The organism is Mesorhizobium sp. 8, assembly GCF_006351905.1.
GTDB classification, from domain to species: domain Bacteria; phylum Pseudomonadota; class Alphaproteobacteria; order Rhizobiales; family Rhizobiaceae; genus Mesorhizobium; species Mesorhizobium composti.
Window position 1 is genome coordinate 3,120,799 of the sequence record NZ_CP040914.1, and the last position, 57,671, is coordinate 3,178,469.

The 57,671-nt window shown below is 62.7% G+C and carries 51 protein-coding genes (2 of these 51 only partly in view); 37 read left to right on the top strand and 14 right to left on the bottom strand.

What is annotated here, in order from left to right; all coding sequences use genetic code 11:
* Positions 1–77 carry the 5' end (the start) of an efflux RND transporter periplasmic adaptor subunit gene (locus FGU64_RS15195; protein WP_139953953.1) on the bottom strand. The gene continues 1,084 nt to the left of window position 1, outside the view, so only the first 77 of its 1,161 coding nucleotides appear in the window; it begins with the start codon at positions 75–77; the stop codon falls past the left edge of the window.
* 13 nt (positions 78–90) lie between these two features.
* Positions 91–3,234: a multidrug efflux RND transporter permease subunit gene (locus FGU64_RS15200; RefSeq protein ID WP_139953954.1), complete on the bottom strand. Its 3,144-nt coding sequence runs from the start codon at positions 3,232–3,234 to the stop codon at positions 91–93.
* A gap of 226 nt (positions 3,235–3,460) precedes the next feature.
* Between FGU64_RS15200 and FGU64_RS15205 the strand changes: the two genes are divergently transcribed.
* The 3 genes from FGU64_RS15205 (at position 3,461) to FGU64_RS15215 (ending at position 6,937) form a co-directional block, all read left to right on the top strand.
* Positions 3,461–4,075 carry a TetR/AcrR family transcriptional regulator gene (locus FGU64_RS15205; protein ID WP_139953955.1) on the top strand — a complete coding sequence of 205 codons (615 nt, stop codon included), beginning with the start codon at positions 3,461–3,463 and terminating at the stop codon, positions 4,073–4,075.
* Between the two features lie 481 nt (positions 4,076–4,556).
* On the top strand, positions 4,557–5,615 hold the full coding sequence (locus tag FGU64_RS15210; RefSeq protein ID WP_139953956.1) for an NAD(P)-dependent oxidoreductase: 1,059 nt from the start codon (positions 4,557–4,559) through the stop codon (positions 5,613–5,615).
* A 5-nt stretch (positions 5,616–5,620) separates the two neighbouring features.
* The gene (locus FGU64_RS15215) at positions 5,621–6,937 is read left to right on the top strand and encodes a DUF4910 domain-containing protein (RefSeq protein ID WP_139953957.1); all 1,317 of its coding nucleotides are present in this window, start codon (positions 5,621–5,623) and stop codon (positions 6,935–6,937) included.
* Between the two features lie 15 nt (positions 6,938–6,952).
* Here the strand turns inward: FGU64_RS15215 and rfbC are convergent, their stop codons facing one another.
* Positions 6,953–7,480 (bottom strand): dTDP-4-dehydrorhamnose 3,5-epimerase, encoded by a 528-nt coding sequence (gene rfbC, locus FGU64_RS15220; protein WP_139953958.1) that lies wholly within the window; start codon positions 7,478–7,480, stop codon positions 6,953–6,955.
* A gap of 313 nt (positions 7,481–7,793) precedes the next feature.
* On the opposite strand from rfbC, the gene FGU64_RS15225 reads away from it, so the two are divergent.
* The 3 genes from FGU64_RS15225 to FGU64_RS15235 are packed head-to-tail and all read left to right on the top strand — an operon-like array spanning position 7,794 to position 10,551.
* The gene (locus tag FGU64_RS15225; RefSeq protein ID WP_139953959.1) at positions 7,794–9,089 is read left to right on the top strand and encodes a class I SAM-dependent methyltransferase; all 1,296 of its coding nucleotides are present in this window, start codon (positions 7,794–7,796) and stop codon (positions 9,087–9,089) included.
* Positions 9,086–9,901, top strand: coding sequence for a sugar phosphate nucleotidyltransferase (locus tag FGU64_RS15230; RefSeq protein WP_136357257.1), 816 nt, complete (start codon positions 9,086–9,088; stop codon positions 9,899–9,901). The genes FGU64_RS15225 and FGU64_RS15230 overlap by 4 nt, the downstream gene beginning before the upstream one ends.
* Positions 9,898–10,551, top strand: coding sequence for a PIG-L deacetylase family protein (locus FGU64_RS15235; protein WP_136357255.1), 654 nt, complete (start codon positions 9,898–9,900; stop codon positions 10,549–10,551). Before FGU64_RS15230 ends, FGU64_RS15235 begins: the two co-directional genes overlap by 4 nt.
* A 93-nt stretch (positions 10,552–10,644) precedes the next feature.
* Here FGU64_RS15235 and FGU64_RS23340 read toward each other — a convergent pair whose 3' ends face one another.
* From FGU64_RS23340 to FGU64_RS15255, 4 genes are all read right to left on the bottom strand, one after another.
* On the bottom strand, positions 10,645–10,995 hold the full coding sequence (locus FGU64_RS23340) for a hypothetical protein (RefSeq protein WP_180375541.1): 351 nt from the start codon (positions 10,993–10,995) through the stop codon (positions 10,645–10,647).
* A gap of 128 nt (positions 10,996–11,123) precedes the next feature.
* A complete protein-coding gene (locus FGU64_RS15245; protein WP_230978740.1) occupies positions 11,124–11,816 on the bottom strand; it encodes a response regulator transcription factor in 693 nt (230 codons plus the stop codon).
* A 384-nt stretch (positions 11,817–12,200) separates the two neighbouring features.
* On the bottom strand, positions 12,201–12,905 hold the full coding sequence (locus tag FGU64_RS15250) for a Crp/Fnr family transcriptional regulator (RefSeq protein WP_139953960.1): 705 nt from the start codon (positions 12,903–12,905) through the stop codon (positions 12,201–12,203).
* Between the two features lie 228 nt (positions 12,906–13,133).
* A complete protein-coding gene (locus tag FGU64_RS15255) occupies positions 13,134–14,603 on the bottom strand; it encodes a hypothetical protein (protein ID WP_210239030.1) in 1,470 nt (489 codons plus the stop codon).
* 433 nt (positions 14,604–15,036) lie between these two features.
* Between FGU64_RS15255 and FGU64_RS15260 the strand changes: the two genes are divergently transcribed.
* Together FGU64_RS15260 and FGU64_RS15265 are read left to right on the top strand one after the other, a co-directional pair.
* A complete protein-coding gene (locus tag FGU64_RS15260; RefSeq protein WP_139953961.1) occupies positions 15,037–16,230 on the top strand; it encodes a serine hydrolase in 1,194 nt (397 codons plus the stop codon).
* 130 nt (positions 16,231–16,360) lie between these two features.
* Positions 16,361–17,542 carry a PLP-dependent aspartate aminotransferase family protein gene (locus tag FGU64_RS15265; protein ID WP_139953962.1) on the top strand — a complete coding sequence of 394 codons (1,182 nt, stop codon included), beginning with the start codon at positions 16,361–16,363 and terminating at the stop codon, positions 17,540–17,542.
* Positions 17,543–17,699: 157 nt separating this feature from the next.
* Here the strand turns inward: FGU64_RS15265 and FGU64_RS15270 are convergent, their stop codons facing one another.
* Together FGU64_RS15270 and FGU64_RS15275 are read right to left on the bottom strand one after the other, a co-directional pair.
* A complete protein-coding gene (locus FGU64_RS15270) occupies positions 17,700–20,006 on the bottom strand; it encodes a molybdopterin cofactor-binding domain-containing protein (RefSeq protein ID WP_139953963.1) in 2,307 nt (768 codons plus the stop codon).
* A gap of 2 nt (positions 20,007–20,008) precedes the next feature.
* On the bottom strand, positions 20,009–20,476 hold the full coding sequence (locus FGU64_RS15275) for a (2Fe-2S)-binding protein (protein WP_210239031.1): 468 nt from the start codon (positions 20,474–20,476) through the stop codon (positions 20,009–20,011).
* A gap of 676 nt (positions 20,477–21,152) precedes the next feature.
* Between FGU64_RS15275 and FGU64_RS15280 the strand changes: the two genes are divergently transcribed.
* From FGU64_RS15280 to FGU64_RS15335, 12 genes are all read left to right on the top strand, one after another.
* Positions 21,153–22,466 carry a cytosine permease gene (locus FGU64_RS15280; RefSeq protein WP_139953965.1) on the top strand — a complete coding sequence of 438 codons (1,314 nt, stop codon included), beginning with the start codon at positions 21,153–21,155 and terminating at the stop codon, positions 22,464–22,466.
* Positions 22,467–22,525: 59 nt separating this feature from the next.
* Positions 22,526–23,542 (top strand): alpha/beta fold hydrolase, encoded by a 1,017-nt coding sequence (locus FGU64_RS15285; protein WP_139953966.1) that lies wholly within the window; start codon positions 22,526–22,528, stop codon positions 23,540–23,542.
* Between the two features lie 81 nt (positions 23,543–23,623).
* A complete protein-coding gene (locus FGU64_RS15290; RefSeq protein ID WP_139953967.1) occupies positions 23,624–24,781 on the top strand; it encodes a transporter substrate-binding domain-containing protein in 1,158 nt (385 codons plus the stop codon).
* Between the two features lie 45 nt (positions 24,782–24,826).
* Positions 24,827–25,480 carry an ANTAR domain-containing protein gene (locus FGU64_RS15295; RefSeq protein WP_139953968.1) on the top strand — a complete coding sequence of 218 codons (654 nt, stop codon included), beginning with the start codon at positions 24,827–24,829 and terminating at the stop codon, positions 25,478–25,480.
* Between the two features lie 212 nt (positions 25,481–25,692).
* Complete coding sequence (locus tag FGU64_RS15300; protein WP_180375543.1) at positions 25,693–26,940, top strand: transporter substrate-binding protein; 1,248 nt, start codon at positions 25,693–25,695, stop codon at positions 26,938–26,940.
* A gap of 69 nt (positions 26,941–27,009) precedes the next feature.
* Positions 27,010–27,879, top strand: coding sequence for an urea ABC transporter permease subunit UrtB (urtB, locus tag FGU64_RS15305; RefSeq protein ID WP_139953970.1), 870 nt, complete (start codon positions 27,010–27,012; stop codon positions 27,877–27,879).
* 32 nt (positions 27,880–27,911) lie between these two features.
* Complete coding sequence (gene urtC / locus FGU64_RS15310; protein WP_246671130.1) at positions 27,912–29,051, top strand: urea ABC transporter permease subunit UrtC; 1,140 nt, start codon at positions 27,912–27,914, stop codon at positions 29,049–29,051.
* Positions 29,048–29,812, top strand: a complete 765-nt coding sequence (urtD, locus tag FGU64_RS15315) for an urea ABC transporter ATP-binding protein UrtD (RefSeq protein WP_139953972.1) — start codon at positions 29,048–29,050, stop codon at positions 29,810–29,812. Before urtC ends, urtD begins: the two co-directional genes overlap by 4 nt.
* Complete coding sequence (urtE, locus tag FGU64_RS15320) at positions 29,805–30,500, top strand: urea ABC transporter ATP-binding subunit UrtE (protein ID WP_139953973.1); 696 nt, start codon at positions 29,805–29,807, stop codon at positions 30,498–30,500. The genes urtD and urtE overlap by 8 nt, the downstream gene beginning before the upstream one ends.
* A gap of 33 nt (positions 30,501–30,533) precedes the next feature.
* Positions 30,534–31,571: an aliphatic amidase gene (locus FGU64_RS15325; protein ID WP_139953974.1), complete on the top strand. Its 1,038-nt coding sequence runs from the start codon at positions 30,534–30,536 to the stop codon at positions 31,569–31,571.
* Positions 31,572–31,653: 82 nt separating this feature from the next.
* Entirely contained in the window at positions 31,654–32,493 is an 840-nt protein-coding gene (locus tag FGU64_RS15330) for a CbbQ/NirQ/NorQ/GpvN family protein (protein ID WP_139953975.1), read from the top strand.
* Positions 32,494–32,498: 5 nt separating this feature from the next.
* Positions 32,499–34,742 carry a VWA domain-containing protein gene (locus FGU64_RS15335; protein WP_139953976.1) on the top strand — a complete coding sequence of 748 codons (2,244 nt, stop codon included), beginning with the start codon at positions 32,499–32,501 and terminating at the stop codon, positions 34,740–34,742.
* Positions 34,743–34,951: 209 nt separating this feature from the next.
* Here the strand turns inward: FGU64_RS15335 and FGU64_RS15340 are convergent, their stop codons facing one another.
* Positions 34,952–36,262, bottom strand: coding sequence for a D-serine ammonia-lyase (locus FGU64_RS15340; RefSeq protein ID WP_139953977.1), 1,311 nt, complete (start codon positions 36,260–36,262; stop codon positions 34,952–34,954).
* A 164-nt stretch (positions 36,263–36,426) separates the two neighbouring features.
* On the opposite strand from FGU64_RS15340, the gene FGU64_RS15345 reads away from it, so the two are divergent.
* Positions 36,427–37,101, top strand: coding sequence for an HAD hydrolase-like protein (locus FGU64_RS15345; RefSeq protein WP_139953978.1), 675 nt, complete (start codon positions 36,427–36,429; stop codon positions 37,099–37,101).
* Between the two features lie 54 nt (positions 37,102–37,155).
* Here FGU64_RS15345 and FGU64_RS15350 read toward each other — a convergent pair whose 3' ends face one another.
* A complete protein-coding gene (locus FGU64_RS15350; RefSeq protein WP_139953979.1) occupies positions 37,156–38,649 on the bottom strand; it encodes an aldehyde dehydrogenase in 1,494 nt (497 codons plus the stop codon).
* 542 nt (positions 38,650–39,191) lie between these two features.
* Here FGU64_RS15350 and FGU64_RS15355 point away from each other — a divergent pair.
* The 4 genes from FGU64_RS15355 to FGU64_RS15370 all read left to right on the top strand — a co-directional run bounded on the left by FGU64_RS15355 (position 39,192) and on the right by FGU64_RS15370 (position 43,395).
* Positions 39,192–39,932 (top strand): SDR family oxidoreductase, encoded by a 741-nt coding sequence (locus FGU64_RS15355; protein WP_139953980.1) that lies wholly within the window; start codon positions 39,192–39,194, stop codon positions 39,930–39,932.
* Positions 39,933–39,996: 64 nt separating this feature from the next.
* Positions 39,997–41,031, top strand: a complete 1,035-nt coding sequence (locus tag FGU64_RS15360; protein ID WP_139953981.1) for a proline racemase family protein — start codon at positions 39,997–39,999, stop codon at positions 41,029–41,031.
* A gap of 114 nt (positions 41,032–41,145) precedes the next feature.
* Positions 41,146–42,015: a dihydrodipicolinate synthase family protein gene (locus FGU64_RS15365; protein ID WP_139953982.1), complete on the top strand. Its 870-nt coding sequence runs from the start codon at positions 41,146–41,148 to the stop codon at positions 42,013–42,015.
* 306 nt (positions 42,016–42,321) lie between these two features.
* Complete coding sequence (locus FGU64_RS15370; protein WP_210239032.1) at positions 42,322–43,395, top strand: substrate-binding domain-containing protein; 1,074 nt, start codon at positions 42,322–42,324, stop codon at positions 43,393–43,395.
* A 173-nt stretch (positions 43,396–43,568) separates the two neighbouring features.
* On the opposite strand, the gene FGU64_RS15375 is transcribed toward FGU64_RS15370, so the two are convergent.
* A complete protein-coding gene (locus FGU64_RS15375) occupies positions 43,569–44,372 on the bottom strand; it encodes an amino acid ABC transporter ATP-binding protein (protein ID WP_139953984.1) in 804 nt (267 codons plus the stop codon).
* A 460-nt stretch (positions 44,373–44,832) separates the two neighbouring features.
* On the opposite strand from FGU64_RS15375, the gene FGU64_RS15380 reads away from it, so the two are divergent.
* From FGU64_RS15380 to FGU64_RS15400, 5 genes are read left to right on the top strand one after another with little or no spacing between them, the layout of a single operon-like run.
* The gene (locus FGU64_RS15380) at positions 44,833–45,687 is read left to right on the top strand and encodes a transporter substrate-binding domain-containing protein (protein WP_246671360.1); all 855 of its coding nucleotides are present in this window, start codon (positions 44,833–44,835) and stop codon (positions 45,685–45,687) included.
* Between the two features lie 50 nt (positions 45,688–45,737).
* The gene (locus FGU64_RS15385) at positions 45,738–46,403 is read left to right on the top strand and encodes an amino acid ABC transporter permease (RefSeq protein ID WP_139953986.1); all 666 of its coding nucleotides are present in this window, start codon (positions 45,738–45,740) and stop codon (positions 46,401–46,403) included.
* Positions 46,404–46,406: 3 nt separating this feature from the next.
* Positions 46,407–47,087, top strand: coding sequence for an amino acid ABC transporter permease (locus tag FGU64_RS15390; RefSeq protein ID WP_139953987.1), 681 nt, complete (start codon positions 46,407–46,409; stop codon positions 47,085–47,087).
* Positions 47,088–47,094: 7 nt separating this feature from the next.
* Entirely contained in the window at positions 47,095–48,321 is a 1,227-nt protein-coding gene (locus FGU64_RS15395; RefSeq protein WP_139953988.1) for an FAD-binding oxidoreductase, read from the top strand.
* A 14-nt stretch (positions 48,322–48,335) separates the two neighbouring features.
* Positions 48,336–49,337, top strand: a complete 1,002-nt coding sequence (locus FGU64_RS15400) for a 4-hydroxyproline epimerase (RefSeq protein ID WP_139953989.1) — start codon at positions 48,336–48,338, stop codon at positions 49,335–49,337.
* A gap of 22 nt (positions 49,338–49,359) precedes the next feature.
* On the opposite strand, the gene FGU64_RS15405 is transcribed toward FGU64_RS15400, so the two are convergent.
* Positions 49,360–50,370: a LysR family transcriptional regulator gene (locus FGU64_RS15405; protein ID WP_180375545.1), complete on the bottom strand. Its 1,011-nt coding sequence runs from the start codon at positions 50,368–50,370 to the stop codon at positions 49,360–49,362.
* Between the two features lie 171 nt (positions 50,371–50,541).
* On the opposite strand from FGU64_RS15405, the gene FGU64_RS15410 reads away from it, so the two are divergent.
* The 5 genes from FGU64_RS15410 (at position 50,542) to FGU64_RS15430 (ending at position 55,192) form a co-directional block, all read left to right on the top strand.
* Positions 50,542–51,765, top strand: a complete 1,224-nt coding sequence (locus FGU64_RS15410; protein WP_180375546.1) for an amidohydrolase family protein — start codon at positions 50,542–50,544, stop codon at positions 51,763–51,765.
* A 63-nt stretch (positions 51,766–51,828) separates the two neighbouring features.
* On the top strand, positions 51,829–52,818 hold the full coding sequence (locus FGU64_RS15415) for a TRAP transporter substrate-binding protein (protein ID WP_180375547.1): 990 nt from the start codon (positions 51,829–51,831) through the stop codon (positions 52,816–52,818).
* 36 nt (positions 52,819–52,854) lie between these two features.
* Positions 52,855–53,451, top strand: coding sequence for a TRAP transporter small permease (locus FGU64_RS15420; protein WP_139953992.1), 597 nt, complete (start codon positions 52,855–52,857; stop codon positions 53,449–53,451).
* A gap of 43 nt (positions 53,452–53,494) precedes the next feature.
* A complete protein-coding gene (locus FGU64_RS15425) occupies positions 53,495–54,745 on the top strand; it encodes a TRAP transporter large permease subunit (RefSeq protein WP_246671131.1) in 1,251 nt (416 codons plus the stop codon).
* Positions 54,746–54,754: 9 nt separating this feature from the next.
* On the top strand, positions 54,755–55,192 hold the full coding sequence (locus FGU64_RS15430; protein ID WP_139953994.1) for a hypothetical protein: 438 nt from the start codon (positions 54,755–54,757) through the stop codon (positions 55,190–55,192).
* A 93-nt stretch (positions 55,193–55,285) separates the two neighbouring features.
* On the opposite strand, the gene FGU64_RS15435 is transcribed toward FGU64_RS15430, so the two are convergent.
* On the bottom strand, positions 55,286–56,194 hold the full coding sequence (locus FGU64_RS15435) for a LysR family transcriptional regulator (protein WP_139953995.1): 909 nt from the start codon (positions 56,192–56,194) through the stop codon (positions 55,286–55,288).
* Between the two features lie 139 nt (positions 56,195–56,333).
* Here FGU64_RS15435 and FGU64_RS15440 point away from each other — a divergent pair, with 139 nt between their 5' ends.
* Positions 56,334–57,281 (top strand): ring-cleaving dioxygenase, encoded by a 948-nt coding sequence (locus FGU64_RS15440; RefSeq protein ID WP_139953996.1) that lies wholly within the window; start codon positions 56,334–56,336, stop codon positions 57,279–57,281.
* Positions 57,282–57,351: 70 nt separating this feature from the next.
* Positions 57,352–57,671, top strand: the 5' portion of a protein-coding gene (locus FGU64_RS15445; protein WP_139953997.1) for an NADPH-dependent FMN reductase. Its footprint extends 235 nt past the window's final position; 320 of the gene's 555 nt are visible here — the first part of the coding sequence; its start codon is at positions 57,352–57,354; its stop codon lies beyond the right edge, outside the window.

Genomic DNA, 57,671 nt, shown 5'->3' on the forward strand with positions numbered 1-57,671 from the left:
TCCCGGCCGAGGCCGTAGGCGCCGGCCAGCGCCAGGACGATGAGCGTTCCGTTGATGCCGAGTTTCAAGCTGCGCATGGTTTTACTCCGATTATTCGGCGGGCTCGGCCGCCGTATGGCCGTGGTCCCGCGCCGAGGACAGCCGTTCGCGCCATTGTTCGAGGACGGCGTAGAAGACCGGCACGAAGACGAGGGTGAGCACGGTCGCCGCCAGCATGCCGCCGAACACGGTGGTGCCGATCGACTGGCGGCTCGCCGCACCCGCACCTGTCGCCCGCATCAGCGGCACGACGCCGAGGATGAAGGCGAAGGCGGTCATCAGGATGGGCCGCAGGCGCAGCTTCGCCGCTTCCGCCGCCGCCTCGATGATCTCCAGCCCCTCCTCGCGCCGCCGCTTGGCGAACTCGACGATGAGGATGGCGTTCTTAGCGGCCAGCCCGATCAGCATGACGAAGCCGATCTGCGAATAGACGTCGATCTGCATGCCGCGCAGCCACAGCGCCGCCAGCGCGCCGAGCAGTGCCAGCGGCACGGCAAGCAGCACCATGAAGGGCATCGACCAGCTTTCGTACTGCGCCGCCAGGATGAGGAAGCAGAAGACGATGGCGAGGCCGAAGACCAGCGTGGCGATCGAGCCGGCACGGATTTCCTGATAGGTGATGCCGGTCCATTCGAAGGCGAAGTCCCGCGGCAGCGCCGTCGCCGCCGCCCGCTGCATGGCGGCGATCGCCTGGCTGGAGGAGAAGCCCGGCGCGGCCGCGCCGTTGACCAGCGCCGAGGGATAGTTGTTGTAGTGCGTCACCGTCTCCGGTCCCGCCATCGGTTTCAGCGTGCCCAGCGTCGACAGCGGCACCATCTCGCCCGATGCGCTGCGCACATAGAGGCGGGAGATGTCGGTCGGCGCCGCGCGCGCCTGCGGCTCGGCCTGCAGGGTGACGCGGAAGGTGCGGCCGAACAGGTTGAAGTCGTTCACGTAGAGCGAGCCGAGATAGATCTGCAGCGTCGAGAAGATGTCGGGCAGGCTGAGGCCCATCAACTTGGCCTTGTCGCGGTCGAGATCGTAGCGGTACTGCGGCGTCGAGGTGGAATAGGTGGTGAACAGCGTGAACGGATTGAGTTCCGGCTGCTTGCGCGCCTCGGCGATCAGCGCCTGCGTGGCCTCGTCCAGCGCCACCGCGCCGCGCCCGGTCAGGTCCTCGACCTGGAACTCGAAGCCGCCGGTGGTGCCGAGGCCCTGGATGGAGGGCGGATCGAAGGCGAGCACCAGCGCGTCGGGAATCTGGATCAGTTTGGCCTGCGCGGCCTCGCGCAGGGCGGTGGCGCTTTCCTGCGGGCCGCGTTCGTTCCACGGCTTCAGCACCGCGAACTGCACGCCGGCGTTGGACTGATTGGCGAAGGTGAGGAAGGAGAAGCCGACGACGGAGCCGACGGACTCGACGCCCGGCAGGCTGCGGATGATTTCCTCCGAGCGTTTCGCCACCGCTTCCGTGCGCTCCACCGAGGCGCCATCGGGAAGCTGGATGACGACGAAGAAATAACCCTGGTCCTCGACCGGCAGGAAGGTCGAGGGGATTCGCTGTGCCAGCATGTAGGTGCCGCCGAGCGCCAGCACGAAGACGCCGAGCAGCGCCCAGCGCCAGCGCACAAGCCCCCTGATACTGCCGGCATAGACGTCGGACAGCCAGTGGAAGCCGGCGTTGAACCAGCGGAACAGGACGAAGCGGGGCGGGCCGCGATGGCGCAGGAAGACGGCGCTCAGCGCCGGGCTCAGCGTCAGCGAATTGAAGGCCGAGATGGCGAAGGAGATGGCGACCGTCAGCGCGAACTGATTGTAGAGCCGGCCGGCGACGCCCGGAATGAAGGCGACCGGCACGAAAACGGCAAGAAGAACGCCGGTGGTGGCGATGATCGGCCCCGTCACCTCCTGCATGGCCCGCTTCGCCGCCTGAAGGGGCGGCAGGCCTGCCTCAAGCTGGCGCTCGACATTTTCCACCACGACGATGGCGTCGTCGACGACAAGGCCGATGGCGAGCACCATGCCGAGCAGGCTCAGCATGTTGAGCGAGAAGCCGAGCAGGTACATCACCGTCAGCGTCGCCACCAGCGACACCGGGATGGCGATGGTGGGGATGATGGTCGCGCGCCAGCTTTGCAGGAAGACGAAGACGACGAGGACGACCAGCGCCAGCGCCTCGACCAGCGTCTTGACGACGTCCTCCATCGCCGCCGAGACGAAGCGCGTGGTATCGTAGAACATGTCGTAGGACATGCCGGCCGGAAAGCGCTTCGACAGTTGCGCCATCTTGGTCTTGACCTGGTTCTGCAGGTCGAGCGCGTTGGTGCCGGGCGCCTGCAACACCGCCAGCACGACGCTCTGCTGGCCGTTGAAGCTGAAGGAGGAGGAGTAGAGCAGCGCGCCGAGTTCGACGCGGGCGACGTCGCGCAGCCGCACGGCCGCGCCCGTCGCCGGGTCGGCGCGCAGCACGATGTCTCCGAACTGCTGCGGGTCGCTCAGTCGGCCGACAGCGTTGACCTGCACCTCGAAGGCCGTGCCGGTGGGCGCCGGCGACTGGCCGATCTTGCCGGCGGCGACCTGGATGTTCTGCTCGGCAATGGCGTTGTGGACGTCGACGGCGGTGATGCCGAGGCTGGCCATCCGGTCGGGATCGAGCCACACGCGCATCGAATAGCGCCGCTCGCCGAAGAACTGCACGTCGCCGACGCCGGGCAGGCGCTTGATGGGATCGAGGATTTGCAGGTAGGCGTAGTTGCTGAGCGTGGTGAAATCGACCGACTTGTCTGGCGAGGTGAGGTTGACCAGCACCGTGAAGTTCGGGTTCTGCTTGGTGACGGTCACGCCCGTCTGGTTGACGATGGCCGGCAGCGCGGGGGCCGCCTGGGAAACGCGGTTCTGCACGTCCATCGCCGCGGTGTCGATCGGATAGCCGACCTGGAAGGAGATGGTGATGCGCGCCGAGCCGTCGTTGGAGCTGGTCGAGGACATGTAGAGCATGCCCGGCACGCCATTGAGCTGCTGCTCCAGCGGCGTCGTCACGGTATCAGCAACCACCTGCGCGCTGGCGCCCGGATAGTTGGCGGCCACCACGATCTGCGGCGGGGTGATGTCGGGGAATTGCGAAACCGGCAGCAGGAAATAGCAGATGGAGCCGGCCATCACCATGATGATGGCGATCGCCGAGGCGAAGATCGGCCGTTCGATGAAAAACCTAACCATGGGTCGATCCTTGCAGTCCGGCGCCGTCAGCCATCGTTCGCAAGTCAGGACGCCCCCTGGAGCCGGGACGCAAAAAGGTCTGCTTCGCACCGTGCGGTGCGCCGCCTTTCTCAGTCTGATCTTGACTTGCGACAGCGGATGTTACTATCTAGTAACAGTAGATGTTACGGGTTGGTAACATTGTCAAGGGCCATTCAGCGACAAGACTGAAGGCGAGGAAACGCTGATGACTGCTCCTGCCAGATTGGCGCCGCCGCCACGCGAACGCATCATCGATGCGGCGCGCGACCTGTTCCGCAAACACGGCATCAAGGGGATCGGCGTCGACGCGATCGCCGAAGCCGCCGACAGCAACAAGATGACGCTCTATCGTCACTTTGGCTCGAAGGACGATCTGGTCGTCGTCTGCATCGAGCGGGCCGCGGCCGAAGCCGAGGGCTTCTGGACGGACCTCAAGGCGGCGCATCCGGATGATCCACGGGCGCAACTCCAGGACTGGGTGAGGCGGGCCGGCGAGTTCGTCACCGTCGCCCATTGCAATTGCGAATTGCTCGATGCCGCCGCACAACTGGTCGAAAGCGACCATCCGGCGCGCCATGTGGTTGAGGAAATCCGCAAGGGCCACAAGCGCCGGCTTGCCGCGCTCTGCCGCGACGCCGGCGTCGCCGAGCCGGACCTGCTGGTCGATGCGCTGACCCTTTTGATCGAAGGCGCCCGGTTCAACTGGCGCAGCACCGGGCCGACGGGTGCTGCCGCGCGCTTCGTCGCCATTGCCGAGACCGTGGTAACGGCCTTCATGGCCAAGAGCCCCTGCGGCGGCGGTTCAGGCAGGGCGCACTGACGCACGGTGCTGCTGGCATCTGATCTGCCCGTTTCCACGTTTGCGCCTTCGGGTACATATGGGGCCTGCACGAAAAGCGCATGGCCTCGAAGCAAGTGGCATAGGCGGCGCAAACAAATCGGCCACAACTATCAGCCGTGAAGCGACGTCGCCAGCGATCCTGTATAGTTGGCCGAAAGCAAGCCGAAGTGTTTCCGACACGATCCCTTACGCCGACGGCGCAACGAGAAGGCGCCTGACACTAGCCAGCGCCCTTCTTCACCCAAAACAGGGATCCCTTTTGCGCGGAAATACAGGGTCCCGATCCCATGGTCATTGACACGCGGGGCCCCTCCAAACGGATGAAGGCGCGCGCCATCCAAAGGAACGAGCCGGAGACGCGGCTTCTTCCAAGGGCGCATACCGATCTCCCATCGGCGTTCTCCTCCGTTTCGCGGCGCCCGCATAGCCTCTCACCTGCAATGCAAGCCAGAGGTGTGCGATGAAAGTCATGGTAACCGGCCATCAAGGCTACATAGGCTCGGTGATGGTGCCGATGCTGCTCCAGGCCGGTCATTCGGTGACCGGCTACGACAGCGATCTCTACCGGCGCTGTACCTTTGTCGCGGGCGGAACGCGGATTTCGATTCCCTCGATCCACAAGGATGTCCGTGACGTTTATGCGCGCGATCTCGAAGGGTTCGACGCCGTCATCCACCTCGCGGCTCTCTCCAACGACCCGCTGTCCAATCTCGATCCGGACATCACTTATGAGATCAATCACCGGGGCAGCGTCCGCTTCGCCGTCGCCGCCAAGGAAGCGGGCGTGTCGCGCTTCCTGTTCGCCTCCTCGTGCAGCAACTACGGGCAGGCGGGCGACGGCATGGTGGACGAGACGGGCGAGCTGAAACCCGTCACGCCTTACGGCTGGTCCAAGGTGCTGTCGGAGCGGGACATTTCCCAACTGGCCGACAGCCGTTTCTCGCCCGTCTATTTCCGCCCGGCCACGGCCTACGGCCTGTCGCCCAGGCTGCGCTTCGACATCGTCCTGAACAATCTCGTCGCCTGGGCGGTGACGAAAGGCGTCATCCTGCTGAAATCCGACGGAACGCCGTGGCGGCCGATCGTCCATATCGAGGACATTTCGCGGGCCTTTATCGCCGGGCTGGAAGCGCCGCGGGAGGTCGTCCATAACCAGGCCTTCAACGTCGGGCGGACCGATCATAACTACCGGATCTGTGACATCGCCGAGATCGTCGCCGAGGTGGTGCCGGGCTGTCGGCTCGAATATGCCTCCGACGCCGGGCCGGACAAACGGTCCTATCGCGTCAGCTTCGACAAGATCGCCCGCGCCCTACCCGCCTTCAAGCCGCAATGGGACGCGCGCAAGGGTGCCGAGCAGCTTTACCGGGCCTACCGGAAATCGAACGTCACGCTCGAGGACTTCGAGGGGCCGCGCTTCCAGCGGATCGGCCATATCAAGTATCTCATGGCCAAAGGCTTGCTCGACGGGCGGATGCGGTTGTCCGAAGCACCGAAAGCCCTGGTAGCGGCGGTGTAGCCGGCATGGAGCACGTCAACCCCGGCGCGCTTGCCCAATCGGCCTCTGCGGGCATCGGTGAGGACATCTACGATCTGGCCGCACGCCTCTATCCGATCTGCAGGAGCATTACCGGGGACGGCGTGCGGCAAACGCTGGACATGCTGTCGGACCATATCGATCTGAAACGCCACGAAGTGCCCAGCGGAACGCAGGTGCTCGACTGGGTCGTTCCTGCCGAATGGACCGTTCGCGCGGCGATCATCACCGGTCCGGACGGGCAAAAGGTCGTCGACTTCGCCGACTCCAACCTGCATGTGGTCAACTACAGTCAGCCCTTCACGGGAGCCTTGCCGCTCGGCGAGTTGAAGGCGCATATCCATACGCTGCCGGACCAGCCGGACCTGATCCCCTATCGCACCAGCTACTACGCGCCGGCATGGGGTTTCTGCATGGCACATGCGCAGGCGGCTGCCCTGCCCGACGGCCTCTACCATGTGGAGATCGATGCCGAACTCAAGGACGGCAGCCTCACCTATGGCGAATACCTGCACCGCGGGCAATCGGAGCGGGAATTCCTTCTATCGGCCCACATCTGCCACCCCTCGCTCGCCAACGACAATTGCTCCGGCCTCGCCTTGCTGGCGCTGCTGGCGAAAAGCCTGAGGGCAAGGAAAACGCGTTACAGCTATCGTTTCCTGTTCGCACCGGGCACGATCGGCGCGATCACCTGGCTGTCGCGCAACGAGGATCGACTGCATCTCATCGACCATGGTTTGGTGGTCTCCTGCGTCGGCGACGCTGGCCGACCGACCTACAAGCGAAGCCGGCGTGCCGACGCTTTCATCGACCGTGCCATGGCTCATGTGCTGGGTACCGAACCCGGCGCGCGGTTGCTCGATTTCTCGCCCTATGGCTATGACGAGCGGCAATATTGTTCGCCGGGTTTCGATCTTCCCGTCGGCATGTTCCAGCGGAGCGTCCACGGCGAGTTTCCAGAGTACCATACGTCGGCCGACAATCTCGACTTCATCGCTCCCGAACATCTGGAGGACTCGTTCCGTATCCTGACGGGGGTGATCGACATCGTCGAAGAGGACTGGACGCCGCTGAACCTTTTTCCCAAGGGCGAGCCGCAACTCGGCCGGCGCGGTCTCTATGCGGCCCTGGGCGGACAAAAAGCCTCGGGCGCAACCTCGATGGCGCTGCTGTGGGTGCTCAACCTGGCCGACGGCAGGCATTCGCTGCTCGCCATGGCGGAACGCTCGGGCCTGCCCTTCAGCGAACTCGCCGCCGCTGCGCGGCTCCTGGTGGAGCACGGTCTGCTCGCCGCCGCTTCGTAGGCTCTGTCCGATGCGCTAGCGGACGGGCGGCCACGACCGGTCGCGTTCCGACATCGCCGTCGGGCTTTCGGGCCAATCGATCGAGAAGGCGGGGTCGTTGTAGCGCGCGCCCGTCGAAGCGTGCGGCGTGTAGAACTGGGATATGAGGTAGGAGACCTCGGTATCGCCGGTGAGCGTCTGGAGCCCGTGGGCGAAGCCGGCGGGAATGTAGAGCTGCCGGCGGTTCTCGTGCGTCAGCTCGAAGCCAAGCCAGCGGTAGCGGGTCGGCGAATTCGGCCGCATGTCGACGACGACGTCGAAGATCGCCCCGCGCACGCAGGAGACGAGCTTGACCTCGGCATACGGTTCCCTCTGATAGTGCAGCCCCCGCAGCGTTCCCCTGGCGGTCGAGCAGGAGCGGCTGTGCTGGACGAAGCGCGTCACCAGCCCGCAATCGGCCATCTCCTTTTCGCAGAAGAAGCGGGTAAACGAGCCCCGGTCGTCGACCATCGGCGTCGGCTCGATCAGCCAGACGCCCTTCAATTCCGTCTCGGTAAACCGCATGGCACTCCAGCCCCCGGCGGCCGATCACGACCGGCGCCCCGATTTTCCGGGGGCCCGGTGCGCGCCGGAAGAGCTACCTAAGCGCTAGCCGGCTTCTCCGATAGCGGTAGGGCGGGATGGGCCGCCTGACCATTCGGCGGTCGCGCCGTCACCGCCGCCTGTCCCTTTCCCTATTAAGGATTAAGGTCCCCGTCGGATTGGCAAATCGAACCCCGCGTTCCTCCCCCCTAGCCTGCCCAGGTGCCACGAAGGCACGGCAGGCGATGCCAGGCCGGCGCGCCTGCGAATTTCAACCGGCCGGCGGGAGCGGGGAATGAACATTCAGGCAGTCGAAATCGTTCGCGAAGCCAAGGCCGCGCACGCGTTTGCGGGGTGCAGACTGTGCGGGTCGCGTTTGCGTCACACTCTGGTCGACCTCGGCATGTCGCCGCCTTGCGAGAATTTCCTGCGGGCCGACCAGCTCGACCAGATGGAAGCCTACTATCCGCTGAACGTGCTGGTCTGCGACACCTGCTATCTGGTGCAGCTCAAGGAATATATGAGCCCCGAGTCGATCTTCAGCGAGTACGCTTATTTTTCCTCCTACTCGGCAAGCTGGGTGGCCCATGCGAAGGCCTATTGCGAGGCCATGGCCAAGCGGCTCGACCTTGGTGGCCACAGCCTTGCCGTCGAACTGGCGAGCAACGACGGCTATCTGCTGCAGCATTTCCTGCCGCTCGGCGTACCGGTGCTGGGCGTTGAGCCGGCGGCCAATGTCGCGCGCGCCGCGATCGAGAAGGGCGTGCCCACCCGCGTCGATTTCTTCGGCGTCCGGCTGGCGAGGCAGATGGTGGCCGAAGGGCTCCGCGCCGATCTCATCACCGGCAACAACGTGCTCGCCCAGGTGCCCGACCTCAACGACTTCGTTGCTGGCATGAAGATATTGCTCAAGCCCGAGGGCGTCGTCACGCTGGAGTTCCCGCATATCGAGCGGCTGATGGCGGAGAACCAGTTCGATACGATCTACCACGAGCATTTTTCGTATTTTTCGCTGTTGACCATCAATCTGATGGCCGCCCGCCACGGGCTGCGGTTGATCGATGTCGAGGAACTGCCCACCCATGGCGGCTCGCTCCGCGTCTATCTCACCCACGAGAACAGCAGCCGGCCGGTCGGCGAAAGGGTCGGCAGGCTGCTCGATCTCGAAAAGCGGCACGGGCTGACCGACATGGCCACCTATGCCTCTTTCGGCCACAAGGCGCAGCGCGCGAAGCACGATCTGCTGGCGTTCCTGATCGCGGCCAAGAACGAAGGCAAGAAAGTCTGTGGCTACGGCGCGCCGGGCAAGGGCAACACGCTGCTCAACTATTGCGCCATCGGCACAGACTTCCTGGACTTCACGGTCGACCGCAACCCCTACAAGCACGGTCGTTTCACGCCCGGCATGCACATCCCGATCAGGCCCGTCGAGGCCATCGACCATGCCAAGCCCGACTACATCCTGATCCTGCCGTGGAATCTCAAGGCCGAGATCGTCGAGCAGATGCATCACGTATCCGCATGGAACGCGAAATTCGTGGTGCCGATCCCCTTCGTCACAGTGATCGATCCATCGGAGTTACCGAGATGAAAGTCGTCTTGTTCTGCGGCGGCCGCGGCACGCGCATCCGCGATTATTCCGAGAGCATTCCCAAGCCCATGATCCCGCTCGGCCATCAGCCGATCCTGCGTCATGTCATGCAGTGGTACAGCGACTACGGGCACGACGAGTTCATCCTGTGTCTGGGCTTCAAGGCTAACGTCATCAAGGATTTCTTCCTGCACACACGGCCGGAGACCTTTTCCGACTGTGTGGTTTCGCATGGCGGGGAAAGCATCGAGCTGCTTGGCGATACGGTCAAGGACTGGAGCGTTACGCTGCTCGACACGGGCATCTGGCGCAACATCGGCGAACGCCTGTGGGCCGCGCGCGACCACGTCAGGAACGAGAAGATGTTCCTGGCCAACTATTCCGACGGGCTGACCGACGTGAACCTCGACGACATGATCGCCAGGTTCGAGGCAAGCGGCAAGATCGGCTGCTTCCTCGCCGTACACGCGCCGTTGACATACCATCTGGCCGATATCGCCGAAGACGGTCGCGTCCGCGAGATCCGTCCGGCAGAAACCTCGGAGATCTGGATCAACGGCGGCTACTTCCTCTTCCGGCCCGAAGTCTTCGACTACATGCGCGACGGCGAGGAACTGGTGATCGAGCCCTTCAAGCGGCTGATCGACGACAACATGCTGATGGCCTACAAATACGAAGGCTTCTGGCGCTCGATGGATACGCTGCGCGACTGGCAGTCGCTCGAAGACATGGTCGAGAAAGGCGACATGCCGTGGAACATGAAGGTCGCCGCCGAGAAGAACAGGCGCTCCATCATGCTGGCCGCGTCATGAAGGCACTCGGCCTCGCGCGCCCTGGAGAAAAGCTCTCGATCCTCTGCCTGGGCGCCCATTCCGACGACATCGAGATCGGCGCCGGCGGCACGATCCTCTCCCTGATCGATTCAGGCGTCGAACTGCACGTCCATTGGTGCGTGCTGAGCGCCGGCGGCGAGCGCTCGCACGAGGGGCGCGCATCGGCGGAAGCCTTCCTGAAAGGAGCGGCGTCGGCCGTCGTCGACGTTGCGGATTTCGAGGACAGCTACTTTCCCTCCAACAGCCGGTCGATCAAGCGGTGGATGATCGACCTCAGGGCGCGCACGCATCCCGACGTGGTGTTCACGCACGCCAGGCGGGATGCCCATCAGGATCACCGGGAGGTCAACCAGCTGACCTGGAACGTCTTTCGCGACCATCTGGTGCTCGAATACGAAATCCCGAAATGGGATGGCGACCTCGGCCGGCCGAACGCCTATGTGCCGCTCGCCGCCGCGCTTCTCGAACGCAAGGTCGAGCTTCTCCATGCGCATTTCGGAACCCAGCGTTCCAAGGACTGGTTCGACCGCGAGACCTTTATAGGGCTTGCCAGGCTGCGTGGCATGGAATGCCGCGCGCCCGAGCATTTCGCCGAGGCTTTCACGCTCCGCAAGGCGAGAATCCTCTAATGAACATCTCGCCAAGAAAACCGTCAGCAGATGTCAGTGGATGACGGGCGAAAGCCCTTTTAACCTATCTGCGCATCTGCTAATGAGCTTTTATTATTTCCCGGCGCAATAAAGTTCGCAGAAACGGCCGGCAAAGAAAAAATCAAAACAAGCACATTTTTTCAACGCATGCAGAAGTGAGGGGGAGGGTTCATCAAGGTGGACCACGCAAGATTTGCGGACGGGTTTTCGCTGAATGAAGCCCGTATCGGTACGGTCGAGGGCGGAGAAAGCGGCGTTCTTGTCTGGAAGTCCGACCAGCTGGTCGCGATCCTGACCAGGATCGATGAGGAAGAATACGCGACAAAAGGCAAGTGGTTCCTCGAGACGGGTTTCGGGCGTCTGAGCGGCCAGCACAGAAATTTCGATACGATCGAGGAAGCGGTAAGCTGGGTAGGCCGGCACACTTTCTCCGATCTTGCCTGCTCCGCCGATTGACGGCCGATCCCGCCGGCCGCCGTATCGTATCCATGGCAATGGAGTCCGCGAAGACGTGACCCGCGCGGACTCCAGCGATACGAAAAATCCTTGGCCTACTTTTCGGTCAACATGCCTTCGGCGAAGAGATCGTTGACCTTGTAGGCGACTTCCGTGCGATTGGTCGCCTTCAGTTTCTTCATGATGTTTCGGATATGGACCTTCACGGTGCTTTCGCGCAGGTTCAATTCATAGGCGATGATCTTGTTCGCCTTGCCGCGCCGGAGCGCCTGGGCGACCTCGGCTTGCCTGAGGGTGAACATGCTCGACAGGGGTTGCGTGTCGCGGTGGCCCGAGTCGATCAGGTGCCGGACGGAGAGGACGCTGCTGGCGGGCACGAAGATGCCTCCCGCCACTGCAAGGTTGATCGCCTCGACGCAGACGTCGATGCCGACCGACGTCGGGATATAGCCTTTTGCGCCGCATTCGAGCGCCGCCAATATCTGTGCAAGATCCTCGTTGTCTGCCAGGACGACGACGGGAACCGCCTTGAATTCGGACGCTATGCGGGCGATTTCGCCGGCCGTGGTGGGATCGGTGACCTTTCGACCGCCAAGATTGAAAAGTATGGCGACCAGCGGAGGAGCGGAAGCCTTCTTCACGCCCCAGTCTTCGATCGAACTGGCGGCGACAACCGCCATGCCGAGCTGGTGATCAACGAGAGCCGACGCGAGACATTCCCGATCGAGCGCCCTTCCATCCAATATGAGAAGACATTCCTTGTAGAAAGCACTGTCGGTTCCCCCCATGGGAACCACTGGCTGTCGTGCGGCCGTGTAACTATGAAGTCCCGCTGTTGAACTCATCGCGCCCACCTTTTGAACAAGGCGTTTCCCGGGCCGGCAAATCTTGGTTCCACGATCTAGAAGAATGACCCCGCCCTAAGAAAGCCTGAGACTGGATTGCATCGGCGCAACTTCGATGGCGGCCCTGCCGATGCCTGAATTAAGAACCGTCTCGTACATACTATGGGTAATTTACCGGCGGTCTCTAACTTGGGTTAATTTTTTATAAATATCTGGGTCGAAAACGTATCTATGAAATGATCAAAATTCAGTGAGCGCGACACTGTATTGCCGCACGGCATCTGCGAGCTGGAAACAGCTGGAGAAAGACTGACTAGGAGGAGAATACTAGGTCAGGTACTCTCTTTCGAAGCCTGATAACTTTATAAGATTTCTGCGGTCAAACATCTTTACATGACCGGATTTGAAAGAGACCAGATCGGCCTTCCGCAGTTCCCTCAGCGTCCGGTTAACATGGACAGGGGTCATGCCCAGGATGTCCGCAAGCTCGTTCTGGGTGAGAGGACAGTCGTATTCCTCATGGGCCGACAGGCCGACATCGGTCAGCCGCTCATCCAGTTCGAGAAGGAAATGTGCGGTCCTGCATATCGCGTTCCGTCGCCCGATATTTACCAGGTGCTCGGCAAGAATGGCGTTCAGGCGCGCCAGCGACCGGGTGATCTTACGGGCGAGATCACCGTCCGCCAGGAAATTCTCGAGCAACACCCTTGCCGATATTTCATAGACGGCCACCTCCGTTATGGACATCAGCGACGCGAAACGTGGTCCGCTCATGGACCGCAGGCCGATAGTGTCGCCCGCAAGTGGAGTGTCGAGGATTTGACGTTCTCCGTCCGGCAATTCGCGGTAAAGGAGGCACCAACCCGATTTCACGATGAATATCGTGTCGTTTTCATCATCCTGGCGGCAGAGGATCGAATGCGGTTTGTAGACTTTCGGGGCAACCCCGACATGATTGTTGTTGCCCCAGTCGCTTGTCGATGGAGCTCCCCCGGCCGGATGTGATGCCAAGAACTGCGACAGTGTCTGCATGAAGACCTGCGAGTTTTCACAACCTCAACACAACTTGCAATGCTTGAATATGAAGCGCCAGATCAAGGCGGCCTTGTGGCGGCAAGCTGGGTTTTCGTGCTCGCAGACACTTCGCGTGACAAGCGGCGGCCGGCTGGATCATCCTGGCGTCTTGCACATACCAAGGCGATAAAAGATAAGGGTGCATTGTAACAGCGCGTAGACGTTCCGACGGCTTCGCTGTTACTTTCATGCTATTCCTTGCCCTGCCGCCGGCCCGCCGACCCTGATCGTGACGGAGCCGGTTGTGCGCATGCGCAGCCGGTGCTGCCCGAGCAGGATGGCCGTGCGCCTTGCGCGGGCCCTCGTGGCGGAAACAACGGCAAAACCGATGAAGAAGAGGAGGCCCGGGTCGGCGCTGCCGCCGGAAACGGTATTGGCGACGATGCTGGCGAGGGCAGCGTTCCTGACGCTTGCGACCACGGCGCAGGTTTCCGGCTCCATCCACTGCCGCATCCTTGCGGTTCCGATGGCGAGGATGCCGACCAGGATCGCCATCATCAGCGATCCGAAGGCGCCAAGCTGGGAGAGAACTGCGATCGGCCAGCTCGATGCCCGCGAACTGCCGAAGCCGATTCCCAGCCCGCTGGTGTCGAGGAAAGACTGGAGGCTCTTGATGTTCCAGTAGGCCCGCTCCTCGCCGGAGGCGGAGGTCGCCTTGTTGATAAGGGTCGTGTTGATCAGGCGCACGAAAGGATCCAGGGCGCCGGCGTTGTAGAGGCTGATGCCCATGACCGTGACGGCAGCCAGGACGACGATGACCAGGATCTGTATCTCCTCGCGCTCGAATCGCCCTTTGAAGGCCGACACCGACATCGAGAGGGCGACCGGGATGCACAGGACCGCCAGTCCGACATAGGCGGTCGAGGACGTCGACAGAACGGTCAGCAGCAGCAGCAGCCCGGTCAGCCATTGCGCAAGGCGCGAGCCGGCCCTTCTCCAGTAGGTATAGCAGAATGCCAGGCAGGCGAGGGACGCGCCGGCGAAGGAAGAGGCTTCGGAAAAGGCGCCTGTGATCCGCGCGAACCCGGCCTCGACCGCGTCCGTCAGAAGGGCGTAGCTGGCGGTCCTGATCGGAGCGAGCAGGTCTCCCGCTCCGACGTTCTTGCCGACGAGGTCGATCAGTCCCATGCCCGTGTGCAGGCAGCACCAGAGGAAGAAACCGCGGCGCAGCTCGGCGATCTTGTCGGCGCGCAGAAGCAGCACGCAAAGCGCGATGGCGGTGAGGCCACCGAGAATGAAATAGCCCGTCTGCGAAATGTTGGCGGAGACCGGAGCCAGGGAAGCTTCGACGATCGCGCCCCGGGTCTTCGACTGGACGAAGACGGCAGTCTGGCCTGCGAAGAACCTTGGAAACAGCCACGCTCCGATGGCCGCGTATGTCATGAGGCTTATCAGAATCCAAAGCGAGCGGATGCTCCCCAATGCGCCGCCAAGCTCATACCAGATGTGGCGTCTCGCAGTGACCGCCGTCACCAGCAGAATCGCGAACAGCGTATAGATGAGAGGAGAGGAGCCGCCGAGCGACGTCAGGGTCATGGCGGCCGTCGAGCCGAACGCAAGCGACGCAAGCAGCCCGACGATCAGCGTGCCACGCGAGTAGAGCGCGACGATCAGGATGATGGCGCATACGCTCAGTCCCGCAATCGAGAGCTGCATGGTCGCCGGCCTTTCCGCTTCAGTCCCGGTCTCGATGCCTGCCAGGCGGCAGAGACTGCCCCTAGACTGCATCCTTCGGGAGATGGCGGGGAGAGACAAGGCCGCTAAATGAGGTAGCCGCCGGGCGCCCCGCAACGGAAGGATGCGCGGAAGATACGCCTTCCGGATGAGCCGTCTCCAAGGTCTTGATTTGCGACCGTCGCGACGGGTGGCGTCGCGATCCGGTCGAATATCGTCATGTCGGGATACCAACTTCCATATTGACACGTATCCTCAAGCTGTTGATCGATGCCGTTCCGACAAGGCTCAGCGCGAAGGCGCGGGACAATTTTCCAGGATGAGCGACATGGCCGCCATGCTCGGCGAGTCCGTCGGCGACCCCTGCCTGCGCAAGGATTGACCCATGCCGTTTTCCACCGAGAGACCGTATGCCATGACAGATTCCTATCCGTTCCGCGACCCCGCCAATCCCGGCGCCCCGGTCATCCCGCGCCCGGACTGGGACCGTGCGCCATGGAATCGCTGGACCTTCCAGCATGTGCGCGAAATGATGCCGACGGCGCAGGTCTGGCGTGGGAAGGGCCCGGCAAGCCCGTTGCCCGAGGCACATCAGGACATCGACCGGATCGGCTTCGAGGTCGATGGCCGCCGCGACACGATCGCCGGCTTTCTCGGCACCAGCTTCAACGACGGCCTGCTCGTCCTGCATCGTGGCAAGATCATCGCCGAGCGCTACCACAACGGCATGAGCGCACACACGCTGCACCTGTCCCAATCGGTGGCGAAATCGGTCGTCGGCACCGTCGCTGGTATCCTCGTTGGCCGCGGCGTCATCGATCCGGCGGCGCCTGTCACAGAATACCTGCCCGAGTTGGACGCCACCGCCTATCGTGGCGCGACGGTGCAGAACGTGCTCGACATGACGAGCGGAGTGGTCTTCGACGAAACCTACACGGCGCTCGATTCGCATATGGCCAAGATCGACGCCGCCAGCGGCTGGAAGGAACGCCGGCATGCGGATTGGCCGGCTTCGGTGTGGGAACTGATCCTGACGCTGACCGAGACGGAATGCGCCCATGGCGCATCCTTCCGCTATCGCTCGGTCGAAACCGACGTGCTGTCCTTCGTCCTGCAGCGCGCCACCGCGACGCCGCTGGCGGAACTGGTGAGCCGCGAATTGTGGGCGCCGATGGGAGCCTGGGAGGATGCGTGTTTCACCGTCGATCCGGCCGGCTACGCGCTCGGCGACGGCGGCTTCAACGCCACGCTGCGCGACTACGGACGTTTCGCCCTGCTGCATCTGGGGCGCGGTGAGATCGATGGCCGCCGCATCGTCCCGGCCGCCTGGATCCAGGAAATCACCGCTGGAGCGCGGCCGGCGCTGTTCGGCGGTGTCTACCATGAGGTGCTGCCCGAGGGCGCCTACCACAACCAGTTCTGGATCGAGGGCGGTAAAAGCGCTGCTTATATGGCGCGCGGCGTGTTCGGCCAGCTGATCTACATCGACCCTGCGGCCGATTTCGCCGCCGTCATCCTGTCGAGCTGGCCGGATTTCGTCGATGCCGTGCGCACGCGCACCGCCATCGCTGCCGTCAGGGCCATCCGCGACGCGCTGGAATTGGCATGACCGGACGCCGGAATGGCCTCGCTGGCCTCAATCGGCCTTGGCGCTCTGTCTCGTGATCGAAAAACAGGATAGGGCTTCATCCAAGCCGGGCCCGTGGCCCATGCGTTCCTGAACTTCGGAGAAAGATAACGTGAGTTCCCGACCCAACCAGCTGGCGATCGAAACCAGGGTGATCCACGCGGGTCAGCAGCCGGATCCCCTGACGGGCGCCGTCGTCCAGCCCATCTATACGGCAAGCACCTTCGTGCAGGACGGGATCGGCAAGAACAAGGGCTACATGTATTCGCGCAGCGGCAACCCGACGCGCGCGACGCTGGAAGCGTGCCTCGCCGATCTCGAGGGCGGGCGGGCGGCATACGCTTTCCCGACCGGCCTTTCTGCGGCTGCCACCATACTGGAGCTGATGGATGCAGGCGCCCATATCGTCGCGCACCACGACGTCTATGGCGGCATCTACCGCCTGCTTTCGAAGGTGCGCAACCGCAGTGCCGGGCTCAAGGTCGACTTCGTGAACTTCGCGGACGTCGCGGCGTTGCGCCGGACAGTGACGGCCGAAACCCGGCTGCTCTGGTTCGAGACCCCATCGAACCCGCTGCTTGAGATCGTCGACATCGCGGAAGTCGTCAAGATCGCGCGCGAGCGCGGCGCGCTGACGGTTTGCGACAACACCTTTTCATCTCCCTGCTGCCAGCGGCCGCTGGAAATGGGCGTCGACATCGTCATGCATTCGGCGACGAAGTTCTTGAACGGTCACTCCGACCTGCTGGCAGGCGTCGTGGCGCTCTCCAACAGCGTGCCGGACGATCTGGCCGAGCAACTGGGATTCCTCCAGAACTCGGTCGGAGCCGTGCTCGATCCGGTAAGCTGCGCCACGCTGCTTCGCTCGCTCAAGACCCTGGCGGTGCGCATGGACCGGCACGTCGAAAATGCCGCCAGGATCGCCGAGTTCCTGGACCGGAACCGCGCGCGGCTCGGTATCGAGCGGCTGATTTTCCCGGGACTCCCGGATCATCCCGGGCACGAGATAGCCAGGCGGCAGATGAAGGGCTTCGGCTCGATGATCTCGTTTGCCGTGTCCGGCGGACAGGCGCGCGCCAACCAGGTCGCCCAAAATCTCGACCTGTTCGCCTACGCCGTCAGCCTGGGTGGCGTCGAAAGCCTTATCCAGCACCCTGCAAGCATGACGCACAAGGTGGTGCCGCTCGAGCAGCGCGAGAAGCTGGGCATCACCGACAATCTGCTGAGGGTGTCGGTAGGAATCGAAAACGCCGCCGACCTGATTGCCGATCTCGAACGCGCCTTGTCGCGTTGAAGAGTCGGTAACGGACGGTGGAACGTTATCGCAGGTGGCTCTACCTCCATCTCATGGAGTGGCAAAAGGCCTGACCTCGTAAGTCTTCGTCGGCTCTTGGGGGTATTCCCAGGTCGTCCGGCTCGACGCCCGGCATGTCGCCGGGCGCCGCCGGTTCTCAGCCGGTGCGGCTGATCGCTGCCTTGACCCGTTCGGGGCGGAACGGCGTCTGCCTCAGCCGCACGCCGATGGCGTCGTAGACGGCGTTGGAGATCACCGCCGCCGTCGGGCAGGTCGATGGCTCGCCGCCGCCATAGGACGGGTATTCGGGCCGGTTGTTGACCAGCACGATGTCGATCGTGTCCGGTATCTCGTTGAAGCGCAGGATCGGATAGCCTTCCCAGTCGCGGCTGGTCACATGCGCTTTGTCGAAGGCCACCTCCTCGTGCAGGGTGCGGCTGAGCGACTGGATGACGTTGCCCTCGATCTGGTTGTGCAATCCGTCGGGATTGACCACCAGCCCGCAATCGTGCGCCACCACGACGCGCTTGACGCTGATGGCGCCGCTCTCGCGGTCCACCGTGACGTCGGCGATGGTGGCGACGCGCACGTCGTCGCGGTTCACCCAGGCGATGCCGCGACCCTTGGCGAGCTTGCCTTCCTGTTGCGGGGCGGGCGACGGCCGGTTCTCCCAGCCATAGGCCTGCGCCGCCGCGCGCAGCACATCGATGGCGCGCTGGTCGGCAAGGTATTTCAGCCGGAACGACAGCGGGTCCTGGCCGGCGGCGGCCGCCATCTCGTCGATGAAGGCTTCCATAGCGTAGGTCGTCTCGAACTGCGCCGGCGAACGCAGCCATGCCGTCAGCAGCCCGACGCGGCCCATGCCGTGATTGGCGACATCGGCGTTGTCGAAGGTGTAGGCATAGTTGATCGCCGCGTCGCCCGAGCCCTCGCTGCCGATCTCCGGCAGGCCGGCAAGCTCGACGGCTATGAGGCGCGTGTCGCCGGTCGTCGGTACCCACATATGATGGCGCCAGGCGACGACGTTGCCGTCCCTGTCGAGCGCGCCGGTCAGGTCCTGCACGATGGGCGGGCCTTTCGGCTCCCAGCCGTGCTCGTCCCAGCGCATCCATTGCACCCGCACCGGCTTGCCGACCGCCTGCGACATCAGCGCGGCATCGGGAATGACGTGCTCCAGCCCGTTGCGGCCGTAAGCGCCGGACGCCTCGAACCATTTGACGTCGATGCGGTCTTCCGGAATGCCGAGCATTTGCGCCATGTCGGCGCGCATCTGGTGCGGCATCTGCGTGCCGGCCCAGAAGGTCGCGCTGTCCTCCTGCACGTCGGCGATGGCGCAGGACGGCCCGATGCTGCCGTGCATCTGGAATGGCGTCTTGTAGGTGGCCTGGATCGTCTTTTCCGCGAAGGGCAAGGCGAGGTCGACCGAGCCCTTGGCGGCGACGGACGTGTTGGTGCCGGCCGTCTTGCGCAGCGTGTCCCACACGGCATCCTGCTCCGGCAGGCCCTGCCAGTCCGACCATTTGGCCTGGCCGGCGCCTGGGCCTTCCGGGTCCAGCCCGGAGCCCAGCTTCTCGGCGGCCTGGATCGCCGCCCATTCCGTCTCGGCGACGACGCCGAGGAAATTGCCCTTGCGCACCACCTGGACGAAGCCCTTGATGTCCTTCAGTCCGGTGTCGTCGACGCTCTCCAGCGTCGCGCCAACGCCATAGGGCCGCACGACGCGGCCGTGCAGCATGCCGTCGACCTTGACGTCCTGGATATAGGTGAACTGGCCGGTGACCTTGCCGGGAATGTCCTTGCGCCGCACCGGCTGGCCGACGACGGAATAGGTGGACGGATCTTTCACTGGCGCATCCGGCGCGACCTTCAGGCCGAAGCCGGTTCCGCTCGCGCCGATTTCGATGTCGAGGCGCTTGCCGGCGACCAGGTCGCCGAAGGTGACGGTCTTGCCCGCCGCGCCGATCACCGAGACGGCGCCTTCCTTGGCCTCGAGCTGTTGTGCCGGCAGCTTGAAGCGGGCGGCGGCGAGGTCGAGCAGCGCCTTGCGCGCCGCAGCCGCCGCATGGCGGATCTGCGGCCCCGCATAGCGCACGCTCATGCTGCCGTATGTCGGCCCCTGGTCGACCGTTTGCGAGGTGGTACCCATCACCACGTCGAGCCGGTCGATGGGAAACTCCAGTTCCTCCGCCGCGATCTGGGCGAGCGCCGTCTCGACGCCGGTGCCGGTTTCGACCTTGCCGGTGAAGAGCGTCGCGGTGTTGTCGGGATTGATGGCGAGCCAGGCGTAGAGCTTGGCGGAATTGGGCGAAGCGACCGAGTCGGTCGCCGCTTCCCCGGCTGCCATCACGGCGACCGGGTCGACGATCGCGAAAGCGACGACGAGGCCGGCCGAGCCCTTCAGGAAGGAACGGCGGTCGAGCGTGAGCGTGCCTTTGGCGTGCAGGTCTTCGGGGCGCGTGTTCATGGTCAGCCTCCGTTCGCCTTGGCGGCGCGTTCTACGGCGCGCACGATGCGCATATGGGTGCCGCAGCGACAGAGGTTGTCGTTGAGGGCGTCCTTGATATCGTCGCGGCTCGGATGCGGGTTCTCGTCGAGGAACGCTTTCGCCGTCATGATCATGCCGTTGATGCAGTAGCCGCATTGCGCTGCCTGCTCGTCGATGAAAGCCTGTTGCAGCGGGTGCGGCTTTTCCAGCGTGCCCAACCCCTCCAGCGTGGTGATCTTGCTGCCCTTGTCGAGGCTCGACAGCGGCGTGACGCAGGAGCGCGTGGCGGCGCCGTCGATGATGACGGTGCAGGCGCCGCATTGCGACAGGCCGCAGCCGAACTTCGGTCCGTGCAGCTTGAGGTCGTCGCGCAGGGCGTAAAGCAGCATGCTGTCGGGATCTGCCTCGACAGCATGATCCTTGCCGTTGACGTTGAGAGTGATGGACATCGGTAGCCTCCTGCCTTGCGGCGTGTCCGGGGCCATGCCGCTGGGTGGTCGTGCAAAGCACGATAGCGTGAAGAAGCTACGGCTGCGGGCGAGACACCGTCAACGGCGCGCTCGTTCAAAGAAATATGATCTGGTACAAGCACTATAGGGTTATTGCACCTTCGCCGACGCGCCCACGGCCGCAGCATGACCGCCGCCGTGACGAGGAACGGCGACAGGCGCCACGCTCCTGCCTGATCGTGCGGCGGACAGGTGGGCCGGCTTTCGAATGAGAAGCGGTCGAGCGCCTATGACTGGGGCGGCGTGTTTCATTCATATTTATGTTTGACTTGAAGCAATGCCGGCGGTACGTTTTTCTTCGCCTGTTAAATAAGGCAGGTGGCAACGGGGCCACCCTATCAGATCAAGGCAAAAGGGCCTCCCTTTGACTTCTGTCACGAAGTCATCGGGGGGCCTTTGTCGTTTAGGCGATACCCGACCGAGATGTGGGAACCGGCGCGGCGTTGCAGTGCAGAAGGGGAACTGCCGTGTACAGTCCATGCGGAAATTGCGACCGGGATAAAGGTGATCCGTGGTCGAAGCCGGTGCTTCCGACGATCATGCGGGCGCGGACAAGGACGTCCCATCGCGACGACGTGCCTCAACCCACGCAACGCGATCGGCCCAGGAGGGCGCAATGACCAAAACAAGCAACATCGATGCAAGAGACGACGTCGACCACGTTCTCGGCGAGGAATACGAGCATGAGCCTGTGCCGATGGCGGCCAGGCGCAGCGCCTTCTCGGTGACGACCGTCTGGATCGGCTTCCCGATGATCATCACGGGCGCCATGACCGGCTCCATCCTGGTGCTCGGCATGGGTTTCAGGAATGCCTTCTGGGCCATGCTGATCGGCAACCTCATCATGTTTGCCTATGTCAGCGCGCTCGGCGTGCTGGGAACGCGTCGCGGCATGAATTTCGCACTGCTCGCTTCCATCGTCTTCGGCAAGAAAGGCTACGTCTTCGCCTCCGGGCTGCTGTCGACCCTGCTGCTCGGCTGGTTCGCGGTCCAGACCGGCATCACCGGCGCGCTCATCAGTTCGGCCTACGGTCTGAACTACATCGCCATGACGATCGTTGCCGGCCTTCTCTATATCGGCATCACCTTCATCGGCGTGCACGGCCTGCATCTGATCGGGCTGATCTCGGTTCCGCTGTTCGTCGTCCTTGGCGGCTGGGTGGTGTTCGATTCCGCCTCGACCGCCGGCTGGGACGCTGTCTTCGCCTATGCGGGCAACAACGGCGCCGCCACCATGTCGATGGGCGTCGGCCTGACGGTGGTCATCGCGCTTTTCATCGACGCCGGCACGGTGAGCGCCGACATCAACCGCTGGGCCAGGGATTCGAAAAGCTCGATCATCGCCACCTTCTCGGCCTTTCCCTTCGCCAACCTGGCAGCCATGCTGGTCGGCGGCGTCATGACTGCAGCCCTTGCCGTTCCGGACGCCAATCCTTTCGGCGCCGACAACATGTTCGGCTACATGCACGCCAAGCAGATCGGCTGGCTGAGCCTGCTGGCCTTCCTGTTCCTCTACTGCAATCTCGGCTCGGTCTGTGCACACGTCCACTACCACGCCGCCACCGGCTGGTCGCGCATCATCGGCACCCGCATGCGCATCATGGCGGTGGTGCTCGGCATCGTCGGCATCGTCGTCGCCGCCGGCAACGTCTGGGCCTTCTTCATCCAGTGGCTGACGCTGCTCGGCATCCTCGTGCCGCCGATCGGCGCCATCATCCTCGTCGACCAGTATCTCTACAGGAAGAATGCGGAAATCAGCGAGGACTGGCGGCCGACCGCCTTCGTCGCCTGGGCAATCGGGTCGGCCGTCGCCTTCGTCGTGGACTTCTACGCGCCGCAATACTGCACCGCCATCTGCGCCATGCTCGCCGGCGGTGTCGCCTACGCCCTCATCGGCAGGCAGTCGGCCGTGGCAAGGGCACCGGCCTGATCCTTCACCGGAGGGGCCGGCCGTCGGCCCCTCCACCGTTCCAACAGAGAGTGATGCATATGGAAGACTACGAAACCTTCGACCTCGGCGCCTTCTCCTTCCAGCGCGGTGCCACGCTGCGCAACGCCAAGCTGGCCTACAAGACCTTCGGCAAGCTGAACGCCGCCAAGGACAACGTCATCGTCTATCCGACCTGGTATTCGGGCCAGCAGCAGGACAACTACTGGCTGATCGGCAAAGGTATGGCGCTCGACCCGGACAAGTATTTCATCATCATTCCCAACATGTTCGGCAACGGCCTGTCGTCCTCGCCGTCGAACACGCCCGAGCCCTACAATGCCGGCCGTTTTCCGAACGTCACCATCTACGACAACGTTCGCGCTCAGCACCGGCTGGTGACCGAAAAATTCGGTATCGAGAAGATCAGGATGGTGGTCGGCTGGTCGATGGGCGCCCTGCAGGCGTTCCAGTGGGGCGCCCTCTATCCCGACATGATCGACATCATCGTGCCCTTCTGCGGTTCCGCCAAATGCTCGCGCCACAACTTCGTCTTCCTCGAAGGCGTCAAGGCCGCCCTCACCGCCGATGCCGTCTGGGCCGAAGGCTTCTACAAGGAAAGGCCGACGCGCGGCCTGCGGGCCGTCGGGCGCGTCTATGCCGGCTGGGGGCTGTCGCAGGCCTTCTACCGCCAGGAACTCGACCTCAAGGACCTGAGCTATTCGAGCCTCGAGGATTTCCTGGTGGCGTTCTGGGAAGGCCACTTTCTCGCCCGCGATGCCAACAATCTGTTGGCCATGCTGTGGACCTGGCAGTACGGCGATATCTCCGACAATGACCTCTACAACGGCGACTTCAAGAAGGCGCTCGCCGCCATCAAGTCGAAGGCCTACGTCATGCCGTGTCGCACCGATCTCTACTTCCCGCCGGAAGACAGCGAGGTCGAGGTGGCGAACATGCCAAACGCCAAGTTGGTGCCCTTTGAATCCGTATGGGGGCATTTCGCCGGCGGTCCGGGCACCAGTCCGCAGGACGTGAAGTTCCTGGACGGCAAACTCAAGGAGTTGCTGGCCAGTTGACCCTGGTTGCAGCCGCGCCCAGGATGGAAGCGGCCGCAATCCAACAAGAGAAAAGCGGTTGGGGAACTTTGGGAGTGTATATTGACCAGATCAAGCAATACCTCCGAACCTTGGCGCGTCGGTGTCCTCTTTTCCCGCTCGGGCTTCATGGCCGTGATCGAGGAAACGCAGTTGAGAGGTACGCTGACAGCCATAGAGGAAATCAACGCCTCGGGAGGCATCAACGGCAGGCCGATCGAGCCCATTTGCTACGATCCGGCCTCGGAAGCGAGTGCCTTCGGGCGCTACGCCAAGAAGCTCATGGTCGAGGACGGCGTCAGCACCATCTTCGGCTGTTACACCTCGTCCAGCCGCAAGGCGGTGGTGCCCGTCGTCGAGCGTCTGAACGGCCTGTTGTGGTATCCGACGCTCTACGAGGGGTTCGAGTTCTCGCCGAACGTCATTTACACCGGCGCGACGCCGAACCAGAACAGCGTCGAATTGTGCCGTGTGCTGATGGAGCGGTTCGGCACCCGTTTCTACTTCATCGGCTCGAACTACATCTACCCGCGCGAATCCAATCGCATCATGAGCGAGCTAATCCGCAATAGCGGCGGCACCGTGGTCGGCGAATCCTATATCAACATGGGCGCTCCGCGTTCCGCCTTCCTGCCTGTCATGCGCGACGTCAAGCGGGCACAGCCTGACGTGATCTTCTCCACCGTCGTCGGTGACGCCACCGTCTATCTCTATCAGGCCTATGCCGATCTCGGGCTGAATCCGAAAGTGATGCCGATTGCTAGCCTGACCACGACGGAAGCCGAAATCCGCGCTATGGGCCACGACGTCGGCGAAGGCCATATCACGGCCGCGCCCTATTTCCAGGGCATCGGCAACGAGCGCAACTCGACTTTCGTGCGCCATTACCAGAAGCGCTACGGCGAGGACGAGCCGACCAACATGTGCCTGGAAGCGTCGTATTTTCAGGTCAACGTCTTCGCCAAGACGGTGGAGCAGACCAATTCGATCGACACCGAGATCCTGCGCGCATCGGTGATGGGATCGGAATTCGAGGCGCCGCAGGGCGATGTCGCCATCAATCCTCTTTGGGGCCATGCCGACCTGTGGACCCGCATCGGCCGCGCCAACAGGAAGGGCCAGTTCGACATGCTGTACGAATCGCCGAGTTGCGTTCGTTCCGACCCCTATCTGCTCGGCTATGGGCGCAGCCTCGGCCAGCGGAGCATGGAACTCTGTTAGCGCGGCGGCAGTCAAGCGAGGACAATCGTGCAAGAGACGATCGGGATGAACGGTTTCAGCCGCGACAGAAACGGGACCGCGGGGGCTTCGCGCAAGGACGGCGGGCACGTACAGGCTTCCGGCCCCTCCTCCGTCAAATCCTTGTGGGACCTGAAGGTCGCCGTCATCGTCGAGCGCAACGACGATGGCGAGCGCCTTGTGCGGGAGCTGCAGCGGCTGCGCTGCCAGGTGCATCACGAATGGCCGATGCCGCCGCAGATTCCCGTCCATTGCGACGTCGCTTTCTGCGCGCTGTCGGCCGACTTGCCGCAAAGGTTGCCTTGGATACCGGGTGAACCGGGTGCGGCGCTGGTCGTCGTCGATCGGGGCGAGACGCCGCTGGATCTCACGCTGCTGCACAACTGCGCCGCGCATGGCGTTCTCCACTACCCGATCACCACACGGTCGGTGCAAGCCGTGCTGTCGCTTGCGCGCAGCCACTTCCTCTACGAGCGGCGGCTGCGCGGCCGCATCGAGAAACTGGACGAAAGCCTGCGCACCATGCGCTCCGTGGAGCGGGCCAAATCGCTGCTGATCCGTGTCAAGAACATCACCGAAGAGGAAGCCTACAACTACCTGCGGCGGCAGGCGATGGAGCGCCGCGTGACGATCGGCGCCGTCGCCGGCGCCATCGTTGACTCATACGATCTTCTGAGTTAGCGTTTCCGAATTGGCGGCAACGATGCCGCCAGCGAAATACGGGTAATGGAACCTCACGGTCTTCGCGCAAGCGAAACGTGGGGTTTTTTGTTGCGAACGACAGGGTTCGCCTGCGGCTCGGCGCCGCTGACATCGAAACGGCAATGTGGCCTCGAAACGGTCTGCCTCGCGCAGCTCGCTTCGGGGCCATTTCATTTTCAGGGGAGAGAAAGGTGAAGAACAACCGTCGCAATTTTCTGAAAGGCACCGCCGCGCTCGGCACCGCCACGCTCGTCGGCTTTCCGCATATCTGGAACAAGAACTATTCGCTGGCACGCGCCGCCGATGGCAAGATCAAGGTCGGCGTGCTGTTTTCACTGACCGGCACCACCGCCATCATTGAGGAATCGCTGAACAAGGCCACCATCCTCGCCATCGAGGAGATCAACGCCGCCGGCGGCATCAACGGCATGCAGATCGAGGCGGTGGTGGAAGACCCGGCCTCGGACCCCGCCACCTTCGCCGAAAAGGCGCGCAAGCTGGTGATGTCCGACAAATGCGTGTCGGTGTTCGGTGCTTACACCTCGGCCAGCCGTAAGGCGGTGCTGCCGGTGTTCGAGAAGCAGGAAAACCTGTTCTGGTACCCGACCCTCTATGAGGGCCGCGAGTGTTCGAAGAACGTCGTTTACACGGGTGCCGTACCCAACCAGCAGCAGGACGATTTCATCCCCTGGCTGGTCGAGAAGTTCGGCAAGCGCTGGTACCTGATCGGCTCCAACTACATCTACCCGAAGGAAGAGAACAACTACTGCAAGAAGCTGTTGGCCGAACTCGGCGCCGAAGTGGTGGCCGAGGAATACGTGCCGCTCGGCCATTCGGAGTTCTCCTCCGTCATCAACAAGTTGAAGGCGGAAAAGCCGAACGTCATCTTCTCCACCGTCGTCGGCGACTCTGTGGTGGCGCTGCATCGCCAGTATCACGCGGCCGGTCTCGATCCGCAGACGATGCCGATGGCGAGCCTGACCACGTCCGAGAACGAAGTGGCGGCCATGGGCGGCGAGGCGGCCGCCGGCCACTTCACCTCGGCCCCCTACTTCATGGTCTGGGATTCGCCCGAGAACCATAAGTTCGTCGACGCCTACAAAAAGCGCTGGGGCGCCGACAAGGTCACGCACTTCGTCTCCGAGCCGTCCTACTTCCAGATCCACCTGTTCAAGCAGGCATGCGAGAAACTGGCGGCCAGCGACATCACGCCCCTCGGTGTCCGCGAAGCCCTGAAGGGACAGGAGATGATCGCACCGCAGGGCAAGGTACGCATCGAGCCGGAAAACCAGCACACCTGGCTCTGGCCGAAGATCGGCCAGTGCCAGCCCGACGGCCAGTTCAAGATCCTCAAGCAGTCGGACAACTGGCTGGAGCCGGACCCCTACAAGGCCTACCCGAACCAGAAGTGCACCGCCGAAGGCCTCAAGCAGACCTGAGCGCGTCCGCGCGGCGGCGATGGTTGGTCATCGCCGCCAACGCCCCTCCCGTTTCGAAAAGCACGCGCCATGGATATCGTCGTTTCGCAGATCATGACCGGACTGAGCATCGCCTCGATCCTGATGCTCGTCTCGCTCGGCCTTGCCATCATCTACGGCGTCACCGGCGTCATCAACCTCGCGCATGGCGAGTTCGTCATGCTCGGCGCCTACGCCGCCTGGGCGCTCCAGACCGAACTCGGCCTCGGCCTCCTGCCGAGCCTCGTGGCGATCTTTCTCATCCTGGCCGCTGTCGGCTGGCTGGTCGAAGTGCTGGTCATCCGCCATCTCTACGACCGCCCCCTCGATACCATCCTGGCCACCTGGGGCATCGGCGTCATGGCCCAGCAGGCGATCCGGCTGACCGCCGGCGGCGAGCTGCGCTATGTGCAGATGCCGGAATCGCTTTCCGCTAGCGTCGACATCTTCGGCGCCACGGAATCCGCCTACCGGCTGTTCATCCTGGCCGTCGCCCTGGCGCTGTTCGCCGTCACCTGGGCGATCTATCGCTACACCAGTTTCGGCCTGAAGCTCAGGGCCATCACCCAGAGCCGGTCGGTCGCGTCCTCCTTCGGCATCAACGCCAGCCGCATTTACCGCCTGACGTTCGCTTACGGGGCGGGCATCGCTGGCCTTGCCGGCGCGCTGGTTTCACCGCTCAAGAGCGTCTCGCCCGAAATGGGCACCACGTATGTCGTGGACGCCTTCATGGTCGTCGTGCTCGGCGGCGCGCAAAGCCTGATGGGCACGCTGGCAAGCTCCGGCATCCTCGGCGAACTCTCCGGCTATCTCGCCTTCTATTCCAACGACACCATCGCCAAGGCGCTCGTGCTCCTGGCCATCGTCGTCATCATCCGCTTCCGGCCGCAAGGCCTCTTCACCGCCCGCGTGCGTGCGTGAGCCCGTCCATGCCAATCCAGGGAAAGAACAAAGTGTCCGGCAAGACCAAATTGGAGATCGCCGTCTACGCCGCCGTGTGCCTGGCGATTCTGGCGCTCCCGCTCGTCCTCGACGACGCCTTCCTGCTCAACAAATACGCCCGCTATCTGGTGCTCGGCATCCTCGCCGTCTCGCTCAGCCTGTCGTGGGGCTATGCAGGTATCCTCAATCTCGGTCAGGCCACCACCTTCGGCCTCGGCTCCTACTGCATGGCGATGGCGCTGAAGCTGAAGACCATCCCCATCCACACCGGCGCCGACGGCCTGCCCGACTTCATGGTGTGGAACAACGTCCCCGAGCTGCCCTGGTTCTGGAAGCCTTTCTATTCCATGACCTTCGGCGTCGCCGCCGGCATCGTCGTGCCGATACTGTTCGCCGCCCTGCTCGGCTGGTTCATGTTCAGGGGGCGCGTCACCGGCGTCTATGCGGCCATCACCACGCTGGCGGCGATGGTGGTGGTGCAGCTCCTCATCATCGACCAGCAGGCCTATACGGGCGGCTTCAACGGCATCACCGACCTCGCCCAGTTCGACGTCGCTGGCTTCACTTTCGACGCCTATTCCTCGTCCAGCTACTATCTCGTCGCCATCTGCCTGACGGTTTCGCTGTTCCTCGCTTTGGCCGTCACCAAGAGCAAGACCGGCCTCATCGTCCAGGCTATCCGCGATCAGGAGGACCGCGTCCGCTTCTTCGGCTATGACGTGGCGCTCTACCAGATCTTCATCTTCTCGGTCTCGGCCGCGATCGCCGGCCTCGCCGGCATGCTCTACACGATCGTCATGGAGTTCGCCTCGCCGACCTTTCTCGGCGTGCCGCTCTCCCTTTCGGTGGTCATCTGGGTCGCCGTCGGCGGCAGGCAGAGCCTTTTGGGCGCCATGCTCGGCGCGCTCGTCGTCACCGGCACGCAGGGCGCCTTGTCGGAATCCGAGACCTTCCTCGACAGCTGGACGCTGATCATGGGCCTGCTGTTCGTCCTTGTCGTCCTGTTCCTGCCCAAGGGTATCGCCGGCGCTGTCGAAAAACTCGCCGGCAAGTTCGGACACCGGCACGCGATCCCGGTATCTCCGCCGCAACTGCAACCGCAGCGCACGGAAGCGGTCGCCAACACCCGTCACGCGGAGAGCCTGTCATGAGCCCGGCCCCGCAACCGCAACTCTTGATCGATCGCGCCCAGGTCTCGTTCGGCGGCTTCATCGCCATCTCCGACCTGACGCTGGGCGTCGGCCAAGGCGAACTGCGCTGCCTCATCGGGCCGAACGGCGCCGGCAAGACCACGGCTCTCGACGTCATCTGCGGCAAGACGAGATTGTCAGCCGGCGAGGTCCGTTTTCGCGACAAGCCGATCCACCGTTTGAGCGAGCACTCGATCGCCCGCGCCGGGATCGGCCGCAAGTTCCAGGTGCCGAGCGTCTTTCGCGAACTCAGCGTGCGCGACAATCTCTATATCGGCCGTTCCAGTCAGCCGGGAATCCTGGCCAACCTGTTCGCCTTCGGCCAGAGCGGCGAGAAGGAGGAGATTGAAAGGCTGGCGGATCTCGTCGGCCTTAAGGATGAGCTGGAAACGCCGGCCGCCTTCCTGTCGCACGGGCAGACACAGTGGCTGGAGATCGCGCTGATCCTCGCCCAGAACCCCCTCCTCGTTCTCATGGACGAGCCGACCGCCGGGATGACGCAACAGGAAACCAGGAAGACGGCGGAACTGTTCTGCCGCCTGCGCGGCAAGCACACGCTGATCGTCGTCGAGCACGATATGGGTTTCGTGCGCGACATCGCCCAGACCATTTCCGTCATGCACCAGGGCAAGCTGCTCGCCGAGGGAACGATCGCCGAGATCGAAGCCAACCAGGCCGTGCGCGACGCCTATCTCGGCTCGGGAGGGATCGGCCATGCTTGAGCTTGCCAATGTCGACGGCTTCTACGGCCGCAGCCGGGCGTTGCAATCGGTTTCACTCAAGATCGAGGCAGGCGACTTCTTTTCCGTCCTCGGCCGCAACGGCGTCGGCAAGACCACGCTGCTGCGCACGGTGCTCGGCCTGATGAGCCGTACCACCGGCTCGATCCGCCTCGACGGCGAGGAACTGGTCGACCAGCCGACCCACAAGCGCGCATTGGCCGGCGTCGGCTACGTGCCGCAGGGGCGCGGCATCCTGCCTTCCTTCACCGTCCGCGAGAACCTGATGGTCGGGACTTTCGCCGCCAAGGGCGGCGGCGGCCGCATCGCCGAGTGGGTGCTGGAACTGTTCCCCATCCTCAAGGAGTTCCTCAACCGACGCGGCGGCAACCTGTCAGGCGGCCAGCAGCAGCAGCTCGCCATCGCGCGCGCGCTGCTGTCGGAGCCCAAGATCATGCTGCTCGACGAACCGACCGAGGGCATCCAGCCGAATATCGTCGAGCAGATCGAAAACGTTCTGATCGACCTGAACCGCAAGCACGGCCTGACCATCGTGCTTGTCGAGCAGAACATCGCCTTCGCCCGCCGCGCCTCGCGGCATTTCGCCATTTTCAACCGAGGCAGCGTCGCGGTCGAAGGGCCGATCGGCCAGCTCAGCGACGAGATGATCCAGCAGCATCTGGTTGTCTAGACGGACACCGGTAAACCCCAGAAGGAGCATGACATGTATCACGGCGATATTTCGAGCAGCAACGACACCGTTGGCGTTGCCGTCGTCAACTACAAGATGCCACGCCTGCACACGCGTGACGAGGTGCTCGCCAACGCCCGCAACATCGCCAAGATGGTCGAGGGCATGAAGGCCGGCCTGCCGGGAATGGATCTGGTGATCTTCCCCGAATATTCCACGCACGGCATCATGTACGACCAGAAGGAGATGTACGAGACGGCCTCGGCCATTCCCGGTGAGGAGACGAAGATTTTCTCCGACGCCTGCAGGAAGGCGCGCGTCTGGGGCGTCTTCTCGCTTACCGGCGAGCGCCACGAGGAGCATCCCAACAAGGCGCCCTACAACACGCTGATCCTGATCAACGACAAGGGCGAGATTGTGCAGAAGTACCGCAAGATCATGCCCTGGGTGCCGATCGAGGGCTGGTATCCCGGCGACTGCACCTATGTCACCGAAGGCCCGAAAGGCCTGAAGATCAGCCTCATCATCTGCGACGACGGCAACTATCCCGAGATCTGGCGCGACTGCGCCATGCGCGGGGCGGAACTCATCATCCGCTGCCAAGGCTATATGTATCCGGCCAAGGAACAGCAGATCCTGATCTCCAAGGCGATGGCCTGGGCCAACAACGTCTACGTCGCGGTTGCCAACGCCGCCGGCTTCGACGGCGTCTATTCCTACTTCGGCCACTCCTCCATCATCGGCTTCGACGGCCGCACGCTGGGCGAGTGCGGCACGGAGGAAAACGGCATCCAGTACGGCCAGCTTTCGGTCTCGCTGCTGCGCGACGCCCGCCGCAACATGCAGTCGCAGAATCACCTCTTCAAGCTTCTGCATCGCGGCTATACCGGCCTCATCAATTCCGGCGACGATACGCGCGGGCATGCGGTCTGCCCGTACAACTTCTACAAGCAGTGGATCACCGACCCGGAAGGCACCCGTGAGAAGGTCGAGGCGATGACTCGGCAGACCGTCGGCACGTCGGAAGCGCCGATCGAAGGTATTCCCAACAAGGTGGCGGCCCACCGCTAGGTGGGCTCTGCCTTGGCGCCGCGGCCGACGAGGAGGCCGCGGCGTACCGGCGCCGGAAACATCGTGAATTCTGGAGACTGAAATGCACCAAGGAACGGGTTTTGCCGCTGGCGTTTCCGGCGGCGAACGGCTCGATGATTTTCGTATTGCGTCCGAGCCCTACTTCCGGCCGGTCGCAAACGAGGTCGGCCTGTTCGAAGCGGCTTTCGCCTCGCGCATGCCGATCATGCTGAAAGGGCCGACCGGTTGCGGCAAGACGCGCTTCGTCGAGCACATGGCGTGGCGATTGAAGCGCCCGCTCATCACCGTATCCTGCCACGAGGACATGACAGCCTCCGACCTCGTCGGCCGCTACCTGCTCGACGCCGACGGAACTGTCTGGCACGACGGGCCGCTGACGCTCGCCGTGCGCTCAGGCGCCATCTGCTACCTCGACGAGATCGTCGAGGCGCGCCAGGACACCACCGTCGTCATCCATTCGCTGACCGACGACCGCCGCATCCTCCCGCTGGAGAAGAAGAACGAGGTACTCAAGGCGCATCCCGACTTCCATCTCGTCATCTCCTACAATCCCGGCTACCAGAGCGTATTGAAGGACTTGAAGGAATCGACCAAGCAGCGCTTCGCGGCGATCGCCTTCTCCTACCCCGAAGAAGCGATCGAGACGGAGATCGTCGCCACCGAATCCGGCGTCGATCGCAAGACGGCGACGACACTGGTGCGCATCGGCCAGCGCGCTCGCAACCTGAAAGGTCATGGTCTGGAGGAGGGCGCCTCCACCCGCATGCTCATCAATGCTGGCCTCTTGGCGAAGCGCGGTATTCCGATCGAGGAAGCCTGCGAGGTCGCGCTGGTGCTGCCGATCACCGACGACCCCGACATGCGCGACGCTCTGAAGGCCGCCGTCGCCACCTGCATCTGACCGCCATGAACGAGAATGCGCCAGACCGGCGCAACGCCGTCCATCAGCAGGCGCTCGACCGCGGCGCGCCGTCGGCTTTTCCGGGCGACCTGCACCCGGCCTGGATCCGCGCCTGCCGGCGCCTCGCCGGTGCAGGCTACGGCGACACCGTTACCGACGCTTATATCCGCTCCTCTCCCGACATCGCCCGCGCGGCGACCCCGCAGGCGGCGATCGACCTTGCCGACACCGTTTCGAGCGTGGCCATACGTTCCGGCCGCACCGCTGCCGCCCTGCTCTCCGAAACCGCGCTCGATGCCGCGGGCAGGCTCGGCGAAAGCGGCTTCGCCCGCTGGGTGGCGCTGATGGAATATGCCAACACCGGCGCGCCCGAATCCCTCACGGCGCTGCTGAAGGCAATGCCGAAACTCCTGGCGGAGATCGACCTCGACGGGCTGGAAGCCTGGCTGCGCATCGGCATCCACGCGGCCGAAGGCGACGCCAAGCGGCGCCTGCGTTTCTTCACGATGGAAGACCCGTCCGCCGTCCGCTGGCTGCAACGAACCAGCGGTCAGGCCGGCTTCGCCGATATGGAGGCGAGGCTGAAGCCGTTCCTGACCGCACTTTGGGGCGACAACCCGCCGCTCAGGGAAACGCCGGCCAACGCGCCAGAGCAGGCGCGCCGCCGGCCGGGCTTCGACGGCAGCATCGTGCGCCTGCCTTCCGCCTATCCAGGCTTCCAGCGCACCGAAGCCGAGCGGCTCTACCGGGCCGCCGTCGCCCATATCGGCGCGCATCTGCGCTTCACGCGCGAGCGTTTTGCGCTGGGCAGCCTGCGGCCGATGCAGATCGCGCTCGTGTCGCTGATCGAGGACGCCCGCGTCGAGCGTCTGGCCATGCAGGACCTGCCCGGATTGGCGCGACTGTTCCAGCCATTCCACACCGCGCAGCCGACCAGCGCCGTCAACGCGCAAACCCTGTTCGCCCGCCTCGCCCGCGCGCTGGCCGATCCGGCCTACGAAGACCCGAACCCCTGGGTCGTCAAGGCGCGCGCCGCCTTTCTGGCGGAGCCGGACCTGCGCGACCAGCAGCTCAGCCGCCGCATCGGTAACCTGCTTGGCAACGACCTCGGTCAGATGCGGCTTCAGTTCGATCCCAAGACCTACGTCGTCCAGCCACCCTACCGTGACGACAATCTCGGCCTGTGGGATTTCGGCGACGACGACCAGCAGAACGCCGACGCCGAGGAAGTGCTGTCGAGCGCCCGCATTCGGCAGGAGGAAAACGACGACAGCCCCGACCGGGTCGAGCCTGAGAACAGACCGGACGCCGAATCCGGCCAGGTCGAGATCCAGGAGGTCGAAATGGATGGCGTGCTGGTCGCCCGCTACCCGGAATTCGACTACGTCACCGGGCGCGAGCAGCGTGACTGGACGTCGGTCAAGGAATATCTCGCCAATTCCGGGCCGGCCGAGCGCGTGGCGCGCCTGCGCGAACAGCGTGCCGACCTCGCCAACCGGCTGACGGCATTGATCCGCTCGGCCCGCGTCAGCCGCGCCGAGCGCCTGCGCCGGCAATCGGAAGGCGATTTCCTCGACATCGATGCCTGCATCGACGCGGCGATCGCGCGCCGCATCGGCGAGCCGCCCAGCCCGCGCATCCACGGCCGCTACGAGCGCCGCAGCCGCGACCTCTCCGTGCTCCTGCTGCTCGACGCCTCGCAATCCACCGCCGACCGCGTGCGCGACGGCCGGCAGACCGTGCTCGACGTCGAGCGGCAGGCGGCCGCGCTGCTGTCGCAGGCGATGGCGGGCCTCGGCGATCCCTTCGCGCTCGCCGCCTTCTGTTCCGACAAGCGCGACGACGTGCGCTACATGCGCATCAAGGATTTCGGCCAGCCATACGACGGGTTGGTGGAATCGAGGCTGGCCGGCCTGCAAAGCGGCTTCTCGACCCGGCTGGGCGCAGCCATGCGGCATGCCGGCGCCGACCTCGCCACGCAACGCAGCTATCGCCGCCTGCTTCTGGTCGTCACCGACGGCGAACCGTCCGACATCGATGTCGAGGATCGGCGCTATCTCGTCGAGGATGCCCGCAAGGCCGTGCAGGGCCTCAGCCGGCTCGCCATCGACACTTTTTGCGTCGGCCTCGACTCGGCCGCCGATTCCTATCTCGGCCGCATCTTCGGCCAGAAGAACGCCATCTCCATCGCCACGGTGGAGCGGCTGACCGAACTTCTGCCGAGACTTTACCTCACGCTCGGCCGCTGATCTTTCCGCTTTGCTCAAGATAATTCGATATGAGATTCAATGCATCTTCCCGCCTGCCCTCAGAGGCGTGGACCGATGTCTTTGTCCCATTCGTAATGAACTCGTTTCACAGCCCCAAGGGTTTTCCGGGTTCATCCCGCTCCAGTTGAGCGCTGCCACGAAGATTATTGTCGGGAATATCGTGCGACATGGCAGATCTATGTCGACAATTACGGGAGCAAAGCGGCACCGCGCTCATGGAAGCGGATATATTCTTCCTCCGGTACGAATGAACCGCCTGTTGTCCAGAACAGATGCGTAGCCGAGGCAGGCGAGATCTCGTGCTCGCCGTAATATTTTATTCCGCCCAGAATCCGCGCCGGTCCGAGCAACCCGGCTGCCGCCGAGGGCTCGATGCGCAAACCCGTCGCGCGCTCCAGTCGTACCAGCATTCTGAAGAGTTCGTCATCGGCGACCGTAAAAACGCCGCTGATAAGACGCTCGACCAACCCGAACACCAGTTCGGATGCCTGTGCCACAGCTAGTCCGTCGGCCTCTGTCCTGTTGTCGAGGCCGTAGTCGTAAACGGATCGCGGCTCGCTCGACAGCATCCGTACCATGAATGCCGGCGAAGCAGCGGGTTCCGCAAAGAAGCAATGCACCGCATCACCATAGACCTGCTTCAGGCCCCAGGTGATCCCGCCAGGTGCCCCCCCGACTCCACACGGCAGATAGACGAACAAGGGACGCTGTACATCGATCGCTATCTCCAGATCGTCGAACTGGTTCTTCAGACGCAAAGCCGCGACCGCATAGCCGAGGAAAAGATCGAGCGAATTCTCGTCATCGACAAAATGCGCACGTGGGTCTCCGGACATCTGATCCCGACCGGCCGCGACGGCCTTGGCATAGTCGCCAAGATGCTCCACCACCTCGACGCCACGGTTGCGCAAGCGCGTCTTTTTCCATTCCTTGGCGTCGTTCGACATGTGTACAGTCGTCTTGAATCCGAGCGCCGAGGCCATGACGCCGATGCTCAAGCCCAGATTTCCGGTGCTTCCGACACCGACATGGAAATTGGCGAAATGCGCACGCGCCTTACGAGTCGTCAGAGCCCTAAGGTCGTCGCCGGGCCGAATCAGGCCGCCGGCGAGACCGACCTTTTCGGCATAGGCCAACACTTCGTAGATTCCGCCGCGCGCCTTGATCGATCCCGCTATCGGCAGGGCATGGTCGGCCTTTATAAAGGCGTTGCCGGGCAGGTCGGCTTCAAAGAACGACGACGCGGACGGCAATGGCACGAGTGGGGACTCTATGACCCCGGCTGACGATTCCAGCTCTGGAAACAGGATCGCCAGCGCAGGCGCCCAGCCTGCCAGCCTGTCCGCGGCAGCATCCAGATCGTTTCGTCGCACGGCGAGAGTAGGCAGCACGTCGGTCGTCGTCGACAAACGCAGGTTGGGCAGGAACGTCGGCCTGCCGTCGCGAACGGCCGCGTCGATTTCCTCATTTCTTCCATTATCGGAAACGTCTGTCAGCATCGTCCGTCGATCCCTATTCAAACCTTGTGACAAAAAGCCCAAGCGAAACTCGCTTTGTTGGTGTAATCGATTACCTCGACCGCAAATCAGATCGACCAGCAGCGCCGGTTATCGTCTTGTCGACCGGCCTGTAACCAGGCAGCAAACAGAGAATCCCGATATCCATGTCACTTCTTTCTTCTTCACCGGATGCGGTTATCTTCGACTTCGACGGGGTCATCGTTCAGTCCGTGGAAATCAAGGCGGAAGCGTTCGCCACCATCTACCGGAACGAGAACCCCGAACTGGTTCGGGCGATCATCGAATATCAGCATGCCCATGGCGGGGTGAGCCGCCGAGAAAAGTTCAAGCATTTCGAACGCGAATTTTTCGGCCGTGATCCCACGCCCGAAGCGATCGAGGCCCTTTCGCGCAAGTTCACGTCGATCGTCTATGACGCGGTGGTCGGATGCCCCTTCGTCGACGGAGCGCCGGAGGCACTTGAGACGCTTCACGCCCACATTCCGCTCTATCTGGTGTCGGGCACGCCTCATGACGAATTGATTCCCATCGTCGAGGCGCGCCGGCTTGCCCGTTTTTTCAAGGGCATATACGGCGCCCCCGCCACCAAGCCGCAGGCATTTCGGAACATTCTCGACGCCAATGGCTTCGACGCGGGCAGGACCGTTGCGATCGGCGATTCGCCGACCGAATATGAAGCTGCGTTTCACCTCGGTATGCCCTTCGTCGCCATTGTGCCTCGCGGCGGCGCGAGCCGGTTTCCTTCCGATGTGGCGGCTCTGCCCGATCTTGTCGGGCTCGCCGGTCTCCTGCTTTCACGCGACACGTCGAGGCGCTAGCGCGCAAGGCGCGCGTCGCAATGCGCGCCTTGGCGAACGATACAGGCGTCGGCTCTAGCGGAGCTGAATCCAGATCGCCTTGGTTTCTGTATACTGGTCATGCGCTGCCAGGCCCTTGTCCTTGCCGCCGAAACCCGATTCCTTGTAGCCGCCGAACGGCACGGCGAAATCGCCTTCGGAGTAACAATTGACGGAAACTGTGCCGGCCCGGATCGACTTGGCCATTCTGTGCGCTCTGTTGAGATCGTCGGTATAGAGGGAGGCGGCGAGGCCGTAATTGGTGTCGTTGGCGACTTTCAGCGCCTCTTCCTCATCCTTGACCGTGATGACGGACAGGACAGGCCCGAATATCTCCTCGCGGGCGATCCTCATGCGGTTGGACACATCGTCGAAAATGGTAGGTTCCACGAAGCTGCCGCCCGTTTCGGCAAGGACCTGGTTGCCGCCCAGTGCCACCTTGGCGCCTTCCTTCCGGCCGAGTTCGATATAGGACAGAACCTTGTCGAGATGCTCCTTCTCGATCATCGAGCCGATCCGCGTCGCCGTGTTGAGGGGATCGCCGACCGTCCAGCTTTCGAACACCGGCTTCAGCTCCTCGAGCAGCCTGTCCTTGATGCCTTCATGGACGACGAGACGCGACCCCGCCGAGCAATTTTCGCCCTGGCAGAAGAGAATGGCCGAGGCCACGTTTTCCAGGACCGGCGTGAGATCCTTGATGTCATCCATTACGATGGAGGGGCTTTTGCCGCCGCATTCGAGGATGATTCTCTTCATATTGGACTCGGCCGAATATTTCAGGAAGTAGCGGCCGACCTCGCCGGACCCGGTGAAGGAAACACAGTCGATGTCCCTGTGCAGGCCGATCGCGCGTCCGGCCGTCGGTCCCATCCCCGGAACGACGTTGACCACGCCGTCGGGAATACCTGCTTCCGAGGCGAGCGCAGCCAGGCGCAGGAGGGAAAGCGAGGTCTGTTCGGCAGGCTTCAGGATGATCGAATTGCCGCCCGCCAGCGCGGGTGCCAGCTTCCACATCGCGACGAAAAGCGGGAAGTTCCAGGGAATGACACCACCCACGACGCCAATCGGCTCGCGTACGATCATCGAGACGACGTCGTTGGGCGCGGACGACATCTGGTCATAGATTTTATCGGTTGCTTCGGCGTGCCAGCGAAGTGTCTCGACGGTATCCGGCAGGTCGACTGTCATTGAGTCGTTGATCGGCTTACCGCAATCGAGGGTTTCGATCAGGGCCAGTTCCGCACTGTTCTTCTCGATAAGATCGGCGAAGCGCAGAAGCGCCTTCTTGCGGTCGCGGGGCGCCATCTTCGACCACGAACCGGCCTCGAACGTCGTACGCGCGGCCTTCACGGCATCGTCGACGTCGGCGGCATCGCCGGCCGAGACATTGGCGAGCAGCTTTCCGGTCGCAGGATTACGCGTCTCGAAAGTCTCACCCGATCTGGCCTCGACGTACTTGCCGTTGATGAAAGCCCGGGTTTCGAACTTCAGGTCCTTGGCTTTGCCGTGGAAGTCTGGGTGCGCGTTCATGGAATACTCCGGTTCGGGGTAAGACGATGGTTCGAGTGCTTGCCCACCTCAGCCAGACATCCTTCGTGCCGTACTTTTTGGCTGGCGTCGGGGCAACGTGCCGACTTCGTTCAGGGCGGGTGATTTCCCGCTTCCCATCATGCCGGTACGAGTAATTCTGTAAACGTTTTCAAATTATCTGCACGCACCGAGATTTGTCAAGTTCCTTCTGGCCAGAGGAAGGCGTTCGCTCTTCAGGCGTTCGATCGGCCGGTAAAGCTTCTGCTAGGCCATATCATTGTTGGTGGGCGACCCTGTTGGGATGTTCCGAAATGCCCGGAGCGGCATTTATCCGATCGCATTCCCGGTGTCGGGATCGGTTGACAGCCAACATTATTTATGAAAAGGTTTACATCAACGCTGTTATGTAAATTACGAGATGACTGTCGCGCTCTTGTCGGGTGGCCGGCGGTGCGGAAGACCAGGCAAGCCGACGCCAGGAAGACGAAGCCATCCGGCATCGGTCGTTGAGGCCGATCGGGATTAAACTGGATCAGCAGGACATGGCGATCATTTTGGCAACCGGATCGGCTTCTGGCATCGGCGCCGCCGCGCTTCACAGGATGGTACAGGCTGGCGACAAGGTGGTTGTGCATGCTCGCGCCAACCGGGACGGGGCCGAAACGACGGCTCGGCAGCTACGCGCGCGCGGAGCGGACGTGGTCACCGTCATCCGCGATCTGGCGGAGACGAGAGCTGGCATCGATCTGGTTGCCCGGACGGTCGACGAATTCGGCAGCGTCGACACGCTCATTCACGCGGCGGGCTTTCCCGTCCTCGCGCAGATCGGGGAAGTCGAGCGCGATGTTGTGGTCGCCGCCTTCAACGCCATTACTTTCAGCTTCTTCGATCTCGCCGCGGCGGCAACACCGCATCTTGTAACCTCCGGAAACGGGCGCATCGTCGCCGTCAGCACCAACAACGCGCATGTTTTTCGGATGGATTACCCTGTCTTTCCGGTAAGTGCCGCTGCCAAATCGGCGCTTGAGACGACGGTCCGCTCTCTTGCCGTGCAGTTGGCGCGAAGTGGCGTGACCGTCAACGCCGTCGTGCCGGGCCTGATCCGAAAAGATCATGGCGAGCAATTCCTGACGGATGAGGAGTGGCGGCGATATGCGGCGGTTATTCCTGCCGGACGGATCGGCACCCCTGAAGAAGTCGGGGCCGTCATCGCTTTTCTGGCGTCGAGGGAGGCATCCTACGTCACCGGACAGATCATACATGTGAATGGCGGCCTCATATGAGGGCGGGTGCCGCCGAAACCTCTCAGCGGAACCAGGCAACCACGTTGGATTGAAAGACGGGACTATGCGCTTCCAGAAAATGGTGAATGTCGTCGGCGTGCATGTCGGCGGCGAACTGAACGAGGTCATCACGGGCGGCGTTCTCGATGTCCCTGGCGAGACCGTGTTCGACAAGATGCTGCATCTTCAGAACAATGCGGACGAACTGCGCCAGTTTCTGCTGAACGAGCCGCGCGGACGCATCACCCAGTGCGTCAATCTTGTCCTGCCATCGTCCCATCCCGATGCCGTCGCCGGCTTCGTCATCATGGAATCGGAATTCTACGTACCCATGTCCGGTTCCAACACGATCTGCACGGTGACGGCATTGCTGGAAACAGGCATGGTGCCGATGGTCGAACCCGTCACCGAGTTCAACCTGGAGGCCCCTGCCGGCTTGATCGGCATCACCGCCACCTGCGGCGACGGAAAGTGCAGGGACGTCACGTTCCGCAATGTCCCTGCCTTCGTCATGGCGCTGGATCAGGAAGTTGAAGTCCCGCGCCTCGGCAGGATCAAGGTCGATGTCGCGTATGGCGGCATGATCTATGCTCTCGTCGATGCCACGGAACTCGGCTTCAAGCTCGTTCCCGATGAAGCCAGGACGCTCGTTGAGGTCGGCGAGCGCATCAAGAAGGCGGCGGCCGAACAATGCCCGGCCGTCCATCCCGAAAACCCCGAGATCCACACGATCAACCAGACCCTGTTCGCCGGGCCGCTGAGGGCCACCGAAAAGGGCAAGCGCTCACGCAATACGGTCATCGTCTCGCCGGGCAGGATCGACCGCTCCCCTTGCGGAACGGGTACGAGCGCGCGACTCGCGGTTATGCATGCCCGAGGCCAGATCGAGGTCGGTGAGAGCTTTGTCCATGAATCGATCATCGGCAGCGAGTTCACCGGCCGTATCGTCGAGACTGTTGATGTCGGATCCCGACCGGGGATAGTGCCGACCATCACGGGATCGGCCTGGATCACGGCTTTCCACCAGTATGTGCTGGACGCTTCGGATCCCTACCCGACCGGCTTCAACCTGCCCGACGCGTGGCCTGCGCGGGAGTGAACGCGCTCTTCCGGCGGCTGGATCGTCTTTTCACTTGGAATTTCTCTCACCTGCGACGGCAGCGTTCGTCGCCCCGGGCGATACGTGTTTCATCCATGAACAAAGGAGATTGAGATGAGCGGACTAACCGGTATTTGCGTGCCAATTTGCACGCCGTTCAAAGACAATGGAGCGTCGCTGGACGAGAAGGCTTTTGAAGCCAACGTCGATTCCCTGCTGGAGAAGGGCATTCACATTATCGCCGTGAACGGTGGTACCGGTGAATTTCCGTTCCTGTCCGAGGCGGAAAAGCGTCGCCTGGCCGAACTCGCATCCAAGCGGATTGATGGCAAGGGCAAGCTGATCGTCCAGACCTCCGCCATACGCACCGAAGACGCCATCGAGAATACCAAGCACGCCGCGGGCGTGGGGGCGGACGCTGCACTGGTTCTGCCGCCCTATTTCGAAGGCCCCGGCGAGGACGGCGTCGCTTGGCATTACGAACAGATTGCGCGCGCCGCAAACATCCCGCTGATGGTCTACAACATTCCCGTTTATACACAGTTCGACATTACGCCTGACGTCTATAGCCGGCTGTCGAAGATTGACGGGGTTGAATACATCAAGGACAGCACCGCCAATATGCAGCGGATCGAGCAGCTTGCCGCCCAGGGTGCCAAAGTCTTCAACGGCTGCGATTTCCTCAATTTCTATAGTCTGTTGGCCGGCGCTCCAGGCGTATTCACCGGTTCGGGCAACGCCGTACCCGCCCAGCTCGTACAGATTTACGACCTCGTCCGGGCAAACAAGATCACAGAGGCCGCCCCCCTCTGGAGACGCCTTGTCCCCATTAGCAATCTGCTTTGGACATTGCCGTTCAATCCCGTAGCCAAGGCCGCCAGCAACATGACCGGACGTCCCGTTGGCGAGTGCCGCATGCCGGTTCCGCCTTTGACCCCCGATCAACTGAAGCTTGTCGAAAAAGCAGTAGCCGCTGCCGGATAAGAAATCTCCTGCGACCAGTTCGAATAACAACTGGTCGCAGGATTTTCTTTATTAGATTTGAGGAATCTCTTAATCGGAAGCTTGGTTGGAAACTTCGCTGTTACATGATAAGCTATTATCTTAATCTCTTTCCTTCAGTTGGGTGTCGATCCACCAGTTCTGCTTGACCAGGCGTCCTTGGAAAGGCGTATTGTGTTTCCTGTTAGGCAAACCGATGTTTTGGATTGGATAATATTCCCTCTCGGATTGATTTTTTCCATCTGCCGAGCGTACCCCAATTTAATATGACCCCTTGCCGGAGGGGCGGTGACTGGTTGGAAATCCATGGCTGCAAACAAGAGCAGGAAATCCAGTGATACGAAGCGGGTAAGCGTATTTGACGTTGCCAAGGCGGCAAATGTGTCGGTTGCGACAGTGTCGCGCGCGTTCAATCTTCCAAATCGGGTGCGCGACGATGTTCGGATACGGGTTATCGCGGAAGCGCAGCGGTTGGGATATACGGCCAATCCTTCCGCAAAGGCCCTACGTTCGCGCAAAACGCATATCGTCGGGACAGCGATCCCGACGCTCGATTATGCCATCTTCGCCAAGATGATAAACAGCTTCCAGGACAGGTTTTCGCAAAACGGCTACATGACTATCGTTCTTACGACAGGATTTGATAACAAGAATATATTTGAAAGAGTGAAGATGCTTGTGGATCGCGGAGCGGAAGCGCTTCTTCTCGTCGGTGCGATTGAAGATCCCGCTCTGAGGCAGTTTCTCAAGGATACGCATATCCCCACGATCACGACCTATTCCTATCTCCCGGATGAGATCGTTCCATCTATCGGATTCGACAACTACGGCGCGTCATTCAGTATATTGAGTTATCTTGCAGATCTTGGGCACACCAATTTTGCCCTGATTGCCGCCTCTTCATCCGGGAACGACCGTCAAACGGCGCGAATTGCCGGCTATAAGGACTTTATCAAAGCCAGAAATCTTTCGGGAGCCGACCGGATTCTGGTCAGGCCTCACGAGATCCGCGCCGGCGCCGATTCCGTGCGGGTGATCCTGAAGGAATATCCTGAAACAACCGCAGTCGTCTGCACCAGCGATGTGGCTGCCTTCGGCGCGCTGAGCGAATGCAGGCGCCTGGGACTTCGCGTTCCGGAGGACATTTCGATCACCGGCTTCGACGATTCCGACTATGACGCCTATCTTGATCCCCCGCTGACGACCATCGCGGTACCGGCCAGGGAAATGGGTTCCGTCGGCGCCGATATGCTCTTCGCTGCGCTGACGACCGAAGATACTCCGCATGCGGTCAAATTGGACTCCCAACTGATCGTCAGGAAATCCGCCTGCCCACCCCGCACGCACAAGATCATTCAATAGCGTCCCGAGGCACGAAGCGCCCCACCCTCGCGGCCGATCTCGACTGGCTCTACGGCTGGCGGTTGCCCGACTGAAACGCAGCGGAGGAGGATCGAGGATCAGGAAAAAGGCCCGGACGCTGCCGGGCCTTTTCGCATGGGCATTGCTGAACGCCACCACAAGCGGCCGGCAGTTCAGTGCAGGATCTGGCTGAGGAACAGCTTCGTGCGCTCGTGGCACGGATGATCGAAGAACTCGGCCGGCGTGTTCTGCTCGACGATCTGGCCGGCATCCATGAAGATGACGCGGTTGGCGACCTTGCGGGCGAAGCCCATCTCGTGGGTCACGCACAGCATGGTCATGCCTTCCTCGGCAAGGCCCACCATCGTCTCCAGCACTTCCTTGATCATTTCCGGATCGAGCGCCGAGGTCGGCTCGTCGAACAGCATGATGCGCGGGTTCATGCACAGCGAGCGGGCGATCGCCACGCGCTGCTGCTGGCCGCCCGAAAGCTGGCCGGGATACTTGTTCGCCTGTTCCGGGATCTTGACGCGCTTGAGGAAGTGCATGGCTGTCTCTTCGGCCTGCTTCTTCGGGATCTTGCGCACCCAGATCGGCGCCAGCGTGCAGTTCTCCAGGATGGTCAGGTGCGGGAACAGGTTGAAGTGCTGGAACACCATGCCGACCTCGCGGCGTACCTCGTCGATCTTCTTCAGGTCGTTGGTGAGTTCCTTGCCCTCGACGACGATCTTGCCTTTCTGGTGCTCTTCCAGCCGGTTGATGCAGCGGATCATCGTCGACTTGCCCGAACCGGACGGCCCGCAGATGACGATGCGCTCGCCGCGCATCACCTTCAGGTCGATGTCCTTCAGCACATGGAATTCGCCGTACCATTTGTGCATGCCGACGATCTCGATGGCGACCTCGGTGTCGGAGACGTGCATCTTCTTCGTATCGGCCTTGATCTCTTCGGCGCCGACTGCGTTTTCCGTGGCCATGTGGAAATCCCTTCTATGGTCGACTGGATCGGTGCGGTTGCGTTCGTTCGAGTAACTGAAAACGTTTTCACGTCTTATATAACCAGAGTCAAGCGCATACTCCTCTCAGGCAAAATCTCCCGGATCGCGAATCCCTTGCGCCTTTCACTCGGCTCCCTCCCGTCTCCCTCTGCAGGACCGGCAAGCAAGGCACGTCAGCGTGCCATCCCGGTTCGTGGCCCGTCCGGGTTCACTCTCGCCGGGTGGCGGCAAATTCGCGTTGACAATGGGTTCTGTAAATGTAATCCTTTACATAAAGGGAAGGAACCGGCGCTCACCTCGGTCTCGCTGAGTGCGATGGAAGATCGTGAGCGCTTCGCGGCTAAGGCCGGCTTGCCGGTTCGGGGCTGGCCGGACATTGACGGCAATCATTTCAAAGGGAGGAAGTATCATGGATGAATCAAGACGTTCATTGCTTGCGATGCTGCCGATGGTCGGCGTGGCGGGCGGCATGTTGGGTGCGAGTGCGGCCCAGGCGCAAGAGCAGGTCGAAGACACTTGGGAACTCGTCATGCGGACCAAGAAACTTCGGCTGGGGGCCGCCAACACCGAGCCTTGGTATTTCAAGGATGTGAGCGGCAGCAATGCGCCTGGCGCCATCGAATCCAACGGGTCGGTCTGGCGTGGCGTCGGCCCGGTTCTCGGCAAGCAGTTGGCCGATGCGCTCGGTGTCTCGCTGGAAATCGTGGAAACGACTTTCGGTACCGCGACGGCCGCTCTTCAGGCAAACCAGTTCGACTTCATGCTTATGCTCGACGGGACACCCACCCGCGCCCTCGCGATCGATTTTCTGCCGATTGCCGTCGCATGGTTCCCGAATGTCATACTGACGCGCGACGACGTGACGGCGACGACCTGGAAGGAGTTCGACGACCCCAAGTTCCGCGTTGCCGTTGTGCTTGGCAGTGCGCAGGACCAGTTCGTATCCTCGGCCAGTCCCAATGCGACATTCTCCAGGTTGCAGGGTGCGCCCGAAGCTCTGGCGGCATTCCAGTCCGGCCGCGTCGACGGCGTCTGCCTCGTGGGTCCGGAGGCCGATCTGGCGCGCGCGAAATTGCAGATGGGCAAGGTCGTCGTTCCGAAGCCGGCCTATCCCTATCCGGCCTCCGCCGGCTTCCGCTATGACGCCAACGATCGGTTCAAGTCGTTCCTCACCACCTCGATCGCCTACATGTATTACTCCGGGGCCGTCCAGCAGGCGTTCGAGCAATTCCTGTCGTTCCGGGGGATCGATCCGCACACGGCCACGTCGATCATGCGTGAGAGCTGGAGCTAGCAGCTCCCCTTTGTCGGTCGCTTCATCATAGTACGCTGGGAACGTCTCCGATGTACCAATGGGATTTTGCAGTCGTACTGCGCAGCGACGACCTTTTCCTTCAGGGCGCACTGGCCACATTGTTGCTCACGGCCAGTGCGCTCGCCTTCGCGGTGCCGCTCGGACTGGTGCTCGCGATGGCGCGTATGTCGCCGTGGGCGCCCCTGCGTTGGTTCGCCTACGCGATCATAGATTTCTTCCGCACGTCGGCGCTGTTTGTCCTGATCATCTGGTTCTATTTCGCGTTTCCCCTGCTTTTCAATTTACAGGTCAACGCGTTCCAGGCCGCCACGATTGCGATCGCCTTACAGGGCGGGGCTTATCTCGCCGAAATATTCCGGGCCGGCATCGAATCCATCCAGGCCGGCCAGTGGCAGGCCGCGCGCGCTCTGGGCCTGCGTTTCGGCATGACGCTGCGGCTCATCATTTTGCCGCAGGCGATCCGCCGTGTCCTGCCGGTGTTCATGAATTTCGTCGTCGATACGATCAAGAACACGTCCTTCGCCGCAGCCATCGCCTATGGCGAACTGACCTATCAGGCCATGCGGGTTTCATCGGCGACGTTCCGGCCGCTCGAAGTCTTCACCGTCATCGGGATCATCTATTTCGTGATCATCACCCTGATGAGCTGGCTGTCGGGCTTTATGGAGCGCAAGCTGGCCATCGTGGAGCGTTGAGGGATGACCTCCTACACCTGGAGCTTCGGCTTTGTTTTCACCAACGGCAGCTACCTGCTTGCAGGTCTTCTCGGCGCGCTGCAACTGGCCATTGGCGCGCTCGTGCTGGGTGGCATCATCGGCCTGCCGATCGGCCTGTGCCGGGTCAGCCGGTTTCGTGTCGTGCGTATCCTCACCGCAGGCTACGTGAACATTTTCAGGAACACGCCGGCCGTCGTTCAACTGCTTTGGTTCTACTACGCGCTTCCAATTCTATTGGGCATTCAGCTGTCTCCATTCGTGGCGGCACTCATCGCCTTCTCCCTCGCGACCGCTGCCTATGTCGCTGAAATCGTCCGGGCCGGCATCGAGGCGATTCCGCGCGGACAAAGCGAAGCGGCGACCGCGCTGGGCCTCAACTACTTTCGCAGGATGCGTCTCGTGATTCTCCCGCAGGCGTTGCGGCACATGATTCCCGCCTTCACCAACCAGGCTATCGACATCGTCAAGCTGACGGCGATCTCCTCCATGATCGCCTATGGCGACCTCGTCTATCATGCGCAAGTTCTGGCGACGCAGGAGTTCCGACCTATCGAGGCCTATTCCGCCGTCGCAGTCATCTACAGCTTGATCCTCATCCCCCTCAGCCACATCGCTCTCAGGATCGAGAAGCACTACCGCCGGCGCAGAACGAACCAGGGTTGATACCAGCATGGCCCGCGTTCTCGTCATCGGCGCCGGCGTGGTCGGCCTGTGCTGCGCCTACAACCTGCTGCTGGACGGTCACGAGGTAACGGTGCTCGACCGGGAGCCCGGCGGTGACAATGTTTCGACGGGGAATGCCGGCGGCATCGGAGTCACCGAGATCGTTCCAGCCTCCATGCCCGGCCTCATTCGGCAGGTTCCTGGCTGGCTGGCCGACCCGTTGGGGCCGCTATCGCTGCGTCTGGCGCATCTGCCGCGGCTGCTCCCCTGGCTCTGGTGCTTCCTGCGATCGGGGACACTGGCCGAAATGGAACGCATCGCAACCGCGCTCGCAAGCCTGACGACACCTGTCTATGACGACCTCGTGCCGCTGCTCGACACGTTGGAGATGGGCGACGATCTGCATCGGGTGGGCGCGCTCTGGGTCTACGAGACCCGCGCGGCATTCGAGCGCGACGCCGGCGAACGGGCTTTGCGGGAGCGGCACGGGATCGTCTGCGAGGAGATCGGCGGCGCGGCTGCGCGGGAACTGGAGCCGGCGCTCGGCGACAATGTGGCGTGTGCCATGCTTACTCCGCAATGGTCTCACCTGTCCGATCCCAGACGCCTCGTCGACCGTCTGTCCGCCTATCTTGCTCGTCGGGGCGTTTCCATCATGAGCGGCGAGGCTGTCGGCATCGACCGGGATCGAGTCCATAGGCGATCCGGCGATCCGATAAGCTTCGACGCGCTGGTCATCGCGGCCGGCGCATGGTCCGGGCGTCTTGCCAAACTGGTTGGGGATCGCGCCCTGATCGAGAGCGAACGCGGCTACAACACCACTTTGCCGAATCCCGGCGTGGAACTCGGCCGGGAGATCATTTTCGCCGAGCACAAATTCGTGGCGACGCCCATGGATATGGGCTTGCGCATCGGCGGTGCAGCAGAGTTCGCGGGCCTCGATGCCGCTCCCAATTTCGCCCGCAGTCGCGCTTTGACGACGCTTGCAAAGCGTTATCTTCCCGGCCTGGATACGCGTTGTGGGACCGTGTGGATGGGGCAGCGGCCGACAACGGCCGATTCGCTGCCTGTGATCGGCCCGTCCCGCAGGCAGCCGAATGTCTTCTACGCCTTCGGCCACAGCCACACAGGCCTGACGCTGGGGCCGACCACCGGCCGGCTGGTCGCGGACCTCGTGGCTGGCCGTGTACCGCCGGTCGACCTCTCGCCATTCACCATCGCCCGCTTCGGGTAAACGGATCAAGGCCGATGAAATCCCATACCTTCCTCTGCGTCGATGCCCATACCTGCGGCAACCCGGTACGCGTGGTGGCCGGCGGCGCGCCCTTGCTCCCCGAAGGGAGCATGGCAGAGAAGCGGCAGCACTTCATGGCCGAACATGACTGGGTACGCAGAGCCTTGATGTTCGAACCACGCGGCCACGACGCGATGTCGGGCTCGATCCTTTACCCGCCGTCGCGTTCCGATTGCGATCTCGGCATTCTGTTCATCGAAGTCAGCGGCTGCCTGCCCATGTGCGGCCACGGCACCATCGGCACGGTCACGGTGGCACTCGAACAAGGCTTCGTCAGTCCGAGAACCGAGGGGCGTCTGGCGCTCGAGGTTCCAGCGGGACGGGTCGAAGTCGCGTATGCGCGCGAGGGCCGCTTCGTCGACGAAGTACGCCTGTTCAATGTCGCGAGCTATCTGCATGCCGGGGACGTCAAGGTGAACGTTCCCGGCCTTGGCGAACTCGTCGTCGACGTTGCCTATGGCGGGAACTTCTACGCCATCGTCGAACCTCAGCCCAACTGGGCGGGCCTCGACGATATGAGCGCGAGCGATATCCTGACCCTGAGCCCTGCGGTGCGTGCGGCAGTGCAGGAGACTGTCGCCCCGGTCCACCCCGAGGATGATCGTATAGCCGGCGTCAGCCATGTGATGTGGGCCGACGGCCCAAGGCACAAGGACGCCCATGCGCGCAATGCCGTCTTCTACGGCGCGAGAGGCATAGACCGCTCGCCATGCGGCACAGGATCCTCTGCCCGCATGGCGCAGCGCGTCGCCAAGGGACTACTGAAATCGGGCGACGACTTCGTTCACGAAAGCATCATCGGTACGCTGTTCAACTGTCGTGTCGAAGGCGTGGCGGAGGTCGCGGGGCGGGACGCGGTATTGCCGAGTGTCGGCGGCTGGGCAAGGATCATCGGGCAAAACACCATTTATGTCGACCCGCGCGACCCGCTCGCCTTCGGCTTCCAGCTCGGCTGACGCGGGCGCGTCGCTTGCGCGGCTATTTCATGCGGTAGCGGCCATCCACGTAGGCGGTTACGTCGCCGCCCTCGAGAATTCGCTGGGTCTCGGCCCATGTCCGTTTCGCTTCCATGCGCACCCAGTGCCTGAACCGTTGCAGCGCCGGTTTCGAGCGTCGGCTTTTCGGGTAGATGAAATAATACCGCCATGGTGAATGGACCGTGGTGCGGTCGAGGATCACCAGCCGCCCCTGAGCCAGTTCCGAAGCGATCATGAAGGGCGGCATCAACACCGCGCCCATGCCTGCGAGCGCCGCCTCGATGCCCATCTGGTACTGCTCATAGCGCGGTCCCGCCATCGGCTGAGGATGAGGAATATCCGCAGCCCGGAACCAGTCACGCCATGCCGTTGGCCGATGCAGGTGCTGGATAAGAACCATATCGCGCAGCACGTCCGCACTGATCTCCCGGCCGCGAGGAACGATATCCGGGATGCATGCGGGAATCGTCACCTCGTCCATCAGCATGTCGGACAGGCTGTCGCTCCAGGCCTCGTTGCCATAATGGATCACACAATCGACGCCGCTGCCCTCAAGATCGAAATGGCCGATCTGGGCGGTCACGCACAGCTCGATATTGGGATGCTGCGTCATGAACCGCTTCAGGCGCGGCACGAGCCATCGACCGCCGAGGCTCGGCAGGCTCGCGATGGTCAGTGTGTCGTCCGCATCCGCATAGGTGGAAAGGCGAAGCGTCGCCGCGCCGAGGTCCTCGATGATGGGCTGAACCTCCTGCAGATACGCCCGACCCGCCTCCGTCAGCACCAGTCCGTGCCCGGTGCGCTCGAAGAGCTTCGTTCCCGTCATCTCCTCGATGCTCTTGATCGCGCGGCTGATGCCGCCCTGTGTCACCCCGAGTTCGCCCGCCGCCTGGGAGAAGCTCCGGTACTGTGCGGAAAACACAAAGGCGCGCAGCGAACTGATGGAAGGCAGAAACCCCTCACGCTCCACGACATGTCGCGGGACGGTCGGGGATCGCAGGGCAGGCTTCATATCGCAAGACCCTTTATGACTTAAAGTCATGCGTCTAGGATCTTGGGGCGCTTGTCAAGCCATCCCCCCATCCAGCATGCTGTCAAGCAACCCTGCGGTCGGACGGAAGAAAATGCCGTTATCCGGCTCATGGCGGCCATGTGTGAAAGCGTATCGGGGAACAGGTCCGGCGTGACAAAAATAATCATACGAAACGCGACGATCCTGGATGTCGAGGCCGGTGCGTTTCAAGACACATGCGACCTGGTCATCGCCGACGGGCGGATCGCGGAGATCGGAAAGGTCGGTGCTTCGTCCGGCGAGGCGCGGCAAGTCGATCTTCGCGGCCGGGTGCTGATGCCGGGACTGTGCGACGCGCATGTTCACGTCATCGTGCCAATGAACAGCTTCGCTCAGCTTACGCGCTGGTCTCCGACCTATGTCGCCATCCGCGCGCTGCCGACGCTGGAAGGCATGCTGATGCGGGGCTTCACCACCGTGCGGGACGCCGGCGGCGCGGATTTCGGCCTGGCGCGCGCCGTCGAGGAGGGGTTGATGCCGAGCCCGCGCCTGCTCTATTCGGGCAAGGCGCTTTCGCAGTCCGGCGGTCATGGCGACATGCGTGGGCCGGGTGAAAACGCCTGGGACGATCACTATTACGTGCCGAGCCTGGGGCGCATCTGCAACGGCGTGGACGCCGTGCGCGCGGCGGCGCGTGACGAGATCCGCCGCGGCGCGCATCAGGTCAAGCTGATGGTCGGAGGCGGCATCGCCTCTTATACAGACCCGATCCATTTCCTGCAGTTTTCCAAGGATGAAATCCGGGCGGCAGTCGAGGAAGCTGCCAACGCTCACACCTACGTCATGGCACATGCCTACACCGCAGCCTGCATCCGGCATGCGGTGGAGTGCGGCGTGCGTTCGATCGAGCACGGCAACTTCCTCGACGACGAAACGGCGTTGCTCATGGTCGAGCGCGGCGCCTATCTGGTCCCGACGCTGAGCGCCTACACGACGATGTGGGACGAAGGCCTCGAAGTCGGCATGCCCGCCGAACTTCATGCCAAGATCAAACCCGTTCTCGATGCGGGCTCCAGGCAGTTGGAGATCGCCGCCCGACACCAGGTGCCGATAGTATACGGCACCGACCTGATCGGGCCTCTCCATCGCCATCAGTCTCTTGAATTCAGGATTCGTCGCGAGGTCCTGCCGGCCGCCGAGGTGATCCGCCACGCGACCAGCAATGCGGCGGAACTGTTCAACATGAACGATCGTATCGGCCATGTCCGCGAAGGCTATGTTGCCGATCTCATAGCGCTCGACGGAAATCCGCTCGAAGATATCGAGGTTCTCATGAAACCCTCGAATCTGGCTCTCATCATGAAGGAGGGGCGGATATTCCGCGAGGTCGTCTAAACGCCATATCATCCGGCCAAGTCCGGAAGCCGTCGGGCCACACTGCAAATGGGAGGATGTCCAATGAAACTCAGATCGCTCGCTTTCGCGCTGCCCTTCGCGGCACTGCTCGCCACCTCCGCCTGGGGCCAGGAATACACGCTCGACATGGCCAATGAATACAGCGACGGCACGCCGCCGGGAATGGCTGACATCCACTTTGCCGAACTTGTGAAGGAAAAGACCGGCGGGAGGGTGAAGGTCGTCAACCAACTCGGTGGGTCGGCCGGGTTCAAGTCGGCCGACATGATCGACGCCATCGGCAGCGGGGCGGTTCCCATGGGCAATTTCCCGTTGGAGGCCGGAGCTGGCCATAGCCCGATGTATCTCGTCACCAACCTGCCGCTGATCGGGCAGACGATCGATCAGGCCGAGATCATGCAGGGCGTCGCTCGCCCCTATGTCGAAAAGGCGTTGGCGGACGACAATCTGGGCCTTCTCTATATGGTCATCTGGCCCGCGGTCGGCGTATGGTCGAAGGAGCCGATCAAGACCGCGGAGGATTTCCGGCAGCTGGCTATTCGCGTCAATCATCCGATCGCGACCGAACTTTTCCGCAACGCTGGAGCAAACCCCATCCAGATCAGCTGGGGCGACGTCATCCCGCAACTGCAGGTGGGGGCCATCGGCGCCGTCCACGCTTCGATCTCCGGCATCTCGCTCGGCCTGCCGATGGACATCGTGCCCTACTACAACGATATCGGCACGCATGTCGGGCAGGCTGCCGCGGCGATCAATCTCGACACACTCAACGAATTGCCGGAGGATCTGCGGGCGGCGGTGCTTGAGGCTGCGACGGAGACGGAAGCCTGGAATCGCGAACAGATCGCGAGCCTGGTCGCAGATGAGGAGAAGCACGTGGCCTCGAAAGGTGGAACGGTCGTTTCGGAATTCTCCCCCGAACTCATCAACCATTTGCGTGAGATCGCCAAACCGATCATCGACAAGTGGCTGCAGAGCGCGGGAGATGACGGCAAGGCTTTTCTTGAGGCTTATAGAAACGCCACTCAGTGAGACAGAGAGCACGGGGCTACGGCAGGCTTTTGCCGAATGGCGAAAATCGCCGGCTGGATCGCCGCAGGCAAACTCCATGACTGTCAAAGGATAGTTCTTATGGCAAGGCTGGCAATCTGGCTGGACCGCTTCGCCGCGGCCGTCGCGACCGTCGGCGAATTTCTGGCGGTGGCGGCGGTGGTGGGCATGTTTGCCCATATTTCGCTGGAAATCATTCTGCGCGCCGTTTTTTCCACCTCCACTTTCGTTCTCGATGAGTTCGTTGGATATATGGTCGCGGCGATGATCTTCTGCGCCGCGGGCAGTTGCCTTCGTGCGAAGTCGCATTTGCGTGTCGGACTGCTCATGGACAGGCTCGGCTTTTGGGCACGCAACGTCGCTGAGGGACTGGCGCTGGTCGGCCTGATTTTCGCAGCGCTTCTCTTGACGGAATACTACTTCGCCGCGGCCACGCGTGCCTGGTCGCGGGCGACGGTCAGCCAGACGGTCGCCCAGGTTCCCTTGTGGATCCCCTTCGGAATGATCGTCCTGGGCAGCGCCAACCTGGCCCTGCAGGGAATAGCGAGGCTTGCGCTGGTCGTTACCGGTCAGTTGCGGCCTGATGACTTCCTGGAGGTCGCGCACGATGCCTGATTTCGCCACATCCTTCGTCCTGTTCTTCGGCCTGCTTCTGGTCATGATAGGCGCCGGCCTATGGCTGTTCGTATCGATCATTCTCGTCGGCGTCGCGGCGCTCTATTTCGATGCGGGCTACACGATGCAGCGCATCGGCACTCTGCTCCAGACAACCACCTGGAGTTCCGCGCGCGCCTGGGAACTGTCGGCCATCCCGCTCTTCATCTGGATGGGCGAACTGTTGATTCGCAGCAATATCGCCGCTGCATTGTTCGATGCCATCACGCCTCTGACCCGGCGTATTCCCGGAGGCCTGATCCATACCAACGTATTCGGTTCCACGCTCTTTGCCTGTGTCAGCGGCTCGACCGCGGCAACCACGGCGACCATCGGCAAGATCACGCTTCCGATCCTCGCCAGGCAGAATTACCCGCGCGGCCTTTCGCTGGGATCGATGGCAGGTTCGGGAAGCATCGGCATCCTGATCCCGCCGTCGATCCCATTGATCGTCTATGGCGTGCTCGCGCAGGTCTCGATAGCCGACCTGTTCATAGCCGGAGTGATGCCGGGCTTGCTGGTCGCCGCCTTGTTCAGCGGCTTCATCGTCATTGCCTCCCTTTACTCGAAATCCGGCAAGGGGCTTGCCCCGGCATCGACCGTGTCGGTGCTGAAGGCGCTGCTCGACATCCTGCCTTTCACGGCGATCATCGGGTCGGTGATTGCGGGTATCTATACCGGCGTCGCCACCCCGTCAGAAGCGGCTGTCCTCGGTCTCGGCGCCACGCTGATCCTGATCCTGTGTCGCGGACAATTCAGCCTGGCGATGCTGCGTGATACGCTTCACAGCACAGTCCATACTTCCTGCATGATCGGTATCCTGTTGGTCGCGTCAGGGTTCCTGTCTTCTGCGATGAGCCTCCTGCATGTCCCGCAGCAGGCCGGCGCGGCGATCTCCTCGCTCGACCTGTCGCCCTATACGCTGATCTTGATCATGACGCTGTTCTACATCCTGCTTGGATGTGTCCTCGATGGTGTCTCGATGATGGTGATGACCCTGCCGATCACCGCTCCCATCATGATTGCGGCGGGCTTCGATCCGATCTGGCTTGGCATATTCTTCGTATTGACCATGGAGATGGGGCTGGTGACGCCGCCGATCGGCTTCAATCTGTTCATCGTGCGCGGCATTACCGGCGAAAGCATCGGGCGCATCGCGCTCGCGTCCATGCCGTTCTTCGCACTCCTGTGCCTCGCCATAGCGCTGCTTACCGTGTTCCCTTCCATCGCGCTCTGGCTGCCGAGTAACATGTAGGGTCACTTGATGGACGATCTTGCCACGCCTGCCTTCCTTGCGCTGTGCAACATGCTCGAACGCCGCGCCGGTCTCCGTTACGCAACGGTGCTGAGTTTCGTCGAGCGCGATGGCGTCGTTCATGGTCGCCGCGATTTCACGACCGTGCCGGACGTATATCCCACCGGGACCCTCAAGCCATTGCCTCAAGATGAATGGCTGGACAAGATTTGCCGGCGGCATCAGATGCATGTTGCGAACGGGGCCGACGCCATTCGTGCCGCTTACCCCGACCACGACACCGTCTTTGCGCTGGGCGCCGCCCGCCTGGCCAATTTTCCAATCGTTATTGACGGTCGGTGCCGGGCGATCTTCAACGTCGCGCAAGCGGATCGTGACGATTGGGAGGCGCTGGCGGTGGAGGCTGTAGATGCCGGCGCCGTTATCGCCCGTCTTCTGCAGTATTGAATCGAATTTCGGCACGCAGTCGCGATTTTTCTCTGATGTCGCTCGCTATGTTGCGGCCGCTCGTAGAAGCTCCGAGCGTTTCGCGAACGGCGGCTATGTCAACCATGGCGACCTTTCCGAAAAAGCTCCTGCCAGATGATCGACGATGGCCCGCAGTTTCATCGGCATAGGCTTGACGGGCGGCCAGACGACCGAGATCGGCAGCGGCGTCGGCTTTAGCTTGCCGGCGACCCGGACCAACTGCCCTTTCCGCAATGCCTCGTGTGCGACGAACATCGGTAGAAGCGCGATCCCCAGCCCGGCAACCGCCATGTCGCGCATCGCCTCGCCGTTGTTGGCCGACACACGGCTTTGCATCGGGACGCCGGTCACCGTCCCGTCGTCGCCCAGGAACTGCCATACGCCCGCAGCCTGGACATTGAGATAGCCGATACTGGGATGGGTCGGGAGATCGTCGAGGCTTTCCGGCACACCACGTCGGACTATGTAGTCCGGACTTGCGACGATCACGCGCGGGTCTTCGCACAGCTTGCGGGTGATCAACCCTGAATCGCGCAATTGGCCGATGCGGACCGCAACGTCGAAACGGCCACGTACCAGGTCGATCACCCGGTCGTCATAGTCGAGGGTGACGGCGAGATCCGGGTGTTGCCGCGCGAAGTCGGCAATCACAGGGCCCAAATGACCGATCCCAAAACTCATCGGCGCCGCGATCGCCAGAGAACCCCGCAGGCCTGCCATGCCCCACGCGGCGCTTTCCACCGCATCGTTCATTTCGGCGAGGGCCGGGCGGAGCCGCAGCGCCAGCTCTTCGGCGCTCTCGGTCGGGCTGATTCGGCCGGCGTGCCGCTGAAAAAGCGCGGCTCCCAGGGCCGCCTCGAGATCGGCGATGCGTTTGCTGACCACCGACTTGGAAAGGTTCGAACGTGCGGCCGCGCCCGACACCGTGCCCGTGTCCATGACGTCAAGGAACGTCCTGATTTCTTCGATCGTCCATCGCATGTGGCCACCCTATCGCGTTTCGTCATGGAGAGGCGGTTAAAACCGTTCGCGAATCGCGAACGCCGGCTTCGTGGCAGGACGGTTGGCCGCCACCTGTCCGGAGAACCATATTGGTGCGGAACAAGCAGGAGTAGCCGACATGCAACTGACAGGCATCCACCATCTGACGGCCATCACCGCGAATGCGCCCGCCAACAAGCGCTTCTATACCGAAACGCTGGGATTGCGTCTGGTCAAGAAGACCGTCAACCAGGACGACACCAGTGCCTATCATCTCTTTTACGCGGACGGCGAGGCGACACCGGGCACGGACCTGACCTTCTTCGACTGGCCGGTCGCGCCGGAGCGGCGCGGCACGCATTCGATCAGCCGGACGGGTCTGCGCGTCTCCGGTGAGGAAACCCTGAACCACTGGGCTGCCCGCCTCAGGGATTTCGGCGTCAATAGCGGAGAAATCCGGACGGTCGACGGCCGCGCCGCGCTCGATTTCGAAGACCCCGAGGGCCAGCGTTTCCGGCTGGTGGACGACGGCGGCCAGGGTGAGGCTCATCCCTGGGTGCGCGGTCCGATTGCGGCCGAACATCAGATCCGCGGCCTCGGCCCTATCACCATCTCGGTGCCGAAGCTGGATCCCACCGACGCGATCCTCACCCAGGTCCTGAACATGAGCGAGGAGCGGCGCTATGCTTCGCCAGACGGCGAAGGCGACGTGCATGTCTATCGCATGGGCGAAGGCGGGCCGGCGGCGGAACTTCATGTCGCCGTCCAGCCAGGGCTGCCCACCGCACGGCAGGGTGCAGGCGCCGTCCACCATGTCGCCTTCCGCACACCCGACATCAAGGCGAGCCGCGACTGGGCCGCGCGTCTTTCGGAATTCCGGATACCCAACTCCGGTGAGGTCGAGCGCTATTATTTCCGCTCGCTCTATTTCCGCGAGCCCGGCGGCAATCTGTTCGAGATCGCTACCGACGGTCCCGGTTTCACCGCCGATGAGCCGCTGGAAAGCCTCGGCGAGCGCCTCGCTCTGCCGCCATTTCTCGAAGGGCGGCGCGCCTCCATCGAGGCAAGGCTGAAACCGCTGGACTAAGCAGCGGGATAGCCAGGCAGGTCCGCGGCGACATCGGCGCCACGGGCCTGCAATATGGAGGAATACCATCATGACCACCATCTTCGGCCTGTCCGGCAGTTTGCGGCGCGGCTCCTTCAATGCGGGCCTGCTCAGGGCGGCCGCCGAACTGGCACCAGCGTCCGCCGCCATCAAGGTCGGCTCGATCCGCGATGTGCCTCTCTACAACGCCGACGAAGAGGCCGCCCACGGCATTCCACAGGCGGTACAGGCTCTGAAAGCCAGCCTGCGTGCCGCCGATGGCCTGCTTCTGGTCACGCCGGAATACAACAACGGCATTCCCGGCGTGTTCAAGAACGCGATCGACTGGATGAGCCGGCCGGCGAGCGACATCGCCGGTCTTTTCGGCGG

Bases quoted from the DNA above. Each gene is read 5' to 3' on its own strand.
- FGU64_RS15350 (WP_139953979.1), bottom strand. From the start codon at position 38,649: ATGAACGCGCACCCAGACTTCCACGGCAAAGCCAAGGACCTGAAGTTC.
- FGU64_RS15385 (WP_139953986.1), top strand. From the start codon at position 45,738: ATGTACCAATGGGATTTTGCAGTCGTACTGCGCAGCGACGACCTTTTC.
- FGU64_RS15210 (WP_139953956.1), top strand. From the start codon at position 4,557: ATGAAAGTCATGGTAACCGGCCATCAAGGCTACATAGGCTCGGTGATG.
- FGU64_RS15400 (WP_139953989.1), top strand. From the start codon at position 48,336: ATGAAATCCCATACCTTCCTCTGCGTCGATGCCCATACCTGCGGCAAC.
- FGU64_RS15330 (WP_139953975.1), top strand. From the start codon at position 31,654: ATGCACCAAGGAACGGGTTTTGCCGCTGGCGTTTCCGGCGGCGAACGG.
- FGU64_RS15200 (WP_139953954.1), bottom strand. From the start codon at position 3,234: ATGGTTAGGTTTTTCATCGAACGGCCGATCTTCGCCTCGGCGATCGCC.
- FGU64_RS15415 (WP_180375547.1), top strand. From the start codon at position 51,829: ATGAAACTCAGATCGCTCGCTTTCGCGCTGCCCTTCGCGGCACTGCTC.
- FGU64_RS15340 (WP_139953977.1), bottom strand. From the start codon at position 36,262: ATGCTGACAGACGTTTCCGATAATGGAAGAAATGAGGAAATCGACGCG.
- urtB (WP_139953970.1), top strand. From the start codon at position 27,010: ATGGATATCGTCGTTTCGCAGATCATGACCGGACTGAGCATCGCCTCG.
- FGU64_RS15285 (WP_139953966.1), top strand. From the start codon at position 22,526: ATGGAAGACTACGAAACCTTCGACCTCGGCGCCTTCTCCTTCCAGCGC.
- FGU64_RS15345 (WP_139953978.1), top strand. From the start codon at position 36,427: ATGTCACTTCTTTCTTCTTCACCGGATGCGGTTATCTTCGACTTCGAC.
- FGU64_RS15425 (WP_246671131.1), top strand. From the start codon at position 53,495: ATGATAGGCGCCGGCCTATGGCTGTTCGTATCGATCATTCTCGTCGGC.
- FGU64_RS15205 (WP_139953955.1), top strand. From the start codon at position 3,461: ATGACTGCTCCTGCCAGATTGGCGCCGCCGCCACGCGAACGCATCATC.
- FGU64_RS15280 (WP_139953965.1), top strand. From the start codon at position 21,153: ATGACCAAAACAAGCAACATCGATGCAAGAGACGACGTCGACCACGTT.
- FGU64_RS15355 (WP_139953980.1), top strand. From the start codon at position 39,192: ATGGCGATCATTTTGGCAACCGGATCGGCTTCTGGCATCGGCGCCGCC.
- FGU64_RS15440 (WP_139953996.1), top strand. From the start codon at position 56,334: ATGCAACTGACAGGCATCCACCATCTGACGGCCATCACCGCGAATGCG.
- FGU64_RS15335 (WP_139953976.1), top strand. From the start codon at position 32,499: ATGAACGAGAATGCGCCAGACCGGCGCAACGCCGTCCATCAGCAGGCG.
- FGU64_RS15380 (WP_246671360.1), top strand. From the start codon at position 44,833: ATGCTGCCGATGGTCGGCGTGGCGGGCGGCATGTTGGGTGCGAGTGCG.
- FGU64_RS15245 (WP_230978740.1), bottom strand. From the start codon at position 11,816: ATGGGGGGAACCGACAGTGCTTTCTACAAGGAATGTCTTCTCATATTG.
- FGU64_RS15435 (WP_139953995.1), bottom strand. From the start codon at position 56,194: ATGCGATGGACGATCGAAGAAATCAGGACGTTCCTTGACGTCATGGAC.
- FGU64_RS15325 (WP_139953974.1), top strand. From the start codon at position 30,534: ATGTATCACGGCGATATTTCGAGCAGCAACGACACCGTTGGCGTTGCC.
- FGU64_RS15390 (WP_139953987.1), top strand. From the start codon at position 46,407: ATGACCTCCTACACCTGGAGCTTCGGCTTTGTTTTCACCAACGGCAGC.
- rfbC (WP_139953958.1), bottom strand. From the start codon at position 7,480: ATGCGGTTTACCGAGACGGAATTGAAGGGCGTCTGGCTGATCGAGCCG.
- FGU64_RS15260 (WP_139953961.1), top strand. From the start codon at position 15,037: ATGACAGATTCCTATCCGTTCCGCGACCCCGCCAATCCCGGCGCCCCG.
- FGU64_RS15250 (WP_139953960.1), bottom strand. From the start codon at position 12,905: ATGCAGACACTGTCGCAGTTCTTGGCATCACATCCGGCCGGGGGAGCT.
- FGU64_RS15430 (WP_139953994.1), top strand. From the start codon at position 54,755: ATGGACGATCTTGCCACGCCTGCCTTCCTTGCGCTGTGCAACATGCTC.
- FGU64_RS15375 (WP_139953984.1), bottom strand. From the start codon at position 44,372: ATGGCCACGGAAAACGCAGTCGGCGCCGAAGAGATCAAGGCCGATACG.
- FGU64_RS15405 (WP_180375545.1), bottom strand. From the start codon at position 50,370: ATGAAGCCTGCCCTGCGATCCCCGACCGTCCCGCGACATGTCGTGGAG.
- FGU64_RS15360 (WP_139953981.1), top strand. From the start codon at position 39,997: ATGCGCTTCCAGAAAATGGTGAATGTCGTCGGCGTGCATGTCGGCGGC.
- FGU64_RS15225 (WP_139953959.1), top strand. From the start codon at position 7,794: ATGAACATTCAGGCAGTCGAAATCGTTCGCGAAGCCAAGGCCGCGCAC.
- urtD (WP_139953972.1), top strand. From the start codon at position 29,048: ATGAGCCCGGCCCCGCAACCGCAACTCTTGATCGATCGCGCCCAGGTC.
- urtE (WP_139953973.1), top strand. From the start codon at position 29,805: ATGCTTGAGCTTGCCAATGTCGACGGCTTCTACGGCCGCAGCCGGGCG.
- FGU64_RS15270 (WP_139953963.1), bottom strand. From the start codon at position 20,006: ATGAACACGCGCCCCGAAGACCTGCACGCCAAAGGCACGCTCACGCTC.
- FGU64_RS15395 (WP_139953988.1), top strand. From the start codon at position 47,095: ATGGCCCGCGTTCTCGTCATCGGCGCCGGCGTGGTCGGCCTGTGCTGC.
- FGU64_RS15365 (WP_139953982.1), top strand. From the start codon at position 41,146: ATGAGCGGACTAACCGGTATTTGCGTGCCAATTTGCACGCCGTTCAAA.
- FGU64_RS15235 (WP_136357255.1), top strand. From the start codon at position 9,898: ATGAAGGCACTCGGCCTCGCGCGCCCTGGAGAAAAGCTCTCGATCCTC.
- FGU64_RS15275 (WP_210239031.1), bottom strand. From the start codon at position 20,476: ATGTCCATCACTCTCAACGTCAACGGCAAGGATCATGCTGTCGAGGCA.
- FGU64_RS15295 (WP_139953968.1), top strand. From the start codon at position 24,827: ATGAACGGTTTCAGCCGCGACAGAAACGGGACCGCGGGGGCTTCGCGC.
- FGU64_RS15230 (WP_136357257.1), top strand. From the start codon at position 9,086: ATGAAAGTCGTCTTGTTCTGCGGCGGCCGCGGCACGCGCATCCGCGAT.
- FGU64_RS15215 (WP_139953957.1), top strand. From the start codon at position 5,621: ATGGAGCACGTCAACCCCGGCGCGCTTGCCCAATCGGCCTCTGCGGGC.
- FGU64_RS15255 (WP_210239030.1), bottom strand. From the start codon at position 14,603: ATGCAGCTCTCGATTGCGGGACTGAGCGTATGCGCCATCATCCTGATC.
- FGU64_RS15420 (WP_139953992.1), top strand. From the start codon at position 52,855: ATGGCGAAAATCGCCGGCTGGATCGCCGCAGGCAAACTCCATGACTGT.